49 protein-coding genes are annotated in these 54,706 nt (G+C 70.7%); 17 read left to right on the top strand and 32 right to left on the bottom strand.

Annotated features, from left to right (window positions below):
- Positions 1-123: 123 nt before the first annotated feature.
- Together QH290_RS27410 and QH290_RS27405 are read right to left on the bottom strand one after the other, a co-directional pair.
- Positions 124-543, bottom strand: a complete 420-nt coding sequence (locus tag QH290_RS27410; protein ID WP_280262021.1) for a DUF4189 domain-containing protein — start codon at positions 541-543, stop codon at positions 124-126.
- A gap of 97 nt (positions 544-640) precedes the next feature.
- The gene (locus QH290_RS27405; protein ID WP_280262023.1) at positions 641-1,237 is read right to left on the bottom strand and encodes a helix-turn-helix domain-containing protein; all 597 of its coding nucleotides are present in this window, start codon (positions 1,235-1,237) and stop codon (positions 641-643) included.
- Positions 1,238-1,375: 138 nt separating this feature from the next.
- Here QH290_RS27405 and QH290_RS27400 point away from each other — a divergent pair, with 138 nt between their 5' ends.
- From QH290_RS27400 to add, 3 genes are read left to right on the top strand one after another with little or no spacing between them, the layout of a single operon-like run.
- On the top strand, positions 1,376-2,812 hold the full coding sequence (locus tag QH290_RS27400) for a purine-cytosine permease family protein (RefSeq protein WP_280262025.1): 1,437 nt from the start codon (positions 1,376-1,378) through the stop codon (positions 2,810-2,812).
- Positions 2,813-2,844: 32 nt separating this feature from the next.
- Positions 2,845-3,888: an isopenicillin N synthase family dioxygenase gene (locus tag QH290_RS27395; protein WP_280262027.1), complete on the top strand. Its 1,044-nt coding sequence runs from the start codon at positions 2,845-2,847 to the stop codon at positions 3,886-3,888.
- A 5-nt stretch (positions 3,889-3,893) separates the two neighbouring features.
- Positions 3,894-4,925 (top strand): adenosine deaminase, encoded by a 1,032-nt coding sequence (gene add / locus QH290_RS27390; RefSeq protein ID WP_280262038.1) that lies wholly within the window; start codon positions 3,894-3,896, stop codon positions 4,923-4,925.
- Positions 4,926-4,985: 60 nt separating this feature from the next.
- On the opposite strand, the gene QH290_RS27385 is transcribed toward add, so the two are convergent.
- Genes QH290_RS27385 through QH290_RS27350 form a run of 8 tightly spaced genes read right to left on the bottom strand, consistent with a single transcriptional unit; the run spans position 4,986 to position 11,771 of the window.
- Positions 4,986-5,348 (bottom strand): hypothetical protein, encoded by a 363-nt coding sequence (locus QH290_RS27385; RefSeq protein ID WP_280386045.1) that lies wholly within the window; start codon positions 5,346-5,348, stop codon positions 4,986-4,988.
- Positions 5,349-5,404: 56 nt separating this feature from the next.
- Positions 5,405-5,776, bottom strand: a complete 372-nt coding sequence (locus tag QH290_RS27380) for a metal-sulfur cluster assembly factor (protein WP_280262031.1) — start codon at positions 5,774-5,776, stop codon at positions 5,405-5,407.
- Positions 5,769-6,272 (bottom strand): Fe-S cluster assembly sulfur transfer protein SufU, encoded by a 504-nt coding sequence (gene sufU / locus QH290_RS27375; RefSeq protein WP_280262033.1) that lies wholly within the window; start codon positions 6,270-6,272, stop codon positions 5,769-5,771. Before sufU ends, QH290_RS27380 begins: the two co-directional genes overlap by 8 nt.
- A 3-nt stretch (positions 6,273-6,275) precedes the next feature.
- A complete protein-coding gene (locus QH290_RS27370; RefSeq protein WP_280386043.1) occupies positions 6,276-7,556 on the bottom strand; it encodes a cysteine desulfurase in 1,281 nt (426 codons plus the stop codon).
- Position 7,557: 1 nt separating this feature from the next.
- On the bottom strand, positions 7,558-8,328 hold the full coding sequence (sufC, locus tag QH290_RS27365; RefSeq protein WP_280262523.1) for a Fe-S cluster assembly ATPase SufC: 771 nt from the start codon (positions 8,326-8,328) through the stop codon (positions 7,558-7,560).
- 37 nt (positions 8,329-8,365) lie between these two features.
- Positions 8,366-9,544 carry a Fe-S cluster assembly protein SufD gene (sufD, locus tag QH290_RS27360; RefSeq protein WP_280262521.1) on the bottom strand — a complete coding sequence of 393 codons (1,179 nt, stop codon included), beginning with the start codon at positions 9,542-9,544 and terminating at the stop codon, positions 8,366-8,368.
- Positions 9,544-10,980 carry a Fe-S cluster assembly protein SufB gene (gene sufB, locus QH290_RS27355; protein ID WP_280386041.1) on the bottom strand — a complete coding sequence of 479 codons (1,437 nt, stop codon included), beginning with the start codon at positions 10,978-10,980 and terminating at the stop codon, positions 9,544-9,546. The genes sufD and sufB overlap by 1 nt, the downstream gene beginning before the upstream one ends.
- Positions 10,977-11,771, bottom strand: a complete 795-nt coding sequence (locus QH290_RS27350; protein WP_280386039.1) for a helix-turn-helix transcriptional regulator — start codon at positions 11,769-11,771, stop codon at positions 10,977-10,979. Before QH290_RS27350 ends, sufB begins: the two co-directional genes overlap by 4 nt.
- A gap of 371 nt (positions 11,772-12,142) precedes the next feature.
- Between QH290_RS27350 and mptB the strand changes: the two genes are divergently transcribed.
- The 4 genes from mptB (at position 12,143) to QH290_RS27330 (ending at position 16,596) form a co-directional block, all read left to right on the top strand.
- The gene (gene mptB / locus QH290_RS27345; protein ID WP_280262517.1) at positions 12,143-13,885 is read left to right on the top strand and encodes a polyprenol phosphomannose-dependent alpha 1,6 mannosyltransferase MptB; all 1,743 of its coding nucleotides are present in this window, start codon (positions 12,143-12,145) and stop codon (positions 13,883-13,885) included.
- Positions 13,882-14,814 (top strand): ABC transporter ATP-binding protein, encoded by a 933-nt coding sequence (locus tag QH290_RS27340; protein WP_280262515.1) that lies wholly within the window; start codon positions 13,882-13,884, stop codon positions 14,812-14,814. Before mptB ends, QH290_RS27340 begins: the two co-directional genes overlap by 4 nt.
- A gap of 19 nt (positions 14,815-14,833) precedes the next feature.
- Complete coding sequence (locus QH290_RS27335) at positions 14,834-15,619, top strand: ABC transporter permease (protein ID WP_280386037.1); 786 nt, start codon at positions 14,834-14,836, stop codon at positions 15,617-15,619.
- Between the two features lie 80 nt (positions 15,620-15,699).
- Positions 15,700-16,596 (top strand): alpha/beta fold hydrolase, encoded by an 897-nt coding sequence (locus QH290_RS27330; protein WP_280386035.1) that lies wholly within the window; start codon positions 15,700-15,702, stop codon positions 16,594-16,596.
- On the opposite strand, the gene QH290_RS27325 is transcribed toward QH290_RS27330, so the two are convergent.
- The 3 genes from QH290_RS27325 to QH290_RS27315 form a co-directional block, all read right to left on the bottom strand.
- Positions 16,571-17,083: a DUF4232 domain-containing protein gene (locus QH290_RS27325; protein WP_280262511.1), complete on the bottom strand. Its 513-nt coding sequence runs from the start codon at positions 17,081-17,083 to the stop codon at positions 16,571-16,573. The genes QH290_RS27330 and QH290_RS27325 overlap by 26 nt on opposite strands.
- Before the next feature lie 65 nt (positions 17,084-17,148).
- On the bottom strand, positions 17,149-17,976 hold the full coding sequence (locus tag QH290_RS27320) for an SDR family NAD(P)-dependent oxidoreductase (RefSeq protein ID WP_425301553.1): 828 nt from the start codon (positions 17,974-17,976) through the stop codon (positions 17,149-17,151).
- A gap of 27 nt (positions 17,977-18,003) precedes the next feature.
- Positions 18,004-19,575, bottom strand: a complete 1,572-nt coding sequence (locus QH290_RS27315; RefSeq protein ID WP_280262507.1) for a succinic semialdehyde dehydrogenase — start codon at positions 19,573-19,575, stop codon at positions 18,004-18,006.
- Between the two features lie 202 nt (positions 19,576-19,777).
- On the opposite strand from QH290_RS27315, the gene QH290_RS27310 reads away from it, so the two are divergent.
- Complete coding sequence (locus QH290_RS27310) at positions 19,778-20,452, top strand: TetR/AcrR family transcriptional regulator (protein WP_280262505.1); 675 nt, start codon at positions 19,778-19,780, stop codon at positions 20,450-20,452.
- A gap of 2 nt (positions 20,453-20,454) precedes the next feature.
- On the opposite strand, the gene QH290_RS27305 is transcribed toward QH290_RS27310, so the two are convergent.
- From QH290_RS27305 to recC, 6 genes are all read right to left on the bottom strand, one after another.
- The gene (locus QH290_RS27305) at positions 20,455-21,678 is read right to left on the bottom strand and encodes a cytochrome P450 family protein (protein WP_280262503.1); all 1,224 of its coding nucleotides are present in this window, start codon (positions 21,676-21,678) and stop codon (positions 20,455-20,457) included.
- 10 nt (positions 21,679-21,688) lie between these two features.
- The gene (locus QH290_RS27300) at positions 21,689-22,942 is read right to left on the bottom strand and encodes a cytochrome P450 family protein (RefSeq protein WP_280262501.1); all 1,254 of its coding nucleotides are present in this window, start codon (positions 22,940-22,942) and stop codon (positions 21,689-21,691) included.
- Between the two features lie 211 nt (positions 22,943-23,153).
- Positions 23,154-24,665: a flavin-containing monooxygenase gene (locus QH290_RS27295; protein ID WP_280262499.1), complete on the bottom strand. Its 1,512-nt coding sequence runs from the start codon at positions 24,663-24,665 to the stop codon at positions 23,154-23,156.
- A gap of 150 nt (positions 24,666-24,815) precedes the next feature.
- Entirely contained in the window at positions 24,816-26,684 is a 1,869-nt protein-coding gene (recD, locus tag QH290_RS27290) for an exodeoxyribonuclease V subunit alpha (RefSeq protein WP_280386033.1), read from the bottom strand.
- The gene (locus QH290_RS27285; protein WP_280386031.1) at positions 26,681-30,025 is read right to left on the bottom strand and encodes a UvrD-helicase domain-containing protein; all 3,345 of its coding nucleotides are present in this window, start codon (positions 30,023-30,025) and stop codon (positions 26,681-26,683) included. Before QH290_RS27285 ends, recD begins: the two co-directional genes overlap by 4 nt.
- Positions 30,022-33,408, bottom strand: coding sequence for an exodeoxyribonuclease V subunit gamma (recC, locus tag QH290_RS27280; RefSeq protein WP_280386029.1), 3,387 nt, complete (start codon positions 33,406-33,408; stop codon positions 30,022-30,024). Before recC ends, QH290_RS27285 begins: the two co-directional genes overlap by 4 nt.
- 357 nt (positions 33,409-33,765) lie before the next feature.
- Between recC and QH290_RS27275 the strand changes: the two genes are divergently transcribed.
- Complete coding sequence (locus QH290_RS27275) at positions 33,766-33,972, top strand: hypothetical protein (protein WP_280262492.1); 207 nt, start codon at positions 33,766-33,768, stop codon at positions 33,970-33,972.
- Between the two features lie 116 nt (positions 33,973-34,088).
- Positions 34,089-34,964 (top strand): serine hydrolase, encoded by an 876-nt coding sequence (locus QH290_RS27270; RefSeq protein ID WP_280262491.1) that lies wholly within the window; start codon positions 34,089-34,091, stop codon positions 34,962-34,964.
- A gap of 4 nt (positions 34,965-34,968) precedes the next feature.
- Here the strand turns inward: QH290_RS27270 and QH290_RS27265 are convergent, their stop codons facing one another.
- On the bottom strand, positions 34,969-36,432 hold the full coding sequence (locus tag QH290_RS27265; protein ID WP_280386027.1) for a cytochrome P450: 1,464 nt from the start codon (positions 36,430-36,432) through the stop codon (positions 34,969-34,971).
- Between the two features lie 53 nt (positions 36,433-36,485).
- Between QH290_RS27265 and QH290_RS27260 the strand changes: the two genes are divergently transcribed.
- From QH290_RS27260 to QH290_RS27245, 4 genes are all read left to right on the top strand, one after another.
- Complete coding sequence (locus tag QH290_RS27260; protein ID WP_280386025.1) at positions 36,486-37,199, top strand: TetR/AcrR family transcriptional regulator; 714 nt, start codon at positions 36,486-36,488, stop codon at positions 37,197-37,199.
- A 63-nt stretch (positions 37,200-37,262) separates the two neighbouring features.
- Positions 37,263-38,702 carry an NAD(P)/FAD-dependent oxidoreductase gene (locus QH290_RS27255; protein ID WP_280262486.1) on the top strand — a complete coding sequence of 480 codons (1,440 nt, stop codon included), beginning with the start codon at positions 37,263-37,265 and terminating at the stop codon, positions 38,700-38,702.
- Positions 38,703-38,822: 120 nt separating this feature from the next.
- The gene (locus QH290_RS27250; protein WP_280386023.1) at positions 38,823-39,665 is read left to right on the top strand and encodes a hypothetical protein; all 843 of its coding nucleotides are present in this window, start codon (positions 38,823-38,825) and stop codon (positions 39,663-39,665) included.
- Between the two features lie 191 nt (positions 39,666-39,856).
- Positions 39,857-40,630 (top strand): hypothetical protein, encoded by a 774-nt coding sequence (locus QH290_RS27245; protein WP_280262484.1) that lies wholly within the window; start codon positions 39,857-39,859, stop codon positions 40,628-40,630.
- A gap of 102 nt (positions 40,631-40,732) precedes the next feature.
- Here QH290_RS27245 and QH290_RS27240 read toward each other — a convergent pair whose 3' ends face one another.
- The 4 genes from QH290_RS27240 to QH290_RS27225 all read right to left on the bottom strand — a co-directional run bounded on the left by QH290_RS27240 (position 40,733) and on the right by QH290_RS27225 (position 44,637).
- On the bottom strand, positions 40,733-42,433 hold the full coding sequence (locus QH290_RS27240; RefSeq protein WP_280386022.1) for a tetratricopeptide repeat protein: 1,701 nt from the start codon (positions 42,431-42,433) through the stop codon (positions 40,733-40,735).
- A gap of 72 nt (positions 42,434-42,505) precedes the next feature.
- Entirely contained in the window at positions 42,506-43,186 is a 681-nt protein-coding gene (locus QH290_RS27235) for an urease accessory protein UreD (RefSeq protein WP_280262480.1), read from the bottom strand.
- Entirely contained in the window at positions 43,176-43,880 is a 705-nt protein-coding gene (ureG, locus tag QH290_RS27230; protein WP_280262478.1) for an urease accessory protein UreG, read from the bottom strand. Before ureG ends, QH290_RS27235 begins: the two co-directional genes overlap by 11 nt.
- Before the next feature lie 124 nt (positions 43,881-44,004).
- Positions 44,005-44,637: an urease accessory protein UreF gene (locus tag QH290_RS27225; RefSeq protein ID WP_280262476.1), complete on the bottom strand. Its 633-nt coding sequence runs from the start codon at positions 44,635-44,637 to the stop codon at positions 44,005-44,007.
- A 215-nt stretch (positions 44,638-44,852) separates the two neighbouring features.
- Here QH290_RS27225 and QH290_RS27220 point away from each other — a divergent pair, with 215 nt between their 5' ends.
- A complete protein-coding gene (locus tag QH290_RS27220; RefSeq protein WP_280386021.1) occupies positions 44,853-45,839 on the top strand; it encodes a zinc-binding dehydrogenase in 987 nt (328 codons plus the stop codon).
- Between the two features lie 10 nt (positions 45,840-45,849).
- Here the strand turns inward: QH290_RS27220 and QH290_RS27215 are convergent, their stop codons facing one another.
- Positions 45,850-46,713, bottom strand: a complete 864-nt coding sequence (locus QH290_RS27215; protein ID WP_280386020.1) for an SDR family NAD(P)-dependent oxidoreductase — start codon at positions 46,711-46,713, stop codon at positions 45,850-45,852.
- A gap of 116 nt (positions 46,714-46,829) precedes the next feature.
- Positions 46,830-48,356 carry an MFS transporter gene (locus tag QH290_RS27210; protein WP_280386019.1) on the bottom strand — a complete coding sequence of 509 codons (1,527 nt, stop codon included), beginning with the start codon at positions 48,354-48,356 and terminating at the stop codon, positions 46,830-46,832.
- A gap of 89 nt (positions 48,357-48,445) precedes the next feature.
- Here QH290_RS27210 and QH290_RS27205 point away from each other — a divergent pair, with 89 nt between their 5' ends.
- Both QH290_RS27205 and QH290_RS27200 read left to right on the top strand, forming a co-directional pair.
- A complete protein-coding gene (locus QH290_RS27205) occupies positions 48,446-49,105 on the top strand; it encodes a TetR/AcrR family transcriptional regulator (protein WP_280262468.1) in 660 nt (219 codons plus the stop codon).
- Between the two features lie 130 nt (positions 49,106-49,235).
- Positions 49,236-50,018: a VOC family protein gene (locus QH290_RS27200; RefSeq protein WP_280386017.1), complete on the top strand. Its 783-nt coding sequence runs from the start codon at positions 49,236-49,238 to the stop codon at positions 50,016-50,018.
- Positions 50,019-50,058: 40 nt separating this feature from the next.
- On the opposite strand, the gene QH290_RS27195 is transcribed toward QH290_RS27200, so the two are convergent.
- The 6 genes from QH290_RS27195 to QH290_RS27170 form a co-directional block, all read right to left on the bottom strand.
- Positions 50,059-50,721, bottom strand: coding sequence for an O-methyltransferase (locus QH290_RS27195; protein WP_280386015.1), 663 nt, complete (start codon positions 50,719-50,721; stop codon positions 50,059-50,061).
- A gap of 102 nt (positions 50,722-50,823) precedes the next feature.
- Entirely contained in the window at positions 50,824-51,453 is a 630-nt protein-coding gene (locus tag QH290_RS27190) for a LysE family translocator (RefSeq protein ID WP_280262464.1), read from the bottom strand.
- A gap of 76 nt (positions 51,454-51,529) precedes the next feature.
- Entirely contained in the window at positions 51,530-53,251 is a 1,722-nt protein-coding gene (locus QH290_RS27185) for an urease subunit alpha (protein ID WP_280262462.1), read from the bottom strand.
- Complete coding sequence (locus QH290_RS27180) at positions 53,248-53,601, bottom strand: urease subunit beta (RefSeq protein ID WP_280386047.1); 354 nt, start codon at positions 53,599-53,601, stop codon at positions 53,248-53,250. The genes QH290_RS27185 and QH290_RS27180 overlap by 4 nt, the downstream gene beginning before the upstream one ends.
- 52 nt (positions 53,602-53,653) lie before the next feature.
- Positions 53,654-53,956 (bottom strand): urease subunit gamma, encoded by a 303-nt coding sequence (locus QH290_RS27175; protein ID WP_280262460.1) that lies wholly within the window; start codon positions 53,954-53,956, stop codon positions 53,654-53,656.
- 181 nt (positions 53,957-54,137) lie between these two features.
- Entirely contained in the window at positions 54,138-54,530 is a 393-nt protein-coding gene (locus QH290_RS27170) for a PaaI family thioesterase (RefSeq protein ID WP_425301554.1), read from the bottom strand.
- Positions 54,531-54,706 lie beyond the last annotated feature (176 nt).

The raw sequence follows: 54,706 nt of genomic DNA, 5'->3' as shown, positions 1-54,706 counted from the left end.
CCCCCCCCCCCCCCCCCCCCGCCCCCCGCGCGCCCCCCCCCCCCCCCCCCCCCCCCCCCCCCCCCCCCCCCCCCCCCCCCCCCCCCCCCCCCCCCCCCCCCCCCCCCCCCCCCCCACGGCAGTTCAGCCCGCGTTCTTGGTGCAGGCGGTCAGCACGATATTCGCCGGGCGCGGGCTGGCGCTGCCCAGGTCCGGGAACGGCGGCGCGGTCGGGCCCAGCACGTCGCGGGCCTGCTTCTCCGCCTCCACCTTGGTCGGGCCCCAGCCGACGGCCACCCGCCGGTCGGCGCCCTGCGCCACGGCACCGCAGCCGTCGGTGAAGTGCAGCACGACACGGCAGTCGCCGACACCGCAGTGGTTCACGGCCGCGCCGTCGGCGGCACCGGCGTCGTCGTAGTTGACCGCCGACGCCACCGTTCCGGTGCTGTCGGACAGCGCGATCGCACCGTGCAGCGCGCCCTCGGCGGCGGCGGGCCCGGCGGCACCGAACCCGGCGATCACCGAGCCGGCCAGCACGACAGACGCTTTGGACAACAAGGACATAAAGGGATCCACCCCGTTTCTCGAAGGCAATGTGACGGCTGGATCCTTCTCCTCGCGGGCAGATCTGTCCAACCCACCCGTGTGACAGGGCATTTCCTCAGGATCGCTGCGCGATCACCAGCAGCACGTGCACCGGCCGGTCGTCGACCAGGTGCCAGCGGTCGCGCATGGTCGAGGGGAAGTTCATGAAATCCCTTGGGCCGAGCCGGAACCGGCCCGCACCCACCACCTCGACCTCCAACCGCCCCGAGACCACATATACCGCGCTGATCCCGGTCGACTCGAACCAGCCCCCGACGAACTGCCCCGGTTCGATCAGATACTCGATCACCTCCAGCGGGCTGTTCGGGCGCATGTGCAGCGCGCGGCCCAGCGCGGCATCGGGACGGTCCGCCACCGGCAGCCGCACTCCCTCGTCGGCGCGCACCACCGACACCCGCTCGGAGCCGGGCGCGGGCAGCAGGTCGCCGGGCGCGACACCCAGCGCCGACGCCAGCCGATAGGTCGTGAGCATCGACGGGGCGCTCACCCCGCGCTCGATCTGGCTCAGGAACGGCTGACTGATCCCGGCCCGCTTGGCGAGGTCGCGCATCGACAGCCCGGCCTTCTCGCGCAGATCCCGGACCACCCCGCCGACCAGCTCGGACAGTGTCGCCTCGTCGGGAGCGCCTGCCCCCGTGTCGGTTTCGCCCACGAGGGAAGTCTGCCCGATCGCCCGCCTCGCCGCCGCCGGTGCGTTTACACGATCGTGACGCGAATGAACGTTCACGACATACAAATACCCCATTCTGACTGCCGTCGCTTATCAACCCCGCATAATCGGAGCGTGCCGATGTCCGTCATCGAAGGCGATTCCTCGCTGCACCCCGCCGCCCCGCCCGGTACCGCGCCGCGGACACTGGTCGAACAACGCGGCATCGACCACATTCCCGACTCCGAGCGCCGCGGCACCGTGCGCCAGCTCGGGCTGATGTGGAGCGGTGTGATCCTCAATGTCCAAGTGGTGGTGTACGGCACCCTGCTGGTGGCGCTGGGGCTGAACCTGTGGCAGGCCGTCGCCGCCATCGTCATCGGCGCCGCCACCTGGGTCATCGCCGGACTGGCCAGCCTGCCCGGACCGGCCGCGGGCACCACGACCTTCGCCGTCAGCCGCGCGCCGTTCGGCCGAAACGGCATGCGGCCCATCGCATTCTGCAACTGGCTGCAGCAGATCGGCTATGAGGTCATGGATCTCGTACTGCTGGTGCTGGCCGGTTCGGCACTGCTCGACATGGCGGGCGTGCAGGTCGGCACCGGCACGAAAGTGATTCTGCTGGTGGTATTCTCGGTCGCGCAGAGCGTCTTGCCGAGTCTGGGGCACGCGGCCATCACGCGCGCCCTGCACCTGCTGGTCGCGCCGTTCGCCGCGCTGTTTCTCGTGATGGCCTGGCTGACCGCCGACAAGCTGCAGCTCAGCGGCGGGCAACCGGCGGGGTGGGCGGCGTTCCTCGGCGGTACCGCGCTGGCGTGCAGCGCCAGCGGACTGGGCTGGAGCCCGAACGCCACCGACTTCTCGCGGTATCTGCCGCGTTCGACCTCGCGGAGCCGCATCGTCGCCGCGGTGACCCTCGGCGGCGCCGTGCCGCAGGCGCTGCTCATGCTGCTCGGCGTGGGCGTCGCGCTGCTGACCTCGGACGCCTCCGATCCGATCAGCGGACTGCCGAGCGTGTATCCGGGCTGGTTCCTCGCGCCGTACCTGGTGCTGGTCATCGCGCAGATGATCTCGCTCAACGCGATCGATCTCTACTCCTCCGGAGTCACCCTGCAGGCCATCGGAATTCGGATCGGGCGCTGGCAGGCGGTGGTGCTGGACGGGGTGATCTGCGCGATCATCGGTGCGGTCGTGGTGTTCTCGGCGGATTTCAACACCGTCGTCAGCAATTTCCTGCTGTTCATGATCGCCTGGTTCGCGCCGTGGGTCGCGATCTTCGTCGTCGACTACCTCCTGCGCCGCGGCCGCTACGACCGCGACTCGCTCGGCACGACCGGCGGCCGGTACCGGCGGCCGCGCGGCGTGCACCTGCCGGGGGTCGCCGCGCAGGCCGCGGGCACTCTCGCCGCGCTGTGCTGGATAGACACCTCGGTTTTCACCGGGCCACTGGCGCATCTGTGCGGCGGCGCCGATCTCAGCGTTCCGGCCGGACTCCTGGTCGGCGGAACGGTGTACTACCTCGCCGCCCGCACGACCGTCCCCGCGGAATCCCCCGACACCGAGAAGACACCGCTGTGAACATTCCCATCACTGCTACGAAGGAGGACGTCATGGAATTCCATGTGCCCGTTATCGATATCTCACCCTATGTCCGCGCCGCCACCGAGGAGGAACGCGCGCACGTGGCCCGGCAGGTCGACGAGGCCGCGAGCACGGTCGGGTTCATGCAGATCGTCGGGCATGCCGTGCCGCAGGGTGTGATCGATGACTTCGCCGCGGCGCTCGACGCGTTCTTCGGGCTCGACCTCGAGACCAAGAAGGGCTATCGGACGCCGCCGGAGATCAACCGCGGGTATTCCCCGCCCAAGAGCGAGAGCCTGAGCCTGAGCCTGGGCGTGGAGTCGGCGGGCCGGATGAACGACTTCTTCGAGGCGTTCAACATCGGCGCCGCCACCTCCGACTATCCCGGCATCGACCTGCCCGCCACCGACTACGCGGAAAACCTGTGGCCACAACAGGTTCCGCAGTTCCGCGGCCCGGTGCTGGCGTACTACGCCGAGGCCGCGCGGGTCGCCCGCACGCTCACCACCGTCTTCGCCGACGCCCTCGCGCTTCCGGCCGGATACTTCGACCGGTTCACCGACCACTCCCTCGACGTGCTGCGCATGAACAACTATGCCCTGCCGCCGGGCACGGTCGACCTCGACGGCGACCTCATCGGCATGGGCGAGCACACCGACTACGGCATCGTGACCGTGCTGTGGGCCGACCAGGCACCGGGCCTGCAGGTGCTCGGCGCCGACCACCGCTGGCACGACGTCCGGCCCGCCGACGGCGCGCTGCTGGTGAATCTCGGCGATCTGATGGCACGCTGGACCAACGAGCGCTGGCTGTCGACGCTGCACCGCGTCATGCCGCCCATCGTGGACGGCACCATCGAAAGGCGCCGCAGCGCAGCGTATTTCCACGACGGCAATATCGATGCCGTCATCGCCACACTGCCGTCGTGTATCGGCGCGGGCAGCCGGTACGAGCCCACCACGGTCGCCGAGCACATCCGCGCCAAATTGGCGGGTTCGCGTGCGCTGCAACCGAATACGAACGCCGAGCGAGAAGCCGCCCGCGTTCGTGCCGCCGCGGAGGCCACGCCGTGAACGACATGCCCGCTGCGGCCGTCGATTTCGCCGCGCTGCCGAAGGTGAGCCTGCACTGCCACCTCACCGGGTCCGTACTCCCGGAAACCGTCGTGGAACTGGCCGCCAAGCACGGCGTGCCGGTGCCGGGCGGGCGGACCGCCGACACCCTCTACGATATCGACAGCCACGAGGATCTCGACGAGTTCCTGCGCGTCTACGACACGGTCGGGCAGGTGGTCCGCGACGCCGACGACTTCCGCCGCATCACCTACGAATCCCTGACCACGCTCGGTGCCGACCACGGGGTGCTGTACCGGGAGATCTTCGTCAGCCCGCCCGCGCACCCGCACACCGGCTACCGCACACTGCTCGACGGCGTCCGGGCGGGAATGCGGGAAGCGAAGCAGGACACCGGAATCGACAGCCGCATCATCGTCGCGATCAACCGCGAGGACACCCCGCGGGCGGCCGTGGATCTGATGCGGCAGGTGATCGAGCACCGCCGCGACGAGGTGGTCGGCATCGGGCTCGACTACGCCGAGGTCCACGGCCCGCCCGGGCAGTTCCACGAGGCGTACCGGCTGGCCCGGAAGGCGGGCCTGCACCGCACCGCGCACTCGGAATCCGGGCCGCCGCCGCATATCGAGATCCTGCTCGATGTCCTCGGCTGCACCCGCGTCGACCATGGCTACCACGTCGTCGACGACCCCCGGATCACCGAGCGCTGCGTCTCCGAGGGCATCGTGTTCACCTGCACGCCGGTAAGTTCCGATATCGGCCGCTACTCCGGCAGCGGCAACGGCAGACACGAGAAGATCGCCGCCATGGTGGACGCGGGGCTGCGTATAACGATTGATTCCGACGACCCGCCGATGTTCGGCACCGACCCCACCAACGATTTCGCCGTCCTGTCGAAGGCCCTCGGCTACGGCACCGAGCAGCTGCTGCGGTTCACGATGAACGGCGTGGAAGGCTGCTGGCTCGACGACACCGAACGCGCCGCCCTGCATCGACGCGTGCTGGCACGGGCGGCCGAGGCAGATGCCGACGAGTGACCAGCCGCCACCCACCGCGTGCCCTCGGGCGGGCCGAGCGGCCCGTCTCGGGTACCGCGATCACCAAGGGCCGACGAAGAATTCGAGCGTCGCCAACACCAGCGCGCCCAGCAGCGCGACGCCGAATCCGGCGCCCGCACCGGCCCAGCCTGTCCGCGCCGAATCGGTTCCGGCGGCGCGCTGCACCAGCCAACCGGCGACCGTACCCCCGATCGCCAGCACCGGCACGCCGCCGAGTACCAGATAGAACACGCTGGCCAGCGCCGCGTTTCCGGCCTCGGACAAGCCGTGTGCGTAGTCACCGAAGGGAACGGGGAACCGGTACACGCTCGCGACCACCGCCGCGGCCAGCGGCGCGGTCAACACCGCCGCCACACAGCCCACCAGCGGCCCTATCCAACTGATCCGTCCCGCAGCGCTCATCGCCGCGAGCCTACGGTACGACGCGGCGCCCGCGGCGAGCGATCACACCGGACGTATCACACCGTGAAGCCGAGGGCGCGCAGCTGCTCGCGCCCGTCCTCGGTGATCTTGTCCGGACCCCACGGCGGCATCCAGACCCAGTTGATCTTCATATCCTCGACCAGGCCGCTGCGCACCAGCGCATTGCGGGACTGGTCCTCGATGACGTCGGTGAGCGGGCAGGCCGCCGACGTCAGGGTCATGTCGAGGATGGCGGTGTCGTCCTCCAGCCGCATGCCGTAGACCAGGCCGAGGTCGACGACGTTGATGCCCAGCTCCGGGTCGACGACGTCGCGCATCGCCTCCTCGATGTTCTCGAGCTGCTCCATCTCCTCGGCGGAGAGCTGCTGCTCGGCTGCGGGTGCTTCGCTCGCGGGTGTTTCACTCATGACGTTCACCATTCGTTGACTGAGCACTGCCCATGACGCGCTTCGTTGTCGTCTCCTCTGCCGAGGTTATCCGGACCACCGCATCCTTGAACGCCATCCAGCCCAGCAGCGCGCATTTCACGCGCGCCGGATACTTGGAGACGCCCGCCAGCGCGATCCCGTCGCCGAGCACGTCCTCGTCGCCCTCGATGGTGCCGCGGCTGGAGATCATCTCGCTGTAGGAGTCGACGACCTTCAGCGCCTGCTGCACCGGCACGCCGATGACCTGGTCGGTGAGGATCGAGGTGGCGGCCTGGCTGATCGAGCAACCCTGACCGTCGTAGGACACATCGGCGACATCGCCGTTGTCGTCGATGTGGACGCGCAGGGTCACCTCGTCGCCGCAGGTCGGGTTGACGTGGTGCACCTCGGCACCGAACGGCTCCCGCAGCCCGCGGCGATGCGGATGCTTGTAGTGGTCCAGGATCACTTCCTGGTACATCTGGTCCATGCGCATGTTCTATGCAACTCCGAAGAAGCTCTGAGCCTTCCGCACCGCGGCGACCAGCGCGTCCACCTCGTCGAGGGTGTTGTAGGCGGCGAAGGTGGCGCGGGCGGTGGCCGGAATGCCCAGCCGCCGCATCAGCGGCCACGCGCAGTGGTGCCCGACGCGGATCGCGACGCCCTCGTCGTCCAGGATCTGGCCGACATCGTGTGCGTGGATGCCGTCGACCACGAACGACACCGCGCCGCCGCGATCCACGTTCTCGGCCGGGCCGATGATCCGCACACCCTCGATCGCGCTCAGCCCCTCGAGCGCGGCGCCGACGAGCGCATGCTCATGGGCCGCAACGGCTTCCATGCCCAGCCCCTCCAGGTATCGCACCGCCGCGGCCAGCCCGATCACCTGCGAGGTCATCGGCACACCGGCCTCGAAGCGCTGCGGCGGCGGGGCGTAGGTGGTGCCCTCCATGGTGACCGTCTCGATCATCGAGCCGCCGGTGATGAACGGCGGGGTCTCCTCCAGCAGGGCGCGGCGGCCGTAGAGCACGCCGACGCCGGAGGGGCCGAACATCTTGTGCCCGGAGAACGCGGCGAAATCGACTCCCAGCGCGCGGAAGTCGACCGCCATGTGCGGCACCGACTGGCAGGCGTCGAGCACCGTCAGCGCGCCGACTTCCCGTGCGCGACGGACGATTTCGGCGACATCGGTGACCGCACCGGTCACATTCGACACGTGCGTGAACGCGACGACCCTGGTGGCGGGCGACAGCTCGAGCGAATCGAGGTCGATGCGGCCGTCGTCGGTGATGCCGTACCACTTCAGGGTCGCACCGGTGCGGCGCGCGAGTTCCTGCCACGGAACGAGATTCGCGTGATGCTCCAGCTCGGTGATCACGATCTCGTCACCCGGGCCGACGTGGTGCGGGAACCGGTCGTCGGCGAAGGAGTAGGTCACCAGGTTCAGCGATTCGGTGGCGTTCTTGGTGAACACGATCTCGTCGGCGTCCACACCGACGAACCGGCCGATCTCGGCGCGCGCCGCCTCGTAGGCGTCGGTCGCCTCCTCCGACAGCTGGTGCGCACCGCGGTGCACCGCCGAATTGCTACCGACGACGTACTCCCGCTCCGCGTCCAGTACGGCCAGCGGGCGCTGCGAGGTCGCGCCGGAGTCCAAGTACACCAACGGTTTTCCCTCCCGAACCGTGCGGCTCAGGATCGGGAAGTCGGCCCGCACGCGGGCCACGTCGAGGGTGCCGCCCGCGGCGGGCTGCACGGCATCGGACACCGTAGCGGTCATATCAGGCTCCAGCGGTCGCGGTCTGAGTGAAGCGCACGTAGCCGTTGGCGTCGAGTTCCTCGGCGAGTTCGGGCCCGCCCTCGGCGACGATGCGGCCGCCGACGAACACGTGCACGAACTGCGGCTGGATGTAGCGCAGGATGCGGGTGTAGTGGGTGATCAGCAGGACGCCGCCGTTCTCGCGCTCCTTGTAGGTGTTGACCCCCTCGGAGACGATGCGCAGCGCGTCCACGTCCAGGCCCGAGTCGGTCTCGTCGAGGATGGCGATCTTCGGCTTGAGCAGGCCCAGCTGCAGGATCTCGTGGCGCTTCTTCTCGCCGCCGGAGAAGCCCTCGTTCACCGAGCGGTCGGCGAAGGCCGGGTCGATCTCCAGCTCGGACATCGACTGCTTGACCTCCTTGACCCAGTGCCGCAGCTTCGGGGCCTCGCCGCGCACGGCCGTGGCCGCGGTGCGCAGGAAGTTCGACATCGACACGCCCGGCACCTCGACCGGGTACTGCATCGCCAGGAACAGACCGGCGCGGGCGCGCTCGTCGACCGACATCTCCAGCACGTCCTCGCCGTCCAGGGTGATCGAGCCCTGGGTCACGGTGTACTTGGGATGTCCGGCGATGGCGTAGGACAGGGTGGACTTGCCGGAACCGTTGGGGCCCATGATGGCGTGCGTCTCACCGGATTTCACGGTGAGGTTCACGCCCTTGAGGATCTCCTTCGTCTCCTCTTCCGGCGTCGTGATCTCGACGTGCAGGTCCTTGATTTCGAGGGTGGTCATTCGGCGTCCTTCAGGGGGATCGGAAAGTGTCGGGTGGTCATGCTCCGATGGCGGCGAGCTCGGCCTCGATGGCCGACTCCAGCCGCTCCCGGACCTCGGGTACCGCGATCTTCTGGATGATCTCGTGGAAGAACCCGCGCACGACCAGGCGCCGCGCGGCCTCCTCCGGGATTCCGCGAGCGCGCAGGTAGAACAGCTGCTCGTCGTCGAAACGGCCGGTGGCCGAGGCGTGCCCGGCGCCGACGATCTCGCCGGTCTCGATCTCCAGGTTCGGCACCGAATCGGCGCGGGCACCGTCGGTGAGCACCAGGTTACGGTTCACCTCGAAGGTGTCGGTGCCCTCGGCCGCCGCGCGGATCAGCACATCGCCCACCCACACGGTGTGCGCATCGGGTTTGCGCGAGTGCGGGTCGCCCTGCAGCGCACCCTTGTACAGCACGTTCGACTTGCAGTGGGGCACCGCGTGGTCGACCAGCAGGCGCTGCTCGAAGTGCTGGCCGTCGTCGGCGAAGTACAGGCCGAGCAGCTCCGCGTCGCCGCCCGGGCCGTCGTAGCGGACGGTCGCGGTCAGCCGCACCAGATCGCCGCCCAGGGTGACGTTGGTGTGGCGCAGCGTGGCGTCGCGGCTCAGCTTCGCGTGCTGTGCGATGGCGTGGACGGTGTCGTCGGCCCAGTCCTGGACGGCGACGACGGTCAGCGCGGCGCTGTCGCCGAGCACGAATTCCACGTTCTCCGCGTAGGTTCCGCTGCCCCGCTCATCGATGACCACGGTCGCCTTGGCGAAGGCGTCGAGGCGGATCTGCAGGTGCCCGTACGCCGTCCTGCCCTCACCGGGGCCGGTGATCACGACCACGACCGGCTCGGCGACCTCGGTTTCCTTGCCGACCGAGATCACGGTGGCCTCCTCGAAACCGGAGTACGCCTGGGCCGCGACGCGATCCGCCGGGACACCGGCCGCGCCGAGGCGAGCGTCGGTGCGCGCCACCGTCTCCACGTTCACACCGGCGACCCGAGCCACCTCGACGGTCGCCTTGCCGTCGCGGACGGCGCTGCCGTCGTGCAGCCCGCGCAGCCGCCGCAGCGGGGTGAACCGCCAGGCCTCGTCCTTGCCGGAGGGCACCTCGAAGGCGTTCACGTCGAACGACGTGAACACCTCGCCCTTGTTGAGCGCCGGAACCCGGGCCTCCCCGGCCTCGGCGACATTCTCGACCGGCATCAGCCGACGGCTCCTTCCATCTGCAGTTCGATCAGGCGGTTCAGCTCGAGCGCGTACTCCATCGGGAGCTCCTTGGCGATCGGCTCCACGAAGCCGCGCACCACCATCGCCATCGCCTCGTCCTCGGTCAGGCCGCGGCTCATCAGGTAGAACAGCTGATCCTCGGACACCTTCGAGACCGTGGCCTCGTGGCCCATGGTCACGTCGTCCTCGCGGATGTCGACGTAGGGGTAGGTGTCGGAGCGGCTGATCGTATCCACCAGCAGCGCATCGCATTTCACGGTCGACTTGGAGCCGTGGGCGCCCTTGTTGATCTGGACCAGGCCGCGGTAGGAGGCCCGGCCGCCGCCGCGCGCCACCGACTTCGACACGATGGTCGAGGAGGTGTGCGGCGCCAGGTGCAGCATCTTCGAGCCGGTGTCCTGGTGCTGGCCCTCGCCCGCGAACGCCACCGAGAGCACCTCGCCCTTGGCGTACTCGCCGGTCATCCAGACCGCCGGGTACTTCATGGTGACCTTGGAGCCGATATTGCCGTCGATCCACTCCATGGTCGCGCCCGCCTCCGCCTTGGCCCGCTTGGTGACCAGGTTGTAGACGTTGTTCGACCAGTTCTGGATGGTGGTGTAGCGGCAGCGGCCGCCCTTCTTCACGATGATCTCCACCACCGCGGAGTGCAGCGAGTCGGACTTGTAGATCGGCGCGGTGCAGCCCTCGACATAGTGCACGTAGGCGCCCTCGTCGACGATGATCAGCGTCCGCTCGAACTGGCCCATGTTCTCGGTGTTGATCCGGAAGTAGGCCTGCAACGGGATGTCCACGTGCACGCCCGGCGGCACGTAGATGAACGAGCCACCCGACCACACCGCCGTGTTCAGCGCGGAGAACTTGTTGTCACCGGCCGGAATCACCGAGCCGAAGTACTGCTGGAAGATCTCCGGGTGCTCGCGCAGGCCGGTGTCGGTGTCGAGGAAGACGACGCCCTGGGCCTCCAGGTCCTCGCGGATCTGGTGGTAGACGACCTCGCTCTCGTACTGCGCGGCGACACCCGAGACCAGGCGCTGCTTCTCCGCCTCCGGGATGCCCAGCTTGTCGTAGGTGTTCTTGATGTCCTCGGGCAGCTCGTCCCAGGTCGCGGCCTGCTTCTCGGTCGAGCGCACGAAGTACTTGATGTTGTCGAAGTCGATGCCGTCGAGGTTGGAGCCCCAGGTCGGCATGGGCTTGCGGTCGAAGATGCGCAGCGCCTTCAGGCGGACGTCGAGCATCCACTCGGGCTCGTTCTTCTTGGCCGAGATGTCGCGCACGACGTCCTCGGACAGGCCGCGCTTGGCGCTGGCACCGGCGGCATCCGAGTCGGCCCAGCCATAGCCGTACTTACCCAGCGAGGCAATGGTCTCCTCCTGGGTCAGTGGCTGCACCTGGTCGGCGGTGGTCGTCATTCGGCACTCCTTCCGGAGTCGTTCGTACTCGCCGTTGCGGGCTGTGCAACGGCCTGAGGGGCATCGTTCGGCAGGACGAACAGCGGCACGTGCGTCGTGCAGGCGCAGTCGCCGTTGGCGATGGTCGCCAGCCGCTGCACGTGGGTGCCCAGCAGCTCGCGGAACGCCTCCAGTTCGGCGGCGCACAGTTCCGGGAACTCCTCGGCCACGTGGGCCACCGGGCAGTGGTGCTGGCAGATCTGTACGCCCGCGCCCACCTTCCGGGTGGTGGCCGCGAAGCCCGCCTCGGTGAACGCCTCGGCGATCTCCTCGGCCTTCGCGGCGGTCGATTCCGGCGTGTGCCGGGCCAGTCTGTCGATTCCGGCGACGATCGTGCCGACCCGCTGGCGGGCGAAGGCGGCGATCGCGGAATCCCCGCCGAGCTCGCGCAGCTGGCGCATGGCCGCACCGGCGAGATCGTCGTAGGCGTGACCCAGCCGGCCCCGGCCCGCGGCGGTGAGCTGATACTGCTTGGCGGGACGGCCGCGGCCCTGCTGCTGCCACGGCGCCGAGCGGGTCGCGCGGGCCTCACCGGCGTCGATCAGCGCGTCGAGGTGCCGCCGGACCCCGGCCGGGCTCAGGCCCAGCCGCTTGCCGATGGCGGTCGCGGTGATCGGGCCCTCCTCCAGCAGCAGCTGGACGACGGCCTCCCGGGTGTGCCCGTCACCCGCGGGCGCCGCGGGCACGGCAGTGTTCCGGGCGCCCTTCCGGCGCCCGGTGCCTGCTTCCGTCCGCAAACCCACGGTTTTCACAACATCAGTGTGACGGAATTCCTTCCCGCATTCTAGTAAGGGTCCCCTGACCTGGCCTGCGATCGACGGCTGCCACGCGTGTCACCCGGCGGTTGCCGAGGTGCACCGGACGGGCCGCAGCTCCTGCGAACCGACCGCGCGGGCGCGTGAATACGCCTCGCTCGCAGCACAATCCCGATATTGCCTCGCGTCCGTCGCACTGTGCCCCGGTATTCACCGGCCGGGCCGAATCCGCCGCCGACGCCGCGACTGCGACAAACCCCACAGTTCCCGACGTATAACGGCGCTGGATAACGAATCGGGACGAGTCGACGCCCCGGCGACGGGGAGGAGTCCCGCGTCGGCATGCCCGCGAACTAGGCTCAGTGCTCGTGGTGGCATTGGAGGACGCGCGGCGCAGGATCATCGAGCTGGGGCGCCGGGCCCTGGGCCTGGACGTCCCGGCCGCCGATCACACCATCGCGGTGCTGCACACCGTCGAGACCGAGGTGCCGGGCCTCGATCCGCGGGAGACGGTGCAGTTCAAGCGGATTCGGCTGCTCGGCGCGACCGGGTCGGTGCTGATGGCGATCAGCGCGCTGGGGGTTGCCGCGCAGCCGGTGGTGCAGAACCCGGTGTCGGGCGTGCGGGTGATCGGGGTGTTCGCCCGCTGGCAGACCTCCTCGCTGGCGCTGTGCATGATCGGCACGGTGCTGGTGGTGATGGCCTGGCTGCTGCTGGGCCGCTTCGCCGTCGGTGGCTTCGGCCGCTCGCCGCTGCACCGGCTCAGCCGCTCGCAGCTGGACCGGACGCTGCTGCTGTGGATCATCCCGCTGTCGGTGGCGCCGCCGCTGTTCTCCAACGACGTCTACTCGTATCTCGCGCAGAGCGAGATCGCCGCGCGCGGGCTGGACCCGTACGACGTGGGCCCGGCCACGGGGCTGGGGCTGCACAACGTGCTCACCTACAACGTCCCCAACATCTGGCGCGACACGCCCGCCCCGTACGGCCCGCTGTTCCTCTGGGTGGGCCGCGGGATCGCGGAGCTGACCGGGGACAACATCATCCTGGGGGTCTGGGCGCACCGGCTGCTGGCGCTGGCCGGTGTCGCCTTGATCGTGTGGGCGCTGCCGCGGCTGTCGCGGCGCTGCGGCGTCGCCCCGGTGAGTGCGCTGTGGCTGGGCGCGGCCAATCCCCTGGTGCTGTTCCACCTGGTGGGTGGCGTGCACAACGACGGTTTGATGCTGGGCCTGATGCTCGCCGGGATGGAGTTCTGCCTGCGCGCGATCTCGCGGGGGCGCCCGGACACGGCCGACCACTCCGGGCCCGGCAAGGTCCGCAGGTGGCTGGGCATCACCACGCGATTCGACCGCCGCGCCTGGGCACTGCTGATATTCGGCGCCTTCGTCATCACGCTGTCGTCGACGGTCAAATTCACCTCGATCATCGCCCTGGGCTTCGTGGGCATGGCGCTGGCCCGGCGCTGGGGCCGCGGACTGCGGCCGATCGTCGGTGCCGCGCTCGTCCTGGGCGTCATCGCCGTCGTGACAACCGTTTTCGTGGCCTACGCCAGCGGCCTCGGGTTCGGCTGGACCCACACCCTCGGCACCGCCAACGCGGTCCGCAGCTGGATGTCGCTGCCGACCGCGCTCGGCATCGTCACCGGCTTCGGCGGCGTGCTGCTCGGACTGGGTGACCACACCACCGCGCTGCTCAGCATCACCCGGCCGATCGCGGCGGCGGTCGCCGGATTCCTCACCCTGCGCATGCTGGTGGCGACCTGGATCGGGCGGCTGCATTCCGTTGGGGCCCTGGGTGTTTCGCTGGCCGCGATCGTGCTGCTGTTCCCGGTGGTGCAGCCGTGGTATCTGCTGTGGGCGATCGTGCCGCTGGCCGCCTGGGCCACCACCTCGGCCTTCCGCGTGCCCGCGGTGGTGTTCTCGGCGGTGGTGAGCGTCATGCTGATGCCGCGCGGCGCGGACTTCGGCGTCTTCCAGATCATCGAGGCGGCCGTCGCCGTGGTGATCGTGTCGGTGGGATTCATCGTGCTCACCCGAAACCTGCTGCCCTGGCGGAACCCCGCGGGGGTGTCTGCTCGGTCACAGCCGCCCGCCGCTTACGGTGTTTCCTCGTGAGCCCTGCCTCGGAACCGGCCGTCCGTCTGGACGGCGTCGTGAAACGCTTCGGCGAGACCACCGCGGTGGACGGGATCGGTTTCGAGGTGCGCCGTGCCGAGGTGCTGGCCCTGCTGGGACCCAACGGGGCGGGCAAGACCACCACGGTCGAGATGTGCGAGGGGTTCCTCGCGCCCGATGCGGGATCGGTGCGGGTACTGGGCCTGGACCCGATCGCCGACTCGGATCGGCTGCGCCCGCGCATCGGCGTGATGCTGCAGGGCGGCGGGGCCTATCCGGGCTCGCGGGCGGGCGAGATGCTCGAGCTGGTCGCCTCGTATTCGGCCGATCCCCTCGATCCGGACTGGCTGCTGGACACGCTCGGCCTGCGGGACGCGCGCCGCACCCCGTATCGCCGGTTGTCCGGGGGCCAGCAGCAGCGACTCGCGCTGGCGTGCGCGCTGGTGGGCCGCCCCGAGATGGTGTTCCTCGACGAGCCGACCGCCGGAATGGACGCCCAGGCACGGCATCTGGTGTGGGAGCTGATCGAAGCGCTGCGCCGCGACGGCGTCGGGGTCCTGCTCACCACGCACATGATGGACGAGGCCGAACAGCTCGCCGACCGGCTGATCATCATCGACCACGGCCGCATCGTCGCCGCCGGGACGCCCGCCGAGGTCACCTCGACCGGCGCCGAGGGCCAGTTGCGCTTCACGGCCCCACCGAAACTCCGGCTGGGCTTGCTGCAGGACGCCCTGCCGGAAGGGTTCTCGCCCTGCGAGACCTCCCCCGGCTCCTACCTGCTCCGCGGTGACATCACCCCCCAGGTGCTGGCCACCGTCACCGCCTGGTGCGCCCGAATAGACGTGCTGCCCACCGACATTCGCATCGACCAGCGCCGCCTCGAGGACGTCTTCCTCGAACTCACCGGCCGCGAGCTGCGCGGATGAGCACGATCGGAGGAGGCCGATGACCGCCGACGCCACCGGGCGATTCCAGCCCGGCACCTTCGCCCCCGCTCCACGGCCCGCGCCGCGCGCGGCCATGCTGGCCGCGCAGACGCGCATGGAGCTGATCCTGTTGCTGCGCAACGGCGAACAGCTGCTGCTGACGATGTTCATTCCGATCACGCTGCTGATCGGGCTGACGTTGCTGCCGCTGGGCAGTCTCGGCGACGACCGGGTGAACCGGGTCGTCCCGGCGGTGATGATGGTGGCGATCATGTCCACGGCGTTCACCGGGCAGGCCATCGCGGTCGGCTTCGACCGGCGCTACGGCGCGTTGAAACGACTGGGCGCCACCGCCTTACCGCGCTGGGGCATCGTGGGCGGGAAGTGCGCCGCGGTGCTGATCGTGGTCGTCCTGCAGTCGATTCTGCTGGGCGCCATCGGATGTGCGCTGGGCTGGCGGCCCGCGCTCGGCGGACTGGCGTTCGGCGCGCTCGTGATCGCCCTGGGCACCGCCACTTTCGCGGCCATGGGCCTGCTGCTGGGCGGCACGCTCAAGGCGGAAATCGTGCTGGCGCTGGCCAATATCCTGTGGTTCATCATGCTGGGCACCTCCAGCCTGGTCTTCGCCGCAGACGACATCCCGGGCTGGCTGAGCATTCTCGCCCGGCTCATCCCCTCCGGCGCCCTCGCCGAGGCCCTCGAGCAGGCCATGCACCTGAGCGTCGACTGGTACGGACTGGTCGTGCTGGCGGTCTGGGGCGTCGTCACCGGCACGCTGGCCGTGCGCTGGTTCCGCTTCGAATGACCGCTCCCGGTTGCCCGGAGCCCGAACCGGACCGACCGGATAGTAGGTTTCGGTCGCCCGGCGCCGGGCAGTCGGCGTACATGATCGAATTCGTCCGGACTCCGCTACTGCAGATCGGATACGTCGAGGCCGGGCGGTCGCCGGGGCCGCCGGTGGTGCTCGTGCACGGATGGCCCGACGACCCGTCGTGCTGGGATCGGGTCGCGCCCGCGCTGGCCGCCGACGGCTACCGCTGCCTGCTGCCGTGCCTGCGGGGCACCAGCCCGACCACTTTCCGTGACGAGGACACACCGCGCAGCGGTCAGATCGGCGCGCTCGCCGCCGACCTGGCCGACTTCCTCGCGGCACTGGATCTCACCGATGTTCTCCTGGTCGGGCACGACTGGGGCGCGCGTGCCGGGTACGCGGTCGCCGCCCTGTTCCCCGAGCGGGTGCGCGGCCTGGTCGCGATGTCCGCGGGCTATGCGACCGGGCGCGGGCCGCTGTCCTACGGCCTGGCACAGAACTATTGGTACGAGTGGTTCGCCGCCACCGAGCGCGGGCGCCGCGCGTATCGCGACGACCGCCGCGAGCTGTGCCGGTACCTGTGGTCGGCCTGGTCACCACCGTGGCCGGAGCGCGACGCGCAGTTCGACCGCGCCGCACCGTCCTGGGACAACGCGGACTGGGCCGAGATCTCCCTGCACGCCTACCTGCACCGCTGGCACGAGGCTCCGGGCGACCCGCAATACGACCGCATCGAGGAGCAGCTCGCGGCCGATCCGCCGATCGCCACGCCCACCCTGGTCGTGCACGGCGCGCTCGATCGCGACAACATCCCGGCCACCACCGAGGGCAAGGAGAGCCTGTTCTCCGGGTGGTACGAACGGCGGGTCCTGGCCGATATCGGCCACTTCGTGCCCCGCGAGGCATCCGCGGCGACGATCGACGCGGTCCGGCGGATCGCCGCGGTCACCGAGCCTGCAGCGGGCCGATGAAGGTGCCCGGGTGGGTGGCGCCGTCCTGACGCTGGATGCTCAGGTGCGCGACGGGCCACGGGGTCTGGAGCTGAGTGGTGGTGTCGGGCGGGGTCACCACGATCGTGCCCGGGGTCCAGCTGTTCGGATCTTCCGGCGGCGCGCTCAGGTAGGTGAGGACGCTGACGGCGATCCGGCCCGGCTCCACCGTCACCGGACCGGCATCGGCGGCCTGGCGGGGGATCTGATAGACGGACCCGAAGTCGGGATGCTCGGCGCCGACCAGATCCACCCCCGGAAAGCCTTGCAGCACACAGGCTTGCGACGACGTATTGGTCAGCTCCAGCGTCAGGTGATTCTGCGCCCTCGGACCGGTGACCTCCGTGATCCGGGAGTCGAGGCTCAACGCCTCCGCCGCACACGGGGGCGCCTGCGCCGCGCTCACCGCCGCCGGGAACACCGACACCGCCAGGGCCGCGGCCGCCGCGCCTATCGCACGCCACGTCATGAGTACGAGTCCTTTCGGGTTGCGGGAGCAGACCCGACCACGTTACTCGAAACCCTGTCGCGGACTTACTCTTTCCGCCCGGTGAACTCGTCCATGGAGTGGTAGACGCCGACCGTGTTCAGGTAGAAGTCGCGGACCTTCAGCGGCAGCAGGCCGGAGATGGCGCGGTTGAAGCGGGAGGTCCAGGGCATCACCACCAGCGGCGAGCCCTTCTTCATCTCCGTCCACGCGGCGTCGACGGCGTCCTGCTGCTCGATGATCGGGGTGAACCAGAAACCCTTGGCACCGTCGAACATTCCGGTATTGATGTAGGTCGGGCAGAAGGTGGTGACCTTGACGTGGTCGTTGCCGGACTGCTCGAGCTCCAGGCGCACCGAATCCGACCAGCCCAGCGCCGCCCACTTGGACCCGGCGTAGACGCTCATGCGCGGATTGGCCACCAGCGCCGCCGAGGAGGCGATGGTCAGCACCCGGGCCGGGGTCTTCCGCGCCACCATGGCGGGCAGGAACTCCAGCGTGATGTACATGGGCGCAAGGGAATTGATCGCCATCGTCTTGCCGATGTCGGCGCGGTCGCTCGTCTCCCAGAAGTAGCCGTTGCCGCGGACGATGCCCGCATTGTTGACCAGCACGTCGATATCGCCGATCTCCTCGCGCACCGACGCCGCCGTCTGCGCGATGGCCGCCGGGTCCGACACGTCCACCACGTGGTGGTGCACCCGGCTGCCGCCCAGCGCCGTCAGCTCCGCGGCCGTGTCCTTCAGCGCGGACTCGTTGACGTCCCACAGCACCACGTCGGCGGCCCCCTCCCGCACCGCCCGCTCGGCGAACGACTTCCCCAGGCCCATCGCGGCGCCGGTGATCAGCACCCGCTTCCCGGCAACGGTATCCATACCCACTCCAACCCTGTCGTTACCAATTCACTTCTGCCGCAAGGTCTTCATCACGCCGAAGTACAGCGTCATCGTCTTCGCCCACAGCGCCTCGGACATTCCGGGCAGCGGCGCGATCGGCAGCGCTCGCTGCACCGCGATGGTCTGGGTGTCGATGTACTTCAGCAGCCCCTCGGGACCGTGCCGCCGCCCGCCCCCGGAGATGCCCAGCCCGCCCGACGGCGCCGCGACACTGCCCCAGGCGGCGATGAAACCCTCGTTCACATTCACCGACCCCGCGGTGATGCGGGCGGCGATCTCGCGCGCCCGCTCCGTATCCCGGCTCCACACACTGGCATTGAGCCCGTAGGCGGAGTCGTTGGCCTGTTCGACCGCCTCGTCGTCGCTGTGCACCCGGTACACCGACACCACCGGCCCGAAGGTCTCCTCCCGATACACCGTCATCCCGGGCCGCACACCCTCGAGAATGGTCGGCTCGTAGAAGTAGGGACCCAGATCGGGCCGCGCGCGACCGCCGGTCACGACCGTCGCCCCCTTGGTGACCGCGTCGTCGACATGCGCTGCGACGGTGTCGATCTGGCGCTGAAAGCTCAGCGAGCCCATCTCGTAGGAGTAGTCGAGCGCCGAGCCGAGCCTCAAAGCCCGTGTGTTGGCGGCGAATTCCGCCACGAACCGCTCATACACGCTGTCGTGCACATAAATTCGCTCGATCGATTCGCACAGCTGGCCGGAGGAGGCGAAGCAGGCGCGCACCGCGATCTTCGCCGCCGCGGGCACATCGGCGTCCGCGAGCACCAGCAGCGGGTTCTTACCGCCCAATTCGAGCGAGTAGCCGATCAGCCGCTCCCCCGCCTGCCGGGCGATGGTGCGACCGGTCGCGCTGGAACCGGTGTAGTCGACATAGTCCGCGCGGCCGATCACCTCGCCGCCGATGTCCCGGCCGCGCCCGAGCACGGCCTGCCACAACCCCTTCGGCAGTCCCGCGCGCTCCGCGACGTCGATGGCCCACAGCGCGGTGAGCGCGGTCTGGTTGTCCGGGCGCGCGACCACGGCGTTCCCCGCCATCAGCGCGGGCAGGGCATCGGAGGCGGCCAGCGCCAGCGGATAGTTCCACGGCGAGATCACCGCCACCACACCCTTGGGGCGGTGGCGCACCTCCACCTTCGTCAGCACCGGCAGCACGCCGCGCGGCGTCCGGGCGGCGAGCAGGCGCTCGGCCTCGGTGGCGTAGTAGCGGGCGTTCACCGCGACATCGCCCACCTCGTCGAAGGCGTGCACGCGGGACTTCCCGGTCTCGGTCTGCACGATGTCGAGGACGGTGTCCTGCTCGGCCAGCACCAGGTCGTGGAATCGGCGCAGCACCGCGGCCCGCTCGCGCACCGGGACCTGCGCCCACTGCCGCTGCGCGCGCCGCGCCAGCCCGAATGCCTCCTCGATATCGGCCGTCGACGACTGCGGGAGGTCGGCGATCTTGCGGCCGGTGGCCGGGGCGAACACCTCGACCGCGGGCGCACCGCCGGCGGTCGCGTGCGCGAGCAGCCGCCGCACCAGCGGCTGCGGGAGCGCATCGGCGGGGACGAGCTGCGGCGCGGTCGTCATCGTCGGCCCTCTCGATCGGCGGGAACGCGTCCCACGAATTAATTGAACACCAGTGTTAGCGTAACACTGGTGTTAGATTAATGGTGTCCGCGCGCGTGCTGTCAAGACCGGCACCGCCGAGTAGGGAGAAGTCACAAGTGCCACGCGACGCAGTGCACACGTGCCCCACGAGACCGCGACCGAGCGCGGCGGAGGTGACGCCGTGACCGCGTCCTCCAGAGGCACCCGCCGCGGGCGGCCGCCGCAGACACAGGAGCAGGCCGACGAAGCCCGTGCGCGGATCGTCGTCGCCACCGCCGCGGTGTTCACCGAGTACGGGTCGCGGGGGTTGAGCGTCGCGCGCATCCTGGAGCGGGCGGGCATCTCCCGCCCCACGTTCTACCGCTATTTCGGCAATGCCGAGGCGCCGCTGCACGTGGTGCTCACCGCCTCCAACGAGGGCCTCGTCGGCGGCATCCGCACCGCGCTGGAGCGCTCCGACGAACCGGTGCAGCTCGGCATCGGGCTCATCGACGCGTATCTGGACTGGGCGCGCGGGCACGGCACGATGCTGCGGCCGGTGTTCGCCGAGCTGCACGACCCCGCCTCGCCCGTGTCGACCTACCGGGAAGCGGCCTTCGACGATATTCGCGCCCTGGTCCGCGCGAAGTTCGCCGCGCTCGGGCGGCCGCTGCCCAGCCCGTTGGACCTCGACACCGCGCTGCAGGTGTGCGAGTTCGTCGTCTACCGGCTGTCGGCCGCGGCCGGTCCCGGCGGGGAACCCGCGCCCGCCGAGGTGGCGGCCGCGCGGCTGACCATGATCCGCAGTGTCCTGGTCACCCTCGGCCGCCGCGACGACGTCCAGCTCGCGCTGACGCTGCCGGGGATCTTCGAGTAGGACTAGCTCAGATACACCGGAAGTTCCGCGTGGCCGTTCGAGATGAAGCTCGCGACCGGCGCCAACCGCGAAGGCTCCGTGGCGAATCGGACGTCCGGGAACCGCTCGAACAGCGCGGGGAGCGCGATGGTCGCCTCCAGCCGGGCCAGCGGGGCGCCGAGGCAGTGGTGTGCGCCGTAGCCGAAGGCCACGTGCTGCTCCCTGGTGGCGCGATGCACGTCGAAGCGATCGGCGGTGTCGCCGTGCACCTTCGGGTCCCGGCTCGCCCCCGCGTACGACGCGAGAATGGCATCGCCCTTCGGAATGCGGTGCCCGCCATCGACTTCGATGTCCTCCACCGCGTAGCGCAGCGGCAGATGCGCGACCGGCGCCTGGTAGCGCAGCGTCTCCTCCACCAGATCCGACCACGGCACCCGGCCGGAGACCACGTCGGCGCGCTGCTCCGGATGCGTGAGCAGGGCGAAGATCGCCTGATCGAGCAGGTTCACCGTGGTCTCGTGCCCGGCGTTGATCACCAGCATCAGGGTGTCGACCATCTCCTTCTCGGTCAGTCGCGACCCGTCGTCGTCCCGGGTGGTGATCAGGACGCTGGTGATGTCGTCGCCGGGATGCTCGCGGCGGTAGGCCACCAATTCGCTGACCAGTCCGAACATCTCGACGTAGTTGGCCTGCGCCTGTTCGGGCGTGAACGAGGTATCGAAGAATCCGTCGACGCACTTGTGCATCGGGGGGCCGAGATGGTCCGGCACGCCCATCAATTCGGTGATCGTCCGGATCGGTACCGGATAGGCGTAACCGGTGCGCAGATCCACCGGCGCCCCCGCGGGCGCGGCCGCCAGATCGTCGAGCAGGCTCGCGGTGATCTCCTCGATCCGCGGCCGCAGCGCCGTGGTGCGGCGATGAGTGAAGGCCGGGGACACCAGCTTTCGCAGCCGTCGGTGGTCGGGGCCGTAGGCGGTGAACATGTTGTCCACGGCCACCCACGGCAGCAGCGGCCACGCCTCGGTGATCTCGCCGTTGATGAACGCCGACCAGTGCTGCCGCGGATCCTTCGAGACCCGGGGATCGGCCAGCAGGCTGCGCAGCACGGCCTGGTCGGTGGCCGACCACGCGGGCACCCCGCCGGGCAGGATCACCTGGGCGACCGGCCCGCGCTCGCGTATCCGCGCGGACTCACCCTGGATATCGGCACCGGTCAGGTCCAGAACGATCGGATCGTGCGCCATCGGATGCTCCTTACACCAGGTTCAACGGAGGGGCCGCCGGGAAGGTGACCGGCAGCGCGGCCATGGCCCGGTGGAACGGGCCGGGCCGCCAGGTGATTTCGCTCTTGGATTCGGCCAGCTGCAGCTCGGGCAGGGCGTCGAGGAGCTGATCGATCGCGTCCTGCGCGATCAGGTACGCCACCGACCGCGCGGGGCAGGCGTGCGGGCCCGCGCTCCACGCCAGATGCGAACGATTGCCCGTGCGGTCGCCGCCCGCGATCGCCGGATCGTTGTTGCATCCGGCCAGGCTGATCACCACGGGCTGGTGCGCGGGGAGCCAGACGTTGTCGATCAGGATGGGCTGGCGCGGATAGGTGATGGAGAAGTTGGCCATCGGCGGGTCGGTGAACAGCACCTCGTCCAGCGCGTCGCGGGTGGACATGCTGCCGCCGAGCATGCCGCCGCCGAACCGGTCGTCGGTGAGCATCAGCAGCAGCGTGTTGCTGATCAGGTTCTGCATCGGCTCGATGCCCGCCCCGTAGAAGCTGATCAGGTTGTAGAGCATCTCCTCGTCGGTCAGCTCGGCGCTGTGGTGCGCCAGGCGCGAGGTGACGTCGTCGCCCGGTTCGGCGCGACGCATGGCGATCAGCTCCATCAGCGCCTCGGACAGATGCTGCATGCCCCAGGCCGCGTTCACCGTGTCGAACAGCGCGGCCATGCCGGTGGCGACCCGCTGCCCGATATCGGCCGAACAGCCGACCATCCGGTTCAGCGACTCGAAGACGAGCGGAAAGGCGTACTGCGTCAGCAGATCCGCCGAACCGGCCTCGCAGAAGGTGTTGATCAGCGGCACCGCGATCGACTCCACCGTCGCGTGCAGCGCGTGCAGGTCGATGCCGTCGATGGCCGCCACATAGGCCTGCCGGTAGCGCGCGTGCGTGGAACCGGCGTTGCGCAGGGCGTTGGGGTACCACTGCATCATCGGGCGCACCGGGCAGTCCTCCGGCACGGAGTCCTGCCAGGCGCGCGGATCGGCCGGGAAGTGCTCGGGATCGTTCAGGATGCGCAGCGCGGTGCGGTAGCCGACCACCAGCGTCGCCGGAACCCCCGGCGCCAGCTCGATGGGCGCCATCGAGCCGTACTGCTTGCGCATGGAGCGGTAGAAGCCGTGCGGGTCCGCGGCGAATTCCGGAGTGTCCAGCAGCGTGCGCGGGCCGTCGGAATCGATGGGAGACCCCTGGACCGGACAGAATCCGGTCGTCACTGTCTGCGGGCCGGACGACACAGAGAATTCACCTCACAACCATTGCAGCACAACAGGCTTCGCCGATCGTTCGATCGGGAAGTTAGGCATTACCATCCCAAAGAACCGGACGGCCGCCTCAGATTAGCAGCAGGGTTGTGAATTCTCTTCGGAATGCCCAGCGGCCCTGCGAAACTCGGCCTCACCAGGCCCGCTGACCACGAAATATGTTGAGGCGCTATGGATTGCGGGCTCACGCGCCCTCGGCGCGAGCCTCCCGGGACAGCACCCGGTCGGCCCTGGGCGGCCGCGCGAATGTCAGCGTCCCGTCGGCGATCCGGCCGTAGCGGAATGCGGGGATGTCGCGCAGATAGTTCATATGCAGCCGCCACGGCCTGCGATCGCCCGCCGCCGGGAGCCGCCCGGCCGCGCGCAGCACGTAGCCCGGGGTGAACCCGGCCATGAACGGCGCCGTGCCGACCGACGGGTCCCGCACCGGGGTGGCGCTGGCGTAGCCGTGCGAATCCAGGTAGCGCAGCAGCCGGACGACGTACTCGCACACCAGATCCGCCTTCAGCGTCCACGACGCGTTGGTGTAGCCGATGATGTAGGCGAAGTTCGGCACGTCGGACAGCATCATCGCCTTGTAGGCCATGGCCTTCGGCAGATCCACGGCCGCGCCGTCCACCGTCATCTCCACACCGCCGAAGATCAGCAGGTCCAGACCCGTTGCGGTGACCACGATGTCGGCGTCCAGCTCGGTGCCCGACGCCAGGCGCAGGCCGGTCTCGGTGAAGGTATCGATACGGTCGGTCACCATCTCCAGCCGGCCCTTGCGGATCGCCCGGAAGAGGTCGCCGTTGGGCACCAGGCACAGCCGCTGATCCCACGGGTCGTAGCTCGGGGTGAAGTGGGTGTCGATGTCGTAGCCCTCGGGCAGCCAGCGCTGCTGCAGACCGCGGATCCAGGCCCGCATGCGCTCCGGATAGCGTTGCGACAGTTGGTAGATCGCGGTGCTGTAGGCGACGTTCTTGGCGCGGGTGAGCGCGTAGGCGGCCTTGGCGGGCAGCAGCTTGCGCATCCGGTCGGCGAAATCGTCGCGGGCCGGAAGGGACAGGACGTAGCTGGGCGAGCGCTGCAGCATGCGCACCTGCGCGCCCAGCTGGGTCAGCGCCGGGCCGAGTGTCACCGCGGTCGCGCCCGAGCCGATGATCACGACACGCTTACCGTCGACCTCGAGATCCTCCGGCCAGTGCTGCGGGTGCACGATCGTGCCGCCGAACCGGTCGGTCCCCCGGAACTGCGGGGTGTAGCCCTGGTCGTAGCGGTAGTAGCCGGAGCAGCAGAACAGGAAGTTCGCCGTGAGCGTGACCGTTTCGCCGGTGTCGGCCCGCTGCGCGGTGACCGTCCACCGCTGCTCCGCGGAGGACCAGTCGGCCCGCCGCACGCGGTGCCCGAATCGGATGTGCCGGTCGATGCCGCCCTCGGCCGCGGTCTCCCGCACGTAGGTCAGGATCGACCCGCCGTCGGCGATCGCCTTGTCGCCCAGCCACGGCCGGAAGCGGTAGCCGAGGGTGAACATGTCGCTGTCCGAGCGAATGCCCGGGTAGCGGAACAGGTCCCAGGTGCCGCCGATGGCGTCGCGGGCCTCCAGGATCGTGTAGGTCCGCCGCGGAAACGCCCGCTGCAGGTGGTGGGCGGCCCCGATCCCGGACAGTCCGGCGCCGACGATGAGCACATCGACGTGCTCGAGCGTACTGGTCATGGCCACGCATCCTTCGATGGACGGGATCGCTCACCTGGATCTACTCCAGCCTACGCACGAAGGATACGGTTCCGGATCGGCCCGCGGTCGGAGAATCCGGAGTATGTCCTCCGCATCCCGCCACGGCGGTCTCCCTCGATGTACCGGCAGCTATGCGCGCAAGCCGCTCGCCCGCAGGACCCGGCGGTCGATGCCCGCGCGAATCGCTTCCTCCGTCCCGATGATGCGCACGTGGTGGCGGGCCCGGGTGATGGCCGTATACAGCAGCTCCCGGGTGAGCAGGGTGGATTCGGGGCCGGGCAGCACCACCGAGACCGTGCCGTACTGGCTGCCCTGACTGCGGTGGATGGTCATGGCGTAGACCGTGGTGACGCCCGGGAACTGGGTGGGATGCACCAGGTACGGCTCGGTGCCGCGCTGCAGCGCCGCGCGCAGCGCCCCGTCGGCGTCGCGGACGATGACGCCGGTGTCGCCGTTGTAGATGCGGGCCTCGTGGTCGTTCGCGGTGACCAGCAGCGGCTGGCCCGGAAACCAGTGGCCCGCACCGGGTTCGGCGCCGATGCCCGCCGCGGCGACCCAGCCCGCCGCCATCCGGTCCCAGCGCTCGACGCCGAACTGGCCCTGCCGGTGCGCGCACAGCAGCCGGTGCGACTCCATCGCGGCCAGCGCCTCCCCGGCCGCGCCGCGCTCGGCCGCCGCGGTCGACTCCCGCGCCGTGCGCACCACATCGGCCCGGACCGCGGCCGTCTCCTCGGGTGCCCGCAGCGACAGTTCGTCGCCGCCGTCGGCGAGCAACGCGAGCGCGGTGTCGGCGTCGCCCGCGCGGACCGCGACCGCCAATTCCGCGATCCGGCCCCCGAAGCGGCGGCCGCGGGTGAGGCGGATGATGCCGCCGCGCAACCTGTCCTGTTCGCGGGCGGTGAGCGCGTCGGGGGCGGTGCCACCGCCGAGCACCTCGTCGAGTACCGGATTCGGCTGCGTCGCAACGGGTCCCGCGACCAGATCGGCCAGCACGGCGCCCGCGTCCACCGAGGCGAGCTGGTCCGGGTCCCCCACCAGGACCAGCCGCGCGTCGGGCCGGACGGCGGGCAGCAGGCGGCTCATCATGGTCAGCGACACCATGGACGTCTCGTCTACGACGATGATGTCGTAGGGGAGCCGGTTGAATTCGTGGTGGCGGAAGCGGGTGACGCCGCCTCGCTGCCAGCCCAGCAGGCGGTGCAGGGTGGCGGCGGTGAGTTCGGGCAGTTCCAGGTCTCCCGCCTGCTCGCGCACCGATTCCTGTAGGCGCGCGGCGGCCTTGCCGGTGGGTGCGGCCAAGGCGATGCGCAGCGCCGGGGCGTCCGGTATCACCCGCTGATGGGCCACCAGCAGGGCCAGGATGCGGGCGATGGTGTGGGTCTTACCGGTGCCCGGGCCACCGGCCACCACGGTGGTCCAGTGCGTCGCGGCCAGTGCCGCCGCCACCCGCTGGCGGTCCAGCGGATCGCCCGCGGTATCCGGGAACAGCCGATCCAGTTGCTGCCGAACGGTTTCCGGATCGATGAGCGGATGGGTGGCCGCGCGCTCGGACAGCGCGTGGCGGATGGTCTGCTCCTGGCGGTAGTACCGGTCCAGGTACAGCAGCGGCCCGGCGCCCTCCGATTCGACCAGGCGCAGCGGCCGCAGCGGACCGGCCGCGCTGCCCGTCACCAGCGGGCTCGCCCGCAGGGCGGCCAGCACCGCGTCCACCTCCGGCCACGGCAGCGTCGCCGGGTCGACCGCGTCGGGATCGCCGTCGGTATCGAATCCCTCACCGTCCACGCCGATTTCGTGCATGCGCCGCAGTTCCAGGCAGACCGATCCCGACCGGACCGCCCGCACCGCCAGCGCGGCGGCGAGCAGCACCGCCTCGGACTCCTCGCGTCCCAGCCGACCCAGCCGCAGCGCGACATGCACGTCGGCGGCCGACAGCACGCCCGCCGCGTTGAACGTGCGCAACAGGCCGGTGGCCCGCTGCGCCAGCTGAATAGCGGTCACGCGGTACCTCCCGGCAGCCGACCGGCGAGCAGGTCCGACAGCTCCTCCACCAGCGCGACCGGTGGGTTCCAGTCGAATACGCCGCAGCCGGGCGGGGTCTCGGGGCCGATCATGCCGCGCACGAACAGGTAGCTGATGCCGCCGAGGTGGCGGTCGGGGGTATAGCCCGGCAGGCGCCAGCGCAGATAGCGGTGCAGGGCGGCCGAATACAGGATCGCCTGCAGGGGGTAGTGGGAGCGCATCATCTCCGCGGCCATACGGTCGCGGGTGTAGTGGGCGACGGTGAGGTCGTCGGTGCCGAGGCGGTTGGTCTTGTAGTCGACGACGACGAACCGCGGGCCGGGGACCCGGAGCACGGCGTCGATGCTGCCGGTGAGGTAGCCGCGCAGCACGCTGTCCTCGACCGTGTCGAGTTGGTCGGCGTAGGTGGCGAACGGGTCGTCGTGCGGCAGGTGCCGGCGCAGCAGGACGGCGACGGCGCGCAGCGTGACCCGCTCGGCGCGCGGTGTGTCGCCGCCGGCCAGCGGCAGTTCGAAATCCATTTCGTTGAGCCGGTCCCGGCTGGATATCGTTGCGAGACTGCCGTTTCCGAGCGGGGTGTGCAGCACCGCCAGCAGCGCCGCGGCCAGGACGTCGGGATCGATGTCGGCCATCAGTTCCTCGACGGCGTGCGCGCAGCGGGCCCGCACCTCCGCCGCCAGGTCCGGTGCGTCGGTGTCGACCATCTCCAGGACGCCGTGCACCAGCGTGCCGAACTCGGCGCCGTAGGGCAGGTCGTTCATCAACGACGGTGCGGCATCGGCGATCTCGGCGCCGGTATCGAGTTCGGCGGGCGCGGCCGGTTCGTCGGAGCCGCCGGGGGTCTCCTCGGCGACCGCATGGGCGTCGTGCGCGCCCGCCGTCAGCGCGGAGTACGAGGTGCGGCGCCAGTCGAGATCGACGGACCGGTCGAAGGTCGCGGCCGACAGCTCCCCCACCTCGGATTCCGCCCGGTCCCACCGCGGCCGCACCACCGGGATCTTCGTGACCGGTTCGACGGCGACCAGTCCCGGCCCCGCCGCCGCGGCCCAGGCCGAAAGTTGTTCCAGCACAGCCGGGTCCGCCGCCACCTCGCTCTTGCCCGGGACCTCGGCACTACCCGGCAACCGGCCCAGGATCATGCGGTGCAGCGGCGCGAAGGCGGTGCCGTAGGCGGGCGCCCACCACGCCACCACCTGGCTCTGCGCGCGGGTCAGCGCCACGTAGAGCAGCCGCAGCTCCTCCCCGGCCTCCTCCGCCTCGCTGCGGTGTTTGCGCTCGGCGTAGCCGGGGGCCTCCGGGCCGCCGACGTCCAGGACGCGGTCCGGGCCGTCGTGGAACAGCAGCGTCACCGGGTTGGGGTTCTTGGCGCTGTCCCACGCGAACGGCACGTACACGATCGGGAATTCCAGGCCCTTGCTCGCGTGCACGGTGGCGATCTGCACGGCGGCGGCGTCGCGGTCCAGCCGCCGGCTGCGGTCGGAGACCGCGCCCGACGCCGGGTCGCGCACCCGGTCGGCCAGCCAGCGGGTCAGCGCCGTCAGGCCCAGCGACTCGCGCAGCGCCACCCGGTCCAGCAGTTGCGCGATGTGGCGCAGGTCGGTGAGCTGCCGTTCGCCGCCCGCCACCGCGAGCAGCCGCGGCGCGAGTTCGGTTTCGGCCGAGAGCTTTTCGAAGACCGCCGCGAATCCGGAGCGGGCGAACAGCCGGGCCGACTCGCGCAGTTGCTGGCTCAGGCGGCCCACCAGATCCGCACCGCCGGAATCGATCTCGTGGGCGGACAGGCCCAGCAGCGGCGTCCCGGCAGCGAGGCGGACCCGGTCGGCGCGGTGCGGCTGTTCCAGCGACCGCAGCAGCCACAGCCAGTCCACCGCGCTCTGCGTGCCGAAGACGCTGGCGCCACCGGCGAGGACCGAGGCCACGCCCACCCGGTCCAGCGCGGCACGCACGAGGTCGATCTGCGCGCGCGTGCGCACCAGGACCGCGATATCGCCGGGGCCCAAGGGCTTTTCGCCCAGGTGCGCGGTCGAGTCGAGCAGGCGCACGATGTCGGCGGCCAGATCGTCGGCCACGCGGGCGCGCTGGCGGCCCACCGCGGGGAACCCGGCGCCGTTGCGGGGACCGGCGCCCGCGCGCGGCAGCAGCCGCAGGCGCAGCGGGGTCGGCGGTTCGAGGGTGCCGGTGAGCCGGGTGTGCGGGCGGACCGCGGCGACCGGCGCCACCGTGATCTCCTTGTGCCCCAGGGCCGCACCGCCCATCAGGTGCTCCAGCGCGCCGAGCAGTCCGGCGTCGCTGCGCCGGTTGGTGGTGAGCTCGCGGCGGGTGTCCGCGTGGGCCACGGCGTCCAGGTAGCTGAGCACCTCGGCGCCGCGGAAGGCGTAGATGGCCTGTTTCGGATCGCCGACGAGCACGAGGGTGGCGTGGCCGTGGAAGGCGCGGCGCAGGATATCCCACTGCAGGGGGTCGGTGTCCTGGAACTCGTCGACCAGCGCCACCCGGTAGCGCTCGCGGATGCGGCGGCAGGCGCGCTCGCCGTGTACCGGGTCGGCGAGGACGTCGTGCAGCAGCACCAGCAGGTCGTCGAAGTCGCGCACACCCGAAAGCCGTTTGCGCCGTTCGGTTTCCGCCCGGACCGCCGCGGCGAAGGCGACGCGTTCCGCGGCCGGGTGGTCGCCGATCTCCTCGTCGGGTACCAGCCGGGCGTGCCGGTCCTGCACCGCCGCGGCGGCGAGCTGATGCGCCTCCTGCACCGGGAACGGCGGGCCGCCGCGGGCGTACCGGGCCAGGAACAGGTCGTCGGCCACGGTGGCGACCAGGTCGTCGACGTTCTCGACCAGCCGCACCCGGGGATCGTGCTCCCCGGCCAGCCCGAGCTCGTCGAGCATGCGCTGGCAGAAGCTGTGCGTCGTGGCGATGGTGCCGGAGTCGAAGTGCGACAGCGCCGCCAGCAGCCGCGCCCGCCGCCGCCCGACCTCCGCCTCCGGCGCCCCCGCCAGGTGCCGGATCAGCTCGTCGTCGCTCTCGCGCGCCGTCGCCGCGTCCGCCAGCGCCGCGGCCACCGCCACGAACTTGTCCCGCGTCCGCTCCCGCAACTCCTGCGTCGCCGCCCGGCTGAACGTCACCAGCAGCAACTCCGAAACATCCACCCCCGCCTCGGCCACAAACCGCACCGCCAGCCCGACGATCGCATAGGTCTTCCCAGTCCCCGCACTGGCCTCCAAAACGGTAGTCCCCCCAGGCAACTCCCCGCACAACTCGAACCGCTCCCCCGAGCCTTCGGGGGTGGGGGCGAGGTCGGTGAGGGGGAAGAGTTCGTCGGTCATGGCTGTCCCTGGGATTCGCAGGCCAGCAGCGGGGTCCACAGGCGGCGGGAGAGGGAGCCGAAGCGGGTGGTCTCGCCGGTGGGGTCGGGCTCGGGCAGGGGGGTGTCGAGCTGGTCGAGGCGGGGGGCGGGGCCCCAGACGTAGCGCAGGTAGCGGTCGGTGTGGTCGCCGAATGCCTTGGGGCCGTTGGGGCCGCCCAGGAATTCCTGCTCCGCCGCCAGCAGCGCGTCCTCGGCACCGGCACCCTGGCAGCGGCGTTCGGCGTAGACCGACGACGCGGTCGGCGCGATCGGCAGCGGCTCGGCGAGGCCCTCGTCGCGCAGCTCGGCGAGATCGCGCAGCATCGCCTGGGCCGCAGCGGCATTGGGTGCGGTGAGCGTGGAACGCCATGCGGGACGGCCGAATCGGCCGCGGCCGATGGTGACCGCCCGCCAGGTCTGGTTCCGCTCGGTCGCGGCCAGGGCGAGCACCCGCACCCAGGCGGCGATGCGGTGCTTCGGGGCCAGCCGCGAGAACGTCGTCCGCACGACGGCGTCGTCGTGCACCTCGGGCACGGTCCCGCTCAGCAGCCGCCCGTCGCCCAAGTCGACGGCGATATCGATGGTGCGGGAAGGGATTTCGTGGATCGGCTGGGCCACCCGCACCAGCCGGTCGACGGTGTCCTCCACCTCCGTCAGCACCGCCGCGCCCAGTCCGAACGGCGGCAGCGTGCCGCGCCGCCACTCGGCCGCGCGCAGCGCCGCGGGATCGGCGCCGGTCAGCCGGGCGGTCAGCATGCGCTCGCCCATATTCCATTTGGTGAGCCCGTCGAGTTCGATCGGCAGCCGCTCGTCGATCTCCTCCTCTTCCTCCGGCACCCGGATCCCGAGCCGCTGCCACAGGAACGCGCGCACCGGATGTTCGGCGAAGGCCACCAGTTCGGACAGCTCCACATCCGCGCGCGCCGCCGCGGGCAGGGGCTCGGGCAGGAACGCCACCCGCTCGCGCACCGGACGGGCCGCGGCCCGCGCACCCGCCAGCGCCGCGGTATCGAAACTGAACGGCCGCACCGGATCGAAATTGCGACTGTCGAAGGCCTGCAACGGATGCCGGGTCACCACCGCGTCCGCGGCACCGGTGTGCGCGCGCAGCGCGTCCAGCAGCTCCGCGACCGGAATCGCGGGCGGCCGGTACGCGCCGGTGACCGGATCGGCCCCGGTGTGCAGCAGCACCAGCCGCTCCCCCGCCGCCATGATCGCGTCCAGCAGCAGCTGCCGGTCCTCGCTGCGCGCGTCCCGCTCGCCCACCCGCGGTTCGCGCGCCAGCACGTCGTCGCCGTCGGCGCTCCCGGGCCGCGGGAAGACGTCGTCGTCGAGCCCGAGCAGCACGACCACCCGGTGCGGCACCGACCGCAGCGGCGCCATCGCGCACACCGTCAGCTCGCCGGTGCGGAAGTTGGCCCGCATCCCGCGCCCAGCGAGCCGGGACTGCAGCAGCGCGGCAATGTCGGTCAGCCGCAACGGAATATCGCCCGCGTGGTCGAGCGCCGAGGTGAGTTCCCGGCGCGCCTGCACCGCCTGCCACGCCTGGGCGTAGGTGACGTCGGTGAGCAGATCCAGCGCCCGGGCCAGCACCTGCGCCCACTCCCGCGCCGGGCGCGGCGAACCGGCGGGCTCGGCCGGTGTCGACCCGCGCAGATCGCGCACGCAGACCGCCAGCCGGTCGGTGAATTCGGCGAAGCGCCCGGCCAGGTCGACATCGCCGGAGTCCACATCCTCGAGCGGCAGCGCCAGATCGAGCCAGTCCTCGGAGGATTCGCCCGCCGTGACGCCGAGCAGGATGCGATCCACGGCGGCGTTGAGGGTGTTCTGCGCGAAGTCGCCGAGCCCGAACGCCTGCCGCTGCCGCTGCCCGATGCCCCACCGCGCGCCGGTCTCCGCGGCCCACTCCCGCAGGCGCTCGATATCGTCGTCGTCGAACCCGCAGCGCAGCCGGACCGGTTCCGCGGCAGCCAGATCCAGCACCTGGGTGACGGTCACCCGGCCGTCGGCCAGCCCGAGCAGCCCCTCCAGCACGGCCAGCACCGGATTCGCCGCGCCGGGCGACCGATCGGCCAGCCGGACCCGCAGGCCGTGCGCGGGATGCGTTGCCCGCGCGCCGGTTTCGCCCTGCGGCTGCCCGAAGGCCGCCCGAACCAGCGGCGCGTAGCTCTCCACGTCCGGGCACATCACCACCACATCGCGCGGCTCCAGCGCCGGATCGGCCGCGAACAGCCCCAGCAGCACGTCACGCAGCACCTCCACCTGCCGGGCCGGGCCGTGACAGGAGTGCACCTGCACGGTCCCGTCGGCCGCGGTCACCTCGGCAGGAGGCCACACATCGCCCCGAATCCCGGCCTGCAGCGCGGAAAGCAGAGTGCGCGAACCGGTTTCGCCGTCCTCCGGATGATAGGTGTCGACCACCGGCTCAAGCGCCCGCAACCGCTGCTGCAACTCCCGCACATCCCGCCCCAGCGCCGCCAGCAGCGGATGCGCCACCACCAGCGCACTGCCCTCGAGGGCCCGAGGCAACCCGACAGTCCCCACCGCCGCATCGTCACGAATCGGATCCCCGGCCGCGGACTCCAGCTCGGCCCACATCCCCGGGCTCGGATGTACGACCCAGAGATGGACATCGCGCCCCGCTCCCAGGGCCGACAGCACCGCCAGCTGATCGGCGGTGAGGCGCGTCACACCGAATACCGAGATCCGTTGCGGAAGGCCGACGATCGACGGCTCGGCGCGCAGGCGGGCGCAGGCCGATTCCAGTCGTTCGGCCGGGCTGGGGCTGCCGAGTTCCACGCGCAGGCGGCGCCACAGCTCGGGCTGCCAGCGCAGATCCTCCGGCAGTGGCGTCCCGCAGCCGTCGGTATCGGCACCGGCGGTCCAGTCGGTGATCAGGCTGGGGCGCTGGGTGGCGTAGCCGTCGAACAGTGCGGCGATGTGTGCCGCGGTGGCGAACCGGCGTCCCGATCGGTGCGTGCCGCTCGCCGCGTCGGCGCCGAGATGGCGGGCCGGGACCGCGCACCACGGCTCGGACACCGCGGCGTCCAGCACCCGCAGCAGCGCCCACACCATGCGCTCGGGCACCCACGGATCGTCCTCGGCCGGAACCTCTCCCGCCGCGGCCAGCACGGCCGCCACCAGCGACGACGGCGCGGGGAAGTCGATATTGGCCGAAACCCCGTCGCCCGCGGCCGCGCCCAGCACCCCGGACAGCCGCTGGTTCAGCCAGCGCTCCACGCCCTTGGCCGCGACGGCCACCACCTCGGTGGCGAAGGGGTCGGGCAGGGTCCGGCCCAGCAGGGTCGCCAGCGCGCCGACGAGCGTGTCCGCCCGCTCGGCTCGGTGGATGTGCAGCGCCATCGGCCGCCTCTCCGCTCGCTGGTCCGTCCCTGATCCGCCCGGATGCCTCGTGGTTGCTTGTCGCTGGCCGATCCTACAAACCTCGCCGCCCGATCCCGGGCCGCGACTCGGACTTCCGGCGACATACCCAGCGGTCCCGTTTCGGTTACCAGCCCCTCCGGTCGCCGACCTCTGCTTTGACCGAAATGACCGAGAACACCAAATTCCCAGCAACACAACCGAATCGCCCATCATGCCGGGCGGTCTCCGATGGCCGCAATTCGCCCCCGCGTGTCACCCCGGATGCCGCGGTGTGATGTGCCACAGTGCTCGGCGGGGAGGTAACGGGAGAGCAGTATCGAAAGGCTGGTTCGGTTCATGTCTGCGACGGTGATTCCCCTGCTGCCGAGATCCGGGTTCACGGTCCGCCGGGTCGGCGATCGCTGGGAGCTGATCAACTCGCGCCACTACGGGCGGGCCGCCGTTCTACACGCCTGGCCCCGCGACGCGCACGCCGAGGCCTTCGCCCACTGCTACCGCCTCAACGGCCGCAGCGTAGAGGATCTGCTCGCCGCCTTCCGTTGAACGACCACCGCGGGCGCCGAAATGCGGTGCGTCCCAACCTCGGACACCGTTAGCACACCCGGCGACCGAGCTCAAGACGTGCGAGACGTGCGCCACGGTGGCTATCCTGGCTCACCGTGCGTTATCCCCGGGCCGCCTCGAGCGCCACTCGTCCCACCCGCCTGGCCGCCGGCGCCTGCGCCGTCGCCGCCGTCCTGATCGCGGGTGCCCCCGTCCTGCAGTCCGCCCCCGCCTCGGCACTGCCCGCCCACCAGAGCTGCGCCGGGGACTGCAACCTCGGCAGCCGCATCGCCGCCGTCGACTCCTATCTCGCGGGTCGGCCCGGCACCACGGGTTACGTTGTGCGCGACCGGGTTACCGGCAACGTCTACTCCAACGGCAACGCCGAGTCCATGTTCTGGACCGCGTCCACGATCAAGCTGGCCATCGCCGAGGACGTCATCAACCGCGCCCGCGTCGGCGCCATCGTGTTCACGCCGGAGGACCGCCGCCAGCTGGAGTCGATGCTGGCCACCTCCAACGACGCCGCCGCCGACTATCTGTGGAACAAGTACGCCGGGCCGGACCGCATGGCGTTCGTCAACGCCTTCCGCGCCAACGGCATGACCGGCCTGACCCCGCACCCGACCACCGACCCCCGCCACCCCTTCCCGGACTGGGGCTTCCTGCAGGCCTCCCCCGCGGACCTGGACCGGCTGATGAACAACGTGCTCGACACCATGCACCCCGACGACCGCGGCTACCTGCTCGACCGCATGCGCAGCGTGGACACCAACCAGCACTGGGGCGTCTGGGGCGCGGGCGACGGCATGCGGCCCGGCCTCAAGAACGGCTGGTCCGACGAACAGGGCGGCTGGGTGGTCAACTCGGTCGGCTTCGCCGGTCCCGACGAGCGTTTCACGGTCGCGATCATGAACGACGTCGGCAACCAGGGCGGCTACACCGACGGCGAGCAGACCACGACGCACGTGGCGGAGTTGCTGTTCCGCTGACGGTTCACCGGCGCTGGAGCAGCATCGGGGCGCCGTCGCGGGGGAACGGGATGGTGGTGAATCCCCACGGCATCAGGTAGTCGTCGGGGATGCGCCATTCGTAGTCGCGCACCATCGCGGCGAGGATCACCTTCACCTCGAGCAGGCCGAAGTGCATGCCGATGCACTTGTGCGCGCCCGCGCCGAAGGGCATCCAGGCCAGCCGGTGCGACTTGTCCTCGCGGCGTTGCGCACCGAACCGCTCCGGATCGAAACGCGCCGGATGCGACCATAATTCGGGCAGCAGGTGGTTGACGCCGTAGGCGACGTCGACCTGCGTCCCGGCGGGGATGTAGTGCCCGCAGATCTCGGTGTCGCGCACCGCGCGCCGCACCAGGCCCGGCACCGGCGGCACCAGCCGCAGGCTCTCCTTGATCACCAGATCCAGGTCGCGCAGCTGGTCCAGGTCGGCGATGGTCGGCGGCGCGCCGCCGGTCCGCTCCCGCAGCGCCAGCGCCTCCGCGCGCACCCGCCGCTGCCATTCCGGATGCCGCCCCAGGTAGTAGGCGACGGCGGTGGCCGTGGTGGTCGTGGTGTCGTGCGCGGCCATGATCAGGAAGATCATGTGGTTGACCACGTCCTCGTCGGAGAACGTCTCCCCGTCCTCGGTGCGGGCGTGGCACAGCGCGGAGAAGAAGTCCGCGCCCTGCGAGCGTCGTTTCTCCGGCAGCATCCGGGTGAAGTACTCCTCCAGCACCTTTCGCCCCCGCAGCCCCGCCCGCCACGCCGTCGCAGGCAGGGGCAGGCGCACCAGCGCCAGCGGTGCGTGCGTGCTGTCGACGAACGCCCGGCCGAGCCGCTCGCGCTCGGGACCGGTGTGCACGCCCATGAACGTCTCGGCGGCGATATCGAGGGTCATATCCTTGACCGTCGGATACAGCCGCACCCGCCGCGACCCCGCGCGCGCCCAGCGATCGATGGAGGCGTCCACCACCGGGGCCAGCTCGGCCAGGTGTGCCTCGAGCCGCTCCCGGGTGAACGCCTGCTGCATGATCCGCCGGTGGAACATGTGCTCGGAGAACTCCAGCAGCAGCAGGCCGCGGCGGAAGAACGGGCCGATCAGGTAGTCCCAGCCCTGCCCGAAGTCGTTGCGCCGCTTGCCCACTACCTCGTCGACGGCCTGTGGGCCCGCCACCAGCACCCGGTCCACGCCGAGCGAGCGGTTGTAGCCGACCGGGCCGTAGCGGTGGTAGCGATCGAGCATCTCGGCCGGGCCCCAGCGCAGATACTGCAGCGACCGGCCCAGATACGGCAGCCCCGCATCGCCGCGCACGGCCCGGCGCCCGCTGCCGCGCGGCGGGGTCGCGAGTGTCTGCTCGCGCGCGGGCAGCAGGCGCAGCATCCGGTCGATCGGATGGCGGTCCGGAATTTCGATGAAGCCGAGGTTCTCTCGTTCGGCACTACGCGCTCGAGGGTCGACGCTGACCATGGCAAGCCTCCCAGTTAAAGTACACCTTGTACATTACCGGTAGAGTGGGTGCTGTGAAAAGGGACACATCGCGGCCGCGGGGCCGCCCGCCGGGGCCGCCCCCCGATCCCGGCCGACGGCGAGCCGAGATCCTCGACGCCGCCGAGCGCGTGATCGAGCGCGCGGGCACCCGCATGACGATCGCTCAGGTCGCCGCCGAGGCGGGCTACGCGCGCACCGCCGTGTACGCGGTGTTCCCCGACCTCCCCGCGCTGATCGACGCGCTCGCCCAGCGGCACATGGAGAACATCATCGCCGCCGCGGACGCCGTCCTCGCCCAGCCGCTGCCCGCGCGGCGGCTACTGCTCGCCGTGGTGCGGCTGATGTGTGATTTCGTCGAGTCCAACCCGAATCTGCACCACGTGATGATGCAGCGGCTGGAGAGCGGCGAGACCGAGCACCGGCCCTTCTTCACCCGGGTGACCGAGTGGGCCACAGCGGTTTTCGACACCATCCTGCGCCGCCTGGACGCCGACCCCGCGCTGGCGCGGATCTGGGCGACCGCGACCGTCGGCGCCATCTTGATGTCGGCGGAGGCCTGGGCGCAGGATCCGGCCCGGTCCCGCGAGGACTACGTCGAGCGCCTCGCGGCCTTCCTGTGGCCGACCGTCGAGAGTATCGGCGCCGAGCGGCTGGTCGGGCCGATCGTCGTCGACGCCGCGGCGCCCGCACCGAGCCTCGCTACGCATGCCGCGCCGAGACTCGCCGACAGTGGGAGTTCATCGTGACTGCCGCTGGGTAGCCGACTACCGTGAACCTGACGCAAACCGTACGTCCGGCGAGGAGCTGAGATGAGTACCGAGACTGTCGAGAACCGTCGCCACCGCGTCGTGGTGATCGGATCCGGCTTCGGCGGCTTGTTCGCGTGCAAGCATCTCAAGCACGCCGACGTCGACGTCGTACTGATTTCCAAGACCTCCACCCACCTGTTCCAGCCGCTGCTGTACCAGGTGGCCACCGGCATCCTGTCCACCGGCGAGATCGCCCCCGCCACCCGCCTGGTACTGCGCAAGTACAAGAACGTGCAGGTGATCCTCGGCGAGGTGCACTCCATCGACCTGATCAACCGCACCGTCACCTCGGAGCTGCTGAACGAGGACACCGTCACCCCCTTCGACAGCCTGATCGTGGCGACCGGCGCCCAGCAGTCCTACTTCGGCAACGACCAGTTCGCGACCTACGCGCCGGGCATGAAGACCATCGACGACGCGCTGGAGCTGCGCGCCCGCATCCTCGGCTCCTTCGAGGAGGCCGAACTGGCCAAGACCCAGGAGGCGCGGGATCGGTTCATGACCTTCGTGGTGGTCGGCGCGGGCCCCACCGGCGTCGAATTGGCCGGGCAGATCGCCGAACTCGCCGACCGCACCCTCGAGGGCACCTTCCGCAATATCGATCCGCGCGACGCCCGGGTCATCCTGCTGGAGGGCGCCGGTGCGGTGCTCGCGCCGATGGGACCCAAGCTCGGCGGCAAGGCGCAGCGCCGGTTGGAGAAGATGGGCGTGGAGATCCAGCTCAACGCCATGGTCACCGGCGTCGATGCGCGCGGGGTCACCGTGAAGGACAAGGACGGCAGCGAGCGCCGCATCGAGGCCGCGTGCAAGGTGTGGTCGGCGGGCGTGGCGGCCAGCGGGCTCGGCAGGCTGCTCGCCGATCAGTCCAAGGGCACCGAGGTCGATCGCGCGGGCCGCGTCATCGTCGAACCGGATCTCACGATCAAGGGTTATCCGAACGTCTTCGTCGTCGGCGATCTCATGTCGGTGCCGAATGTGCCCGGACAGGCGCAGGGCGCGATCCAGGGCGCCACCTACGCGGCCAAGCAGATCAAGGCCGAACAGGCCGGTAAGCAGACGGCCGAGCAACGAAAGCCGTTCAAGTACTTCAACAAGGGCAGCATGGCCACCGTCTCGCGGTACAACGCGGTGTGCCAGATCGGCAAGCTCGAGTTCGGCGGATTCTTCGCGTGGCTCATCTGGCTGGTGCTGCACCTGTACTACCTCATCGGCTACCGCAGCCGGACCGTCACCGTATTCCAGTGGTTCGTGGCGTTCATCGGGCGCAACCGCGGGCAGATGGCCGCCACCGAGCAGTGGGTGTTCGCGCGGCTGGCGCTCGAGGCGATGAACGGCAACGAGGACGACGGGCGCGAGGTGCGCGCCGAACTCGGCGGCAAGGGCCCCGCCGGGGCGGCGAGCGAAACACCAAGGGACCCGGGCAAATCCGTGGCGAACTAGCCTTTTCGGCTTATTCGTACATCCGACCACGAAACAACCGCTGGATGACCCGACCCATCCGACCTGCCGGATGGGTCCGAATGTCCGACATCCGTTGACATTCGCACAGAGAGGTCATCCATGGGCAAACGCCAATCGGCTGATCCGGTGTCGCGCCGTCGGCGCCTGGGTTCCGCGGTGGCCGTGGGCGCGCTACCGCTGACCGCCGCGTTGCTGGCCACCGGTCCGGCTACGGCATCGCATCCCGTCGGGAGTCCGGGGGCGGCCGCCGCCGTGCCGGGCACGCCCGCGGACCGGGGCGACGCGCCACAGGTGTATGTCGGCCGGGATTCGGCGACGGGCGTGCGCGCGCTGCCCGCGCCGGGCCCCTTGGCCGCGGTCGAGATCGAGCGGTTGCGTCTGCCCGATCCCGCGCGACTCGGGACGGTGGCGCCGATCGAGGCACCGGAGGGCAAGCTGCGGTTCGGTGACACGCAGGTCGACATCCCCGCATGGCTGCCCGCCGAATCGGCCGGTCAGCTCAACGACATGTCCGCACGCGCCGAGGCCGACCTGGCCCGCACGCTCGACGGGGCCGGGTTCGCGCCCAGCCGTTCCGACCGGATCGCCGCGCAGACCGTGGGCACTGCCGCCGTCGGCGCCGCGGTGGGCGCCGCCGTCGCCAGTCCCGTCGCCGTGGCAGGCGCGCTGATGGGCGGGTTCGTCGGCGCGATGGCCGGATCGCCGATGTTGCCGCTCGGCACGATCGGCGTGGTGGCCGCCGGGGCGGCGATCGGCGCGGGGATCGTCGCCGCTCCGGCCGCGGCCGCGGGTGCGACCGTCGGCGCAGGGGTGGGCGCGCTCAACGGATACCTGGCGCCCGCCACACCGGGCGGCGAGGCCGACAGTGGTACGCCGGACGCCGACACGCCGGAACCTGGTGTCGCGCAGAGCGACGCCGGGGAGGCAGCAATCATCGGGTGACTTTGCCGCACCCTCGGGGCCGGTCCACGACATGTGGACCGGCCCTTTACCTTGTCGGCCAGCGCAATTCGTCCGAATTTCGGCTAATTCGCAGCTATGGAAGCCGTTTCGGTGAGTCGCGGATGCTACCAATCCACCCTCGCCGCGGATCCGAATGTTGATCGTCGATACTCGCCGGAAGAAAGGTCGCTATGGCCGCAGGCAAACACAGAGCGCCGAATCCGCATCGCCACCGGGTGGGCAACGCCGTCGCGGCGGGTGCGATCCCCCTAGTGCTGGCGGTCGTCGGAACCGGGACCGCCAACGCCGCACCCGCCGAGCCCAGCCCGGCGACGCACCAGGACCAAGCGCCGCAGTGGCCGGCCAGTGAGGCGCCCAACGTCCAGCCCTACGAGGGCCTGAACATCCCCGACAGCACGCTCAGCTCGCTGCAGACCGCCCGGGCGATGCCCGACAAGAACTATCTGGCGCCGGTCGGGGTGCTGCACCCGCCGGTGCCGGTCGCTCCGGTGCCGCCGATCGCGCCGCCGCCGGGCAAGTTCCGGTTCGGCGACGTCCAGGTCGACGCGCCCGGTTTCATCGACCGCGAGCAGGCCATCCAGATCAACGACAACGCCGCCCAGGCGGAGGCGAACCTGGCGACGTTCCTGGATTCGGTCGGCATGGAGCGCAGCCGCTCCGACCGCATCGCGGGCCAGACCGTCGGGTCCGCCGCGGTGGGCGCGCTCGCCGGTGCCGCCACGGCGGCCCCGTTCGCACTCACCTCCGGCCTGGTCGGTGGCGTGGTCGGGCTGGTGGTCGGCCTGCCGTTCGTGCCGGTCGGCGTCGTCGCGGGACCCGCCCTGGGTGCCGCATTCGGCGCGGGCGTCATCACCGTCCCGGCCGCCGCGATCGGCGCGGCCGCCGGTGCCGCGGTCGGCGCGGTCAACTCCTTCAACGCACCACCCCGCGTCGTAGGCGACTGACCCGCAACAGCCCGGGGCGGGAACCGGCCGACGCCGCCCGCTCCCGCCCCGGGCACGGGAATGCGCACGGGCGCACCACCACACGCCGGTACCAGAGGGTGGCTAGTGGCAGCCGGTGGTCTCCGGGCGGCAGGTGGGGTCGGGTGGGGAGGCTACGCGGCAGAAGCAGGAGACGCGGAGGTCCGGGTCGGCTCGGGCCAGCGCGAGATCGAGGCGCGGCTGGGTGCGGGCGGCCTCGTCGTGGCGGCCGAGGCGGTGCAGGCATTCGACGTAGCCGAGCAGGCTCCACACGTTGTCCCGGTGCACCGCGGCCCGCGTGGCCGACGGTGCCAGGCCCAGATCGGTCTCGTACACGCCGACCGCCTCGGCGACGCGGCCCTGTTCCAGCAGCAGCGCGCCCAGCGCGTGGCGCGGCGGCTGCATCCAGCCCCACGGTTCGTCGTAGGGCAGGGTGTCGTTGAGGTCGACCGCCGCGCGCAGATGGGCGAAGGCGCTGTCGAATTCGCCCTTCCGATAGTCGATCTCGCCCGCGAGCATGCGCGCCGCGATGCCGAGAATGTCGACGTAGCGATTGTTGAAGAACTTGCGGCGGACCGGGATGCGCGCGAGGGCGCGCTCGAACGACCGGCGCTCGTCCTCGGCCAGGTCGGTCCGGCCGAGCACGGCGTGCGCCACACCCCTGGCGTAGTGCAGCGTCGCCGTCGTCACCAGGTACAGACCGGCGTCGTCCGGAAACGGCTCGTCGAGGATGTCCCGCCACTTGCCGAACCGCACCAGCACGTGCAGCTTCATCGGCACGAATCCCTCGAGCCAGTCCGCCATCGGCGAGGTCGCCGTCCGGAGCAGCTCCTCGGGGATGGTGTCGGCCATCTCCACCGCCGCCCGCAGGGCGGGCTCGTACCGGCCGAGCAGCATGGCCGCGTACAACTTCAGGTGGTAGTCGTGGCAGCGGGAGTGGGTGTAGAAGTTGAATGCCCCCTCCCGCCGCACATATCGGCGGTCGGCGGCGATCGCGCGGTCGTTGGCGACCACGGCGGCGTGATAGTCACCGCACAGGATGTCGATATGCGAAGGCATGTGCAGAAAATGGCCCGCGTCCGGCGCGGCATCGCGCAGCGCGTCGGCCGCGCGCAACGCCCGCTCGGGATGCGGCGACATCTCCATCGCGTGGATATACAGGTGCAGCACACCGGGATTCGGCGGCTCCACCTGGGCGCCGAGCCGCAGCGCATGCTCCAGCACGGCAATCGTCTCCAGCGTGTCGGCGCCGTCGGCGGGCACACCGCGGTCGAGATCCCACAGCTCCCACGGCGTGCGGTTCATCATCGCCTCGGCGAACAGCACGCAGACGTCGAGGTCGTCGGGGAATTCGGCGTAGACCGCGCGCATCGCCGACGCGTAGGCGTCCTCCCACTCCCGCAAGGTTCCGCGCACCGGCTCCGGCACCGGCGGATAGCGCTGCGCCAAGGCGTGGATCAGCGCGCTCTCCACCGGCGACGCCGCATCCGCGAGCACTACCGCGGTATCGATCGCCGCGCGAATATCGGCCAGTGCGGCCGTCAGCTCGGCCGTCGTGAAGTCGTCCCAGGGCCGGTTGTAGTACGGGCCATAGGCGTACGCGATCCCCCAGTGGGCCATGGCACAGCCGGGATCGTACTGCACCGCGCGCCGGAAACACCGCACGGACTCTTCGTAATTGAACGCATAGCGCCACAGCAGCCCGCGATCGAACCAGATCTGCGCCTGTGGCGAATCCGTGGTCACGGCGCGGGAATACCCGCCGAGATCGTAATAGTCATCCATCGGCCCAGCTCGATCCTTACCAGAAGCGCAGGCGGCCATCGTATCCCGGCCGCACGACGCCACACCGGCACATCAGGCCGCCGAATCCCGCAGCGGCAGCGGATCGGCCGATATCCGCCGCCCCACCCAGGTGTAGAGCGAACCCCCGGCCGCCAAGGGCAGCAGCGCCGCATCCAATTCGACTGTTCCCACGGGACTCTCGTCCGGATAGGTGAGCACGCTCGACAGCGCTCGCGGCGCGGAGAGGGCATCGTCGGTGACGGCCCCGGCGCCCAGGGCGAGCCGATGGCGCAGCAGCGGGGCGTCGGCGAGGTCGGCGACGAGATCGCCACACCACTCACCGATATCCTCACCCGCGCGGCCGATCTGCACGCGCTCGCGCACCCGCACGCGGGCGTCCGCGGCCAGCGCGACGGTGGTGACCGTCCGGTGCTCGGCCCCACCCGCGACGACGGTGGGCTCGGGATCGAAATCCAGCTCGCTTCCCGATCCCACCTCGAAATGCCAGCGCGCCACCGACTTTCGCGTCTGCCGTCCCGGCAGCGCGATGGTGGCCGCCACCGAGCGCACCGCCAGGCGGGCGCCCGGCTCCACCACGATCGCGATATCGAGCTCGTCACCGCCGAGCGGCGTGGCGGCCGTGCCGATCAGGTGGACGGTGGCCGGGCCGGTGCACCGCGCCGACAACCCGCCGGTGGCGTGGATGTGCGGCAGCGCCCCGGCCCGCGCCAGGATCCGCAGTTCAGTGCGCAACCGCGGCGGCGTCCTGTTCTGCGGCGGCGCGCAGCTGTTCGCGCACCCAGGTCAGCACGGGGGTGGCGGCCGGATCCTCGGTCAGCGAGGAGAAGACGAACGGGCGGCCCTCCCGCACGGCGGTCGAATCCCGGTCCATCACACCGAGATCGGCGCCCACCTGCGGCGCGAGATCGGTCTTGTTGATCACCAGCAGGTCGGAGTACGTGACGCCGGGCCCGCCCTTGCGCGGCACCTTGTCGCCGCCCGCCACGTCGACCACGAAGATCTGCGCGTCGATCAGGCCGGAGGAGAAGGTGGCGGTCAGGTTGTCGCCGCCGGATTCGACCAGGATCAGATCCAGCGGCGGGTTCGCCTCGATCAGGTCGTCGATCGCGTCGAGATTGGCGGTGATGTCGTCGCGGATCGCGGTGTGCGGGCAGCCGCCGGTCTGCACCGCGGTGATCCGCTCGTCCGGCAGCACGGCGTGACGGCGCAGGAAGTCGGCGTCCTCGGTGGTGTAGATGTCGTTGGTCAGCACGGCCAGCGACAATTCCTCGCGCAGCTGTCGGCACAGCGCCGCCACCAGGGCGGTCTTGCCCGACCCCACGGGGCCGCCGATCCCGATCCGCAGCGGCTCGCCCGGGGTCCGCTCCCGCTTCGGCCGGTCGTGCGCGTGGTCGTGCGGTTCACCATCGATCAGATGAGGTGGCATGCTCACTCCTTTCCGCCCCATCCTGACCGACCCGTGTAAACCCCGTGTTACCCGACTCCCGAATCGGCGGCCCGCGGGAGCCCGCGGCACGGCGTCCGCAACAGGAGCGGTACGTCCCCGGGGCTCAGGAGGCGAACAGGGGCATTTCGCGCTGGAGGTGACGTTCGGCGAGCACGTCCTGTAGCGGGTCCGACAGTGCCGCAAGGCCCTTCACGGCCTCGGCGGCAGTGCGGTCGCAGGACCCGGCGAGCCGGATGGTGCAGGCGGCGACGGCCGCCGGGTCCAGGGCCAGGAGGCGCTGCGCGGCCGTCGCGGCGCCTGTCAATGTGGTGTAGACGACGACTCCGGCGATCTCGTCCGGCGACGCGCCCGCCACGGTGCCGACCACGCCGAACACGGTCGACAGATGCGGGCGGGCGCCGAGCGCGGACCAGTCGCCGCCGGGCCATACCTGCTTCGCCAGGCGCAGCAGCCCTCTCCCCTGCGCCCGCGAGGCCGTGCGGGCGGCCGGTGCCGGGGTGCGCGCGTCGGCCTCCAGCTCCGCCCGTGGCGCGGTCAGCTCCCCGCCGCACACGGCCGCGGCCAGCGATGCGGCCACCAATCCCGAGGTGCGGATCCGCCGCCGCAGATAGTCCTCGACCGACGGCACATCCCGCAGCACCCCGGACGCGATCGCCTCCTCGACCCCGCCGGAGTGCACATGCCCCCCGATCGGCAGCCGCGAGTCCGCCAGGGTGAGCAATACCGCCAGACTCATCGCCGCACCTCCCGCACTCGCACGCCCCGATCCTATGGTCACACGCGATCCTCGCACCGGGCGCCACCGCCTCCGAGCGCCCCGATGCGGGTACCCGACCAGGCCGAGCCGACCATTCCCCGGCTCGGCCGCACCGCTGCGGCCACGACCACGCCGCACATCACCGCCCTGGTTGCCGTAAACGACTTGACCTCAACTTAGGTGGAGGTTCGAGAATGATGCGTATGCATGCGATTCGACTTCACGAGTTCGGGCCCGCGGAGAACCTGCGGTACGAGACGCTCGATGATCCGGTGCCGGGCGCCGGGCAGGTGCGCATCGAGGTGGCCGCGGCCGGGGTCCATTTCGTCGATACGGCGATCCGCGAGGGTAAACCGGGGCCGTTTCCGCCGCCCGAACTGCCGACCGTCCCCGGCCGGGAGGTGGCGGGTGTCGTCGACCGCGTCGGACCGGGGGTCGACGAGAAGTGGCTCGGCACAGCGGTTGTCGCCTATCTGGGCCCCGTGCCGGGCGGGTACGCCTCGCGAGCCGTCACGGGAGTCGACCAGCTGCACGCACTTCCGGACGGGCTCGATCCGGCCGCGGCGGTCGCGATGATCGGCACCGGCCGGACCACGTTCGGAATTCTGCAATTCGCGACGCTCGTGCGCGGAGATGTCGCCGTCGTGACCGCCGCGGCGGGCGGCATCGGAACACTGCTGGTGCAGCACCTGAAGAACAACGGGCTCACCGTGATCGGGCTGGCGGGCGGGCAGGCCAAGGCCGATCTGGTCGCCGCCAACGGCGCCGATCTCGCCCTCGACTACCGGCAGCCGGGATGGGCCGACACGGTCCGGCAGCGATTCGGCGAACGGCCCGCCGCGCTGCTGTTCGACGGCGTGGGTGGCGAAATCGCCCGCGCCGCCATCGATCTGCTCGCCAAGGGCGGCACCCGGCTGGTGTTCGGCTGGAGCGGCGGCGAACAGGTCGAGCTGGACGAGCAGTTCCTCGCCGAGCGCGAGATCACCGACAAATACGTCCTCGGCCCGCCGATGTTCGAACGCGCCGGAGGTATCCGCAACCTCGAGACCACGGCATTGGCCGAGGCCGCGTCCGGCCGCCTCCGCCCGGCGGTCCACCGATTCCCGCTCGCCGACGCCGCGGCCGCCCACCGCGCACTCGAAACCCGAGCCACCACAGGCAAAGTCGTGCTGGTCCCGTAATCGGACACCCTCAGCGGCGGAAGCTGCGGGACATGAGGCGCTGGGCGGGGCCCCGGGTGAGGTCGGTCCATGCCTGCAGTGGACCGGTCCACCACGGGGAGATCTCCACCGGCCTGGCGACGACGGCGTGGCAGACCACGTCGGCCGCCTCCTCGGCGGTGAGGCCGGGCATGCTGCCGAAATTCGTCGGGGCACTCATGCGGGTGTGGACCAGCGGCATGTACACCGAGGTGGTGTCGATATTGTCGCTCGCGATCTCGGTCGCGACCGTGCGCAGCCACGTGTCGAAGGCCGCCTTCGAGGCACCGTAGGCCGACCACCGCGGCGCGGGCGGCATCCGCAGCCCCCAGGTGGAGATGTTGACGATATGCCCCTGCTTGCGTTCGCGCATGCTCGGCAGCAGGGTCAGCAGCAGCCGCACCGGGCCGAGATAGTTCACGTCGATCGTCCGGGTGAAGTCGTGGAACCGATCGTAGGACCGGTCGATCGCGCGCCGAATCGACTTGCCCGCGTTGTTGATCACCACATCGACGTGCCCGTGCGCGGCCAGGATCTCCCGGCCGAGCCGGTCGGTGGCCTGCATATCGGTCAGGTCGGCGCGGTAGACATGGGCCACACCGCCGTCGGCGGCGATCTCGGCCGCGACCTCCTCGAGTTCCTCGAGCGACCGCGCCACCAGCAGCACCACCGCCCCGGCGGCCGCCAGCTTGCGCACGGTGCATTTCCCGATGCCGTGCGAGGCGCCGGTCACCAGCACCACCTTGCCCGATACGGCGTCGCGCAGCGCCCGCTCCCGCGGCCGGGAGGTCGGATACAGCAGCCGCGTCGCCACCCGCTCGGCCAGCGGACGGCCGTTGGACGTGCTCTCTGTCACAGCACGACCCTAGTGCGCCCGCGTTGATCTCCGCGAGCAACCGTAACCGGATCGCAATCCGGCGACGGGACCGCGACTGGCCCGCAAGGCATTCCGCGACCCGGCCGTGCGGGCGATCAGTGCCCGCCGGGGGCCGCCCCGGCATCCGCCGCCTCCGCGACATCCTTCGTGGGCATTCCCGGCGCCCTGCCGGGCCGGGCCACCACCAGCGCGACCGTCGCCATCGCCACCAGCAGCACCACGCCCACGACGGTCGCCGTATGCATACCGGTCATGAACGATTCCCGCGCGGCGTGCACCAGATCGCCGTCCCCGCCCGCGCGCACGATCGTCTCGCCGAGCGTGCCCGCGTAGTCGCCGCCCGACCGGAATATCAGCGCCGCAAGCGATCCCAGCAGCGCCAGGCCCAGCGCATTGCCCAATTCGAAACTGGTCTCCGAGATCCCGACCGCGGAGCCCGCCCGCTCGGGCGGCACCGACGACACCGCCACCTCCGACACCAGCGTGAACACCACGCCGTAGCCCAGACCCGCCACCGTGGAACCGGCCACGTACCACCCGATCCCGCCGTCCACGCCGACGCCCAGCAGCATCAGGTTGCCCACCGCGGCCGCGCACAGCGCCAGCACGAACGAGGTCCGCACGCCCAGCCACTGCGCCACCCGCGCCCCGCTCATCGACAGGATGAACACCGCGATCGCCATCGGAATGCCCAGCAGCGCCGCCGCGAGCACGTCGCGGCCCGTCACCGATTGCAGGTAGATGCTGGTCATGTAGCTCATCCCGGCCAGCGACATCATGCCGATCGTGCTGGAACCGATTGCGACGGAGAACGATCCGCGCCGGAACAGCGCCAGGTCCAGCAGCGGTTCGGCCAGGTGCCGCTGCCGCCGCACGAACAGCACCAGCACCATCACCCCGAACAGCCCCGCGATCAGCACCTCGGCGTCGAGCCCCTCCGCGGCCGCCTGCTTCACCGCGTACACCGTCGGCAGGATGCCGCCGATCGACAGCGCCACGCTGATCAGATCCAGCGGACCCCGCCCGGCCGCGCGATGCTCGGGCAGCACGAACGGCCCGGCCAGCACGAGCACCAGCACGACGGGCGCGTTGATCAGGAATACCGACCCCCACCAGAAGCCGTGCAGCAGCATGCCGCCGATGATCGGCCCCACCGCCGAACCACCGGCGAAGAATGCCGTCCACACCCCGATCGCGGTGCCGCGGGTGCGCGGATCCGGGAACAGGCTCGAGATCAGCGCCAGGCTCGACGGCAGCAGGGTGGCGCCGCCGATCCCCATCAGCGCCCGCGCCGCGATCAGCACACCGGCGCTGGGCGCGAAGGCCGCCAGCGCCGAGGCGATGCCGAACAGCGCCGCCCCGGCCAGCAGGATGTTGCGGCGCCCGATCCGGTCGCCCAGGTTGCCCATGGTGATCAGCAGACCGGCGATCATGAACCCGTAGATGTCGAGGATCCAGAGCTGTTGGGCCGCGGAGGGATCCAGGTGCTCGGTGAGCGTCGGCATCGCCAGGAACAGCACGGACATGTCCATCGACACCAGCAGCACCGGCAGGACGAGCACGGCAAGGCCCAGCCAGGCACGGCGCGGAGTCGTGGTCGCACGGGTGTCGAGACCCACCATCACCTATCCTTCGAATCACGCGTACGACGTACGCTCGAGAGCTGGGTACAGCGTACGCACCCGGCCCGCAAAACGAAAGCGAGTTATCGGTGACGGACCCCAAGCTCACCCGCGCCGCCATCGTCGACGCGGCCATCGCGCTGGCCGACGAGGCCGGGCTCGACGCGCTGTCGATGCGGCGCATCGCCGATCGGATGGGCGTGGGTGCGATGTCGCTGTACCGGCACGTGCCCAACAAGGACGCCCTGCTGGCGGAGATGACCGACGAGGTGGCGCGCCGCGATCCCTATCCCCCGCCGCGGCCGGAGTGGACGTGGCGCGATCGGGTGCGCATCGCCGCCGAGATCGACTGGCAGCTGTATCAGGACCATCCGTGGGTGCTGTTCACCTTCGCGGTGCCGCGCTACAACTTCGGCCCGCACAGCCTGGCGTGCCTGGCCTGGCTGGTGGACGGCTTCGGCGAGCTGACCGACGATCCCCGGCAGGCCACGCGCATGGCGCTGTCGGTGTGGAGCTATATCGCCGGTATCGCGCTGCAGCAGGTCAGCGCGGCGATGCTGGCCAAACGGGACGGGGAGCAGGAGGAGGTCTCGGGGCTCACCGCGCTGCTGGAGGGTTCCCCGCGCTGGCCGACGCCCGCGCCCCTCGCCTCGCTGGAGGGGACCGGCAGCGGCGATCTGCTGGATCCGGAGCGGATGCTGCAGGCCGGTCTGACGGCCCTGTGCGACGGATTCGCCGCCGAGCGCTGAGCCGAGGTGCGGCAGGTGCTGCCGTCGGCCCGGCGGCCCCGATGAATCGGCGCACCGCGCCCCGTCTCCATCGATGCACGTGCTTCGCGGGCGCATCTGCGGCGGCCCGCACGACCTCGAGGAGAACTTCATGCCTGCATTCGACCCGGGCGCGCCCTGCTGGTTCGATGTGACCGCACCCGATATCGCCGCGGCGGCCGAGTTCTACAGCGGCCTGTTCGGCTGGACCGCCGAGGACACCGGCGCCGCGAACGGGCACTACACCGTGCTGCGCCAGGGCGGCGCGCAGGTCGCGGGCATCGCCTCGGCGACGGCACCGGACGGCGATGTCAAGCCCGCGATGTGGCTGCCGTACTTCGCGGTCGCCGACGTCCGGGCGACCGTCGCCACCGCCCTCGCCGCCGGTGCCTCGACCTTCTGCGACTTCACCGAGGTACCCGGCCAGCTCGAATTCGCCATCCTCGCCGATCCCGACGGCGCGGGCTACGGCATCGCCCACCTCACCGGCCAGCCCGGCACCGAGCGCTGGTCCCAGCCGAACAACCCGTGCTGGGTGCAGTACACGGCCGTCGGCGCGCCCGCCGACGCGATGGCGCACTACGCGACCGTGCTCGGCTGGATCTACCGCAATGCCGCGTGGGAAACCGCCACCGACAAGCCGTATCAGGCGCTCACCACCGGTAGCGGCGGCGGCGAGTTCGGCGGTGCGGCCGCCGCACACCCGGGCGAACCGGCCCCGTTCTGGGCGATGACCATTCACGTCCCGGACTGCGACGCCACCGTCGCCCGCGCCACCGAACTGGGCGGCAAGACGATCAGCGAACCGGCGGATATGCCGGGGCCCTCACGGATCGCCGTCATCGCCGATCCGGCCGGAGCCACCGTCGCGCTCATGGCCTTCGGCGGCGGGTAGGCGGCCGACCAGCAGCGGCATCCGGAACCGGACGTGCTGGTCAGCCGGTGACGACCGCGTAGGCGAAACCGTCCCAGCCCTTTCCGCCGACGGTCTGCACCGCGGTCGCGTCCACGCGCGGCTCCGCGGCGAGCAGTTCGAGCACCTCGCGGCTGGCGCGGACGGCGGCGTCGGCGGAGCCCGGGTCGGCGATGCCGCCGTTGCGCACGACATTGTCGACGATGATCACCGAACCCGGGCGGGTCAGGCGCAGCGCCCAGCGCACGTAGTTCGAGTTGTTGACCTTGTCGGCATCGATGAATACCAGGTCGAACGGTTCCGGGTTCTCCTCGGCCAGCACCGGCAGGCTGTCCAGGGCCGCGCCGACGCGAATCTCCACCCGGTCGCCGACGCCCTTGCGGTCCAGGTTCTTCCGCGCCACGTCGGCGTGCGCGGGCGCGTACTCCAACGTCACGACCCGCCCCTCGGGCCCCACCGCCCGCGCCAGCCACAAGGTGCTGTACCCGCCCAGCGTCCCGATCTCCAGCACCCGCCGCGCCCCCGCCGACACCGCGATCAGATGCAGAAACTTCCCCTGCGGCGGCGACACATCGATCGACGGCAGCCCCGCCGCCGAATTCTCCTGCAGCACATCGGAATCCCCGTCCCCCACCAAGGTATCCACCAAATACCGATCGACCGCACCCCATTCGCCGTTAGCCATACCACCCAGTCTGCCATTCCGGCCAAAAGCACGCCGGAAACAAGGAGCGAACTCGGATGCCGGAACAAGGAAGGGACCTCGGATGCCGGAAACGCAAGGGCGTCAGGTTCCCTCGGTCGCGAGTTTGATGCCGAACCCGATCAGGACCGTGGCGGTGACGCGGTCGAGCCAGCGTTTGACGGCCGCTCGGGTGAGCAACCATTTCGCGCGTACGGCAAGGGATGTCAGCACGGAGTACCAGATGATGCCGATGCCGATGTGCATCGCGACCAGCAGCGCACCCCATCCGGGCGCGCCCGCGGGGAGGAACTGGGGCAGCAGGCTCATGGCGAAGACGCCGACCTTCGGGTTGAGCAGGTTGGTGAGCAGACCCATGCGCAATGCGGCCCAGCTGCTCGGCGCGACGGTCACCTCCGGATCCGGCACCACCTCGTTCCCCTTGCGCCGCAGGCTCTTCCACAACGCCGACCCACCGAGCCACAGCAGATAGGCCGCCCCCAGGTACCGCACCACGTCGTAGGCGAGCCGCGACGCGGTCAGCAGCGCGGTCAACCCGAGCACGCTCGCCGTCCCCCACACCAGGCACCCGAGGCTGATCCCCGCCACCGCCGCCAGCCCGCGCCGCCGCCCGCCCAGCACCGCGCTGCGCAGCACCAGCATGGTGTCCAGCCCGGGCGTCATCACGGCCAGCGAGGTGATCAGGAGAAATCCGAGCAGCGCGGTAGACGTCACCGCGCCATGACACCACGGCAGTGTCACCCTCGCCACCGGATTTCCACCGAGCGGACGAGCGGCGCGTGGCCGGAACTCAGAACAGGAAGTAGCGCTGGGCCATGGGTAGTTCGGTGGCCGGGTCCTCCGCCCAGACCTCGCCGTCGACGCGGACGGTGAAGGTGTCGGGGTCCACCTCGATGCGGGGCATGGCGTCGTTGTGCGGCAGGTCGGACTTGGTGCGCTTGCGGACGTTGGCCACCGGCACCAGTTTCCGGTTCACCCGCAGCCGGTCGGCCAGCCCGTCCTCGATCGCCTGCTCGGAGACGAAGTGCAGCGACGTCCCCGCCGCCACCACCGGTGCCGCGCCGAACATGGGCCGCGGCAGGACGGGCTGCGGGGTCGGGATGGAGGCGTTGGCGTCGCCCATCGCCGCCCACGCGATCGTGCCGCCCTTGAGCACGGCGTGCGGGCGCACGCCGAAGAAGGCGGGCTCCCACAGCACCAGATCCGCCAGCTTGCCCACCTCGACCGAGCCGATCTCGTGGTCGAGGCCGTGCGTCACCGCCGGGGCGATGGTGTATTTCGCGATATAGCGCCGCACGCGCAGATTGTCGGCGGCGCCGTCGCCCGGCAGTGCGCCGCGGCGGCGCTTCATCATGTGCGCGGTCTGCCAGGTGCGCATCACCACCTCGCCGATGCGCCCCATCGCCTGGGAGTCGCTGCCGATCATCGAGATCGCGCCCAGGTCGTGCAGCAGGTCCTCGGCGGCGATGGTGGACGGCCGGATCCGGCTCTCCGCGAAGGCCAGATCCTCGGGGATCGCCGGATTCAGGTGATGGCACACCATGAGCATGTCCAGATGCTCGTCGAGGGTGTTGACGGTGTGCGGCCGTGTCGGATTGGTGGAGCTGGGCATCACGTTGGGATGCGCCGCGACGGTGATGATGTCGGGCGCGTGCCCGCCGCCCGCGCCCTCGGTGTGATACGAGTGGATGGCCCGGCCCGCGATCGCGGCGAGGGTGTCCTCCACGAAACCGGCCTCGTTCAGCGTGTCCGAATGCAGCGCCACCTGCACGCCCGCCGCGTCGGCGACGGTGAGCGCCGCATCGATGGCCGCCGGGGTGGTCCCCCAGTCCTCGTGCAGCTTGAAACCGCCTGCGCCGCCGCGCAACTGCTCCCACAGCGAATCGTGGCGCACGGTGTTGCCCTTGCCGAGCAGCAGGATGTTCACCGGCCATCCGTCGGTGGCCTCCAGCATGCGGCCCAGATGCCAGGGTCCGGGCGTGACCGTGGTGGCCTTACTGCCCTCGGCCGGTCCGGTGCCGCCGCCGATCATGGTCGTGATGCCGCTGCCGAGCGCCTCCTCGAGCAGCTGCGGGCAGATGAAGTGCACGTGGCAGTCGATGGCACCGGCGGTGACGATGCGCCCGTTGCCCGCGATGATCTCCGTCGACGGCCCCACGACCAGATCCGGATGCACCCCGTCCATGATGTCCGGGTTGCCCGCCTTGCCGATCCCGCAGATGCGGCCGTCGCGAATTCCGAGGTCCGCCTTGATGATTCCCCAGTGGTCCACGATCACGACGCCGGTGATGACGGTGTCGGGGGTGCCCTCGGCGCGGGTCGCGCGGGCCTGCCCCATGGACTCGCGCAGCACCTTGCCGCCGCCGAAGACCGCCTCGTCACCGGCCGATCCCGGTCCGCCGCTGCGGTCTTCGGTGATCTCGATCAGCAGATCGGTGTCGGCCAGGCGAATTCGGTCACCGACGGTGGGGCCGAACAGTTCGGCGTAGCGGGCGCGTGTCAGCTCACTCATGGTGTCCCATCCAGAATTCCGCGTTCGGTGGACTCGGAGAGCGCGTCCAGCGGGCCCGGGGCGTTCAGGCCGATGCCGTAGACCTCTCGCGTGCCGCGCAGCGGGATCAGCGAAATCCGCTGCCCCAGGCCGGGTTCGAAGCGCACGGCGGTCCCGGCGGGGATGTCGAGGCGGCGCCCGTGCGCCGCCTCCCGATCGAATTCCAGCGCCGCGTTGGCCTGCGGGAAGTGCACATGACTGCCCACCTGGACCGGCCGGTCGCCGGTGTTGACCACATCGAGTTCGATCCTGTCGGCACCGGCGTTGATCGCGACGGGTGCCGCGGCGTAAAGGATTTCGCCGGGGACGATGCGCGCCGCGGCGCCCGGTTCGTGCTCGGAATCTTGCTTCGCCATGGCCGCCTCAGCCGATCGGGTGGTGGACGGTGACGAGCTTGGTGCCGTCGGGGAAGGTGGCCTCGACCTGGACGTCGTGGATCATCTCCGGCACCCCGTCCATGACGTCGTCGCGCGAGAGCACGGTTCGGCCGGACGCCATGAGCTCGGCCACCGTCCGGCCGTCGCGGGCGCCCTCGAGCACATGATCGGTGATGACCGCGACCGCCTCCGGATGGTTGAGCTTCAGCCCGCGCTGCTGCCGGCGGCGGGCCAGCTCGGCCGCGTAACTGAGCATCAGTCGTTCCTGCTCATGCGGCGACAATCGCATGCGTGCTCCTCGGCGAATCGGTGGGGTACCCGCCCGGCGACCTCCTCGTCACCCGGGACGGCCCGCTCGGCGGCACCGGCGGACCGGCTCCGGGACGGGCATCTTCGTGGGCGACATTCTGGCACGCCCGCTCCGGTCGCGCGTCGCACGGCAGGCGCGCCGTGCACGGGCAGCAGCGGTTTCAGGAGGCGGCGGGCAGATTCTGCAGCCGCACCTGCCCCCGTGCCACCGTGCGATCCTGTTCGTCGGTGATCACGACCTGCCACAGCTGCTGGGTCCGGCCGCGGTGAATCGGCGTGGCCTCCCCGCGCAGCACGCCCTCGCGCACGGCGCGCAGGAAGTCGGTGCTGTTGTTCACCCCGACCACCTGCCCGCGAGAGCCGTACCATCCGGCGCCGCCGACGCTGGCCAGCGATTCGATGACGGTGCAGTACACACCGCCGTTCACGATCCCGGCGGGCTGGTGATGCTGCGGGTTCACGACCCATTCGGCGCGGATCCGGTCGGGGCTCAGCTCGGTGTACTTCAGCCCGATCAGATCGGTGAACGTGCCCTCGCTGAGCTTGTTCATCATCTCCGGCGTGACATCCGCGTACGACGAGCCCTCCGCCGCGTGATCTTGCGTCATGAAATCAACACTTACACGAGTCCGGCAACAAGAAAGCGGGGGGGCCCCCCCCCGGGGGGGGGGCCCCCCCCCGCGCGGGGGGGGGGGGGGGCCCCCCCCCCCCGGCGCGCCGCGCGGCCAAA

This window comes from Nocardia wallacei, assembly GCF_029869545.1.
GTDB classification, from domain to species: Bacteria; Actinomycetota; Actinomycetes; order Mycobacteriales; family Mycobacteriaceae; genus Nocardia; species Nocardia wallacei_A.
Note: the sequence above shows the minus strand (reverse complement) of the source record. Positions and strands in the feature narration are given on the sequence as shown.

Excerpts from the sequence above, each read along its gene's own strand:
- QH290_RS27410 (WP_280262021.1), bottom strand. The coding sequence starts at position 543 with ATGTCCTTGTTGTCCAAAGCGTCTGTCGTGCTGGCCGGCTCGGTGATC.
- QH290_RS27400 (WP_280262025.1), top strand. The coding sequence starts at position 1,376 with ATGTCCGTCATCGAAGGCGATTCCTCGCTGCACCCCGCCGCCCCGCCC.
- QH290_RS27395 (WP_280262027.1), top strand. The coding sequence starts at position 2,845 with ATGGAATTCCATGTGCCCGTTATCGATATCTCACCCTATGTCCGCGCC.
- add (WP_280262038.1), top strand. The coding sequence starts at position 3,894 with ATGCCCGCTGCGGCCGTCGATTTCGCCGCGCTGCCGAAGGTGAGCCTG.
- QH290_RS27385 (WP_280386045.1), bottom strand. The coding sequence starts at position 5,348 with ATGAGCGCTGCGGGACGGATCAGTTGGATAGGGCCGCTGGTGGGCTGT.
- QH290_RS27380 (WP_280262031.1), bottom strand. The coding sequence starts at position 5,776 with ATGAGTGAAACACCCGCGAGCGAAGCACCCGCAGCCGAGCAGCAGCTC.
- sufU (WP_280262033.1), bottom strand. The coding sequence starts at position 6,272 with ATGCGCATGGACCAGATGTACCAGGAAGTGATCCTGGACCACTACAAG.
- QH290_RS27370 (WP_280386043.1), bottom strand. The coding sequence starts at position 7,556 with ATGACCGCTACGGTGTCCGATGCCGTGCAGCCCGCCGCGGGCGGCACC.
- sufC (WP_280262523.1), bottom strand. The coding sequence starts at position 8,328 with ATGACCACCCTCGAAATCAAGGACCTGCACGTCGAGATCACGACGCCG.
- sufD (WP_280262521.1), bottom strand. The coding sequence starts at position 9,544 with ATGCCGGTCGAGAATGTCGCCGAGGCCGGGGAGGCCCGGGTTCCGGCG.
- sufB (WP_280386041.1), bottom strand. The coding sequence starts at position 10,980 with ATGACGACCACCGCCGACCAGGTGCAGCCACTGACCCAGGAGGAGACC.
- QH290_RS27335 (WP_280386037.1), top strand. The coding sequence starts at position 14,834 with ATGACCGCCGACGCCACCGGGCGATTCCAGCCCGGCACCTTCGCCCCC.
- QH290_RS27330 (WP_280386035.1), top strand. The coding sequence starts at position 15,700 with ATGATCGAATTCGTCCGGACTCCGCTACTGCAGATCGGATACGTCGAG.
- QH290_RS27325 (WP_280262511.1), bottom strand. The coding sequence starts at position 17,083 with ATGACGTGGCGTGCGATAGGCGCGGCGGCCGCGGCCCTGGCGGTGTCG.
- QH290_RS27320 (WP_425301553.1), bottom strand. The coding sequence starts at position 17,976 with ATGGATACCGTTGCCGGGAAGCGGGTGCTGATCACCGGCGCCGCGATG.
- QH290_RS27315 (WP_280262507.1), bottom strand. The coding sequence starts at position 19,575 with ATGACGACCGCGCCGCAGCTCGTCCCCGCCGATGCGCTCCCGCAGCCG.
- QH290_RS27305 (WP_280262503.1), bottom strand. The coding sequence starts at position 21,678 with ATGGCGCACGATCCGATCGTTCTGGACCTGACCGGTGCCGATATCCAG.
- QH290_RS27295 (WP_280262499.1), bottom strand. The coding sequence starts at position 24,665 with ATGACCAGTACGCTCGAGCACGTCGATGTGCTCATCGTCGGCGCCGGA.
- QH290_RS27285 (WP_280386031.1), bottom strand. The coding sequence starts at position 30,025 with ATGACCGACGAACTCTTCCCCCTCACCGACCTCGCCCCCACCCCCGAA.
- recC (WP_280386029.1), bottom strand. The coding sequence starts at position 33,408 with ATGGCGCTGCACATCCACCGAGCCGAGCGGGCGGACACGCTCGTCGGC.
- QH290_RS27275 (WP_280262492.1), top strand. The coding sequence starts at position 33,766 with ATGTCTGCGACGGTGATTCCCCTGCTGCCGAGATCCGGGTTCACGGTC.
- QH290_RS27265 (WP_280386027.1), bottom strand. The coding sequence starts at position 36,432 with ATGGTCAGCGTCGACCCTCGAGCGCGTAGTGCCGAACGAGAGAACCTC.
- QH290_RS27255 (WP_280262486.1), top strand. The coding sequence starts at position 37,263 with ATGAGTACCGAGACTGTCGAGAACCGTCGCCACCGCGTCGTGGTGATC.
- QH290_RS27250 (WP_280386023.1), top strand. The coding sequence starts at position 38,823 with ATGGGCAAACGCCAATCGGCTGATCCGGTGTCGCGCCGTCGGCGCCTG.
- QH290_RS27245 (WP_280262484.1), top strand. The coding sequence starts at position 39,857 with ATGGCCGCAGGCAAACACAGAGCGCCGAATCCGCATCGCCACCGGGTG.
- QH290_RS27240 (WP_280386022.1), bottom strand. The coding sequence starts at position 42,433 with ATGGATGACTATTACGATCTCGGCGGGTATTCCCGCGCCGTGACCACG.
- ureG (WP_280262478.1), bottom strand. The coding sequence starts at position 43,880 with ATGCCACCTCATCTGATCGATGGTGAACCGCACGACCACGCGCACGAC.
- QH290_RS27225 (WP_280262476.1), bottom strand. The coding sequence starts at position 44,637 with ATGAGTCTGGCGGTATTGCTCACCCTGGCGGACTCGCGGCTGCCGATC.
- QH290_RS27220 (WP_280386021.1), top strand. The coding sequence starts at position 44,853 with ATGATGCGTATGCATGCGATTCGACTTCACGAGTTCGGGCCCGCGGAG.
- QH290_RS27210 (WP_280386019.1), bottom strand. The coding sequence starts at position 48,356 with ATGGTGGGTCTCGACACCCGTGCGACCACGACTCCGCGCCGTGCCTGG.
- QH290_RS27200 (WP_280386017.1), top strand. The coding sequence starts at position 49,236 with ATGCCTGCATTCGACCCGGGCGCGCCCTGCTGGTTCGATGTGACCGCA.
- QH290_RS27195 (WP_280386015.1), bottom strand. The coding sequence starts at position 50,721 with ATGGCTAACGGCGAATGGGGTGCGGTCGATCGGTATTTGGTGGATACC.
- QH290_RS27185 (WP_280262462.1), bottom strand. The coding sequence starts at position 53,251 with ATGAGTGAGCTGACACGCGCCCGCTACGCCGAACTGTTCGGCCCCACC.
- QH290_RS27175 (WP_280262460.1), bottom strand. The coding sequence starts at position 53,956 with ATGCGATTGTCGCCGCATGAGCAGGAACGACTGATGCTCAGTTACGCG.
- QH290_RS27170 (WP_425301554.1), bottom strand. The coding sequence starts at position 54,530 with ATGATGAACAAGCTCAGCGAGGGCACGTTCACCGATCTGATCGGGCTG.